Annotated in this window: 56 protein-coding genes; 30 read left to right on the top strand and 26 right to left on the bottom strand. The window is 65.1% G+C overall.

Annotation, left to right across the window (positions count from 1 at the left end):
* Positions 1 to 57: 57 nt before the first annotated feature.
* From VMS96_12525 to accD, 10 genes are all read left to right on the top strand, one after another.
* Complete coding sequence (locus tag VMS96_12525; protein HVP44251.1) at positions 58 to 1,605, top strand: hypothetical protein; 1,548 nt, start codon at positions 58 to 60, stop codon at positions 1,603 to 1,605.
* A gap of 99 nt (positions 1,606 to 1,704) precedes the next feature.
* Complete coding sequence (locus VMS96_12520; GenBank protein ID HVP44250.1) at positions 1,705 to 2,877, top strand: hypothetical protein; 1,173 nt, start codon at positions 1,705 to 1,707, stop codon at positions 2,875 to 2,877.
* Positions 2,874 to 3,617 carry a hypothetical protein gene (locus tag VMS96_12515; GenBank protein HVP44249.1) on the top strand — a complete coding sequence of 248 codons (744 nt, stop codon included), beginning with the start codon at positions 2,874 to 2,876 and terminating at the stop codon, positions 3,615 to 3,617. Before VMS96_12520 ends, VMS96_12515 begins: the two co-directional genes overlap by 4 nt.
* Before the next feature lie 69 nt (positions 3,618 to 3,686).
* A complete protein-coding gene (obgE, locus tag VMS96_12510) occupies positions 3,687 to 4,820 on the top strand; it encodes a GTPase ObgE (GenBank protein ID HVP44248.1) in 1,134 nt (377 codons plus the stop codon).
* 82 nt (positions 4,821 to 4,902) lie between these two features.
* Complete coding sequence (gene nadD, locus VMS96_12505; GenBank protein HVP44247.1) at positions 4,903 to 5,631, top strand: nicotinate (nicotinamide) nucleotide adenylyltransferase; 729 nt, start codon at positions 4,903 to 4,905, stop codon at positions 5,629 to 5,631.
* 52 nt (positions 5,632 to 5,683) lie between these two features.
* Positions 5,684 to 6,100: a ribosome silencing factor gene (gene rsfS / locus VMS96_12500; protein HVP44246.1), complete on the top strand. Its 417-nt coding sequence runs from the start codon at positions 5,684 to 5,686 to the stop codon at positions 6,098 to 6,100.
* A gap of 5 nt (positions 6,101 to 6,105) precedes the next feature.
* Positions 6,106 to 7,062 carry a sigma-54 dependent transcriptional regulator gene (locus VMS96_12495; GenBank protein ID HVP44245.1) on the top strand — a complete coding sequence of 319 codons (957 nt, stop codon included), beginning with the start codon at positions 6,106 to 6,108 and terminating at the stop codon, positions 7,060 to 7,062.
* A gap of 103 nt (positions 7,063 to 7,165) precedes the next feature.
* The gene (locus VMS96_12490) at positions 7,166 to 7,609 is read left to right on the top strand and encodes a 23S rRNA (pseudouridine(1915)-N(3))-methyltransferase RlmH (protein HVP44244.1); all 444 of its coding nucleotides are present in this window, start codon (positions 7,166 to 7,168) and stop codon (positions 7,607 to 7,609) included.
* 3 nt (positions 7,610 to 7,612) lie between these two features.
* Positions 7,613 to 8,149 carry a cob(I)yrinic acid a,c-diamide adenosyltransferase gene (gene cobO / locus VMS96_12485; GenBank protein ID HVP44243.1) on the top strand — a complete coding sequence of 179 codons (537 nt, stop codon included), beginning with the start codon at positions 7,613 to 7,615 and terminating at the stop codon, positions 8,147 to 8,149.
* Positions 8,150 to 8,232: 83 nt separating this feature from the next.
* Positions 8,233 to 9,075, top strand: a complete 843-nt coding sequence (gene accD / locus VMS96_12480) for an acetyl-CoA carboxylase, carboxyltransferase subunit beta (GenBank protein ID HVP44242.1) — start codon at positions 8,233 to 8,235, stop codon at positions 9,073 to 9,075.
* Positions 9,076 to 9,140: 65 nt separating this feature from the next.
* Here accD and VMS96_12475 read toward each other — a convergent pair whose 3' ends face one another.
* The 9 genes from VMS96_12475 to rpe all read right to left on the bottom strand — a co-directional run bounded on the left by VMS96_12475 (position 9,141) and on the right by rpe (position 20,966).
* Positions 9,141 to 10,481, bottom strand: coding sequence for a class I SAM-dependent RNA methyltransferase (locus tag VMS96_12475; GenBank protein ID HVP44241.1), 1,341 nt, complete (start codon positions 10,479 to 10,481; stop codon positions 9,141 to 9,143).
* A gap of 61 nt (positions 10,482 to 10,542) precedes the next feature.
* A complete protein-coding gene (locus VMS96_12470; protein HVP44240.1) occupies positions 10,543 to 11,220 on the bottom strand; it encodes a hypothetical protein in 678 nt (225 codons plus the stop codon).
* 75 nt (positions 11,221 to 11,295) lie between these two features.
* A complete protein-coding gene (locus VMS96_12465; GenBank protein HVP44239.1) occupies positions 11,296 to 12,138 on the bottom strand; it encodes a type III pantothenate kinase in 843 nt (280 codons plus the stop codon).
* Between the two features lie 40 nt (positions 12,139 to 12,178).
* Positions 12,179 to 13,147 carry a biotin--[acetyl-CoA-carboxylase] ligase gene (locus tag VMS96_12460; GenBank protein HVP44238.1) on the bottom strand — a complete coding sequence of 323 codons (969 nt, stop codon included), beginning with the start codon at positions 13,145 to 13,147 and terminating at the stop codon, positions 12,179 to 12,181.
* 217 nt (positions 13,148 to 13,364) lie between these two features.
* A complete protein-coding gene (nadC, locus tag VMS96_12455) occupies positions 13,365 to 14,243 on the bottom strand; it encodes a carboxylating nicotinate-nucleotide diphosphorylase (GenBank protein ID HVP44237.1) in 879 nt (292 codons plus the stop codon).
* A gap of 57 nt (positions 14,244 to 14,300) precedes the next feature.
* Positions 14,301 to 17,021, bottom strand: coding sequence for a valine--tRNA ligase (locus tag VMS96_12450; GenBank protein HVP44236.1), 2,721 nt, complete (start codon positions 17,019 to 17,021; stop codon positions 14,301 to 14,303).
* 134 nt (positions 17,022 to 17,155) lie between these two features.
* Complete coding sequence (locus VMS96_12445; GenBank protein HVP44235.1) at positions 17,156 to 18,745, bottom strand: response regulator; 1,590 nt, start codon at positions 18,743 to 18,745, stop codon at positions 17,156 to 17,158.
* A gap of 139 nt (positions 18,746 to 18,884) precedes the next feature.
* Positions 18,885 to 20,270, bottom strand: coding sequence for an outer membrane protein assembly factor BamD (gene bamD / locus VMS96_12440; protein ID HVP44234.1), 1,386 nt, complete (start codon positions 20,268 to 20,270; stop codon positions 18,885 to 18,887).
* Between the two features lie 21 nt (positions 20,271 to 20,291).
* On the bottom strand, positions 20,292 to 20,966 hold the full coding sequence (rpe, locus tag VMS96_12435; protein HVP44233.1) for a ribulose-phosphate 3-epimerase: 675 nt from the start codon (positions 20,964 to 20,966) through the stop codon (positions 20,292 to 20,294).
* 227 nt (positions 20,967 to 21,193) lie between these two features.
* Between rpe and VMS96_12430 the strand changes: the two genes are divergently transcribed.
* The 4 genes from VMS96_12430 (at position 21,194) to VMS96_12415 (ending at position 25,773) form a co-directional block, all read left to right on the top strand.
* A complete protein-coding gene (locus tag VMS96_12430; GenBank protein ID HVP44232.1) occupies positions 21,194 to 23,002 on the top strand; it encodes a protein kinase in 1,809 nt (602 codons plus the stop codon).
* 9 nt (positions 23,003 to 23,011) lie between these two features.
* Positions 23,012 to 23,809, top strand: coding sequence for an ATP-binding cassette domain-containing protein (locus VMS96_12425; GenBank protein ID HVP44231.1), 798 nt, complete (start codon positions 23,012 to 23,014; stop codon positions 23,807 to 23,809).
* Between the two features lie 106 nt (positions 23,810 to 23,915).
* Entirely contained in the window at positions 23,916 to 24,659 is a 744-nt protein-coding gene (locus VMS96_12420) for a YIP1 family protein (protein HVP44230.1), read from the top strand.
* Between the two features lie 94 nt (positions 24,660 to 24,753).
* Entirely contained in the window at positions 24,754 to 25,773 is a 1,020-nt protein-coding gene (locus tag VMS96_12415; GenBank protein HVP44229.1) for a radical SAM protein, read from the top strand.
* 6 nt (positions 25,774 to 25,779) lie between these two features.
* Here VMS96_12415 and VMS96_12410 read toward each other — a convergent pair whose 3' ends face one another.
* The 13 genes from VMS96_12410 to VMS96_12350 form a co-directional block, all read right to left on the bottom strand.
* Positions 25,780 to 26,187, bottom strand: a complete 408-nt coding sequence (locus VMS96_12410) for an OsmC family protein (protein HVP44228.1) — start codon at positions 26,185 to 26,187, stop codon at positions 25,780 to 25,782.
* A gap of 37 nt (positions 26,188 to 26,224) precedes the next feature.
* Positions 26,225 to 26,824 carry a sigma-70 family RNA polymerase sigma factor gene (locus tag VMS96_12405; GenBank protein HVP44227.1) on the bottom strand — a complete coding sequence of 200 codons (600 nt, stop codon included), beginning with the start codon at positions 26,822 to 26,824 and terminating at the stop codon, positions 26,225 to 26,227.
* Positions 26,812 to 27,357 carry a rhodanese-like domain-containing protein gene (locus tag VMS96_12400; protein HVP44226.1) on the bottom strand — a complete coding sequence of 182 codons (546 nt, stop codon included), beginning with the start codon at positions 27,355 to 27,357 and terminating at the stop codon, positions 26,812 to 26,814. Before VMS96_12400 ends, VMS96_12405 begins: the two co-directional genes overlap by 13 nt.
* 79 nt (positions 27,358 to 27,436) lie before the next feature.
* Positions 27,437 to 28,165 carry an amino acid racemase gene (locus VMS96_12395; GenBank protein ID HVP44225.1) on the bottom strand — a complete coding sequence of 243 codons (729 nt, stop codon included), beginning with the start codon at positions 28,163 to 28,165 and terminating at the stop codon, positions 27,437 to 27,439.
* Entirely contained in the window at positions 28,165 to 29,619 is a 1,455-nt protein-coding gene (locus VMS96_12390) for an amidohydrolase family protein (protein HVP44224.1), read from the bottom strand. Before VMS96_12390 ends, VMS96_12395 begins: the two co-directional genes overlap by 1 nt.
* The gene (gene add / locus VMS96_12385) at positions 29,616 to 30,650 is read right to left on the bottom strand and encodes an adenosine deaminase (GenBank protein ID HVP44223.1); all 1,035 of its coding nucleotides are present in this window, start codon (positions 30,648 to 30,650) and stop codon (positions 29,616 to 29,618) included. The genes VMS96_12390 and add overlap by 4 nt, the downstream gene beginning before the upstream one ends.
* 2 nt (positions 30,651 to 30,652) lie before the next feature.
* A complete protein-coding gene (locus VMS96_12380; GenBank protein HVP44222.1) occupies positions 30,653 to 32,101 on the bottom strand; it encodes an amino acid permease in 1,449 nt (482 codons plus the stop codon).
* 143 nt (positions 32,102 to 32,244) lie between these two features.
* Positions 32,245 to 32,400 (bottom strand): hypothetical protein, encoded by a 156-nt coding sequence (locus VMS96_12375; protein ID HVP44221.1) that lies wholly within the window; start codon positions 32,398 to 32,400, stop codon positions 32,245 to 32,247.
* Between the two features lie 46 nt (positions 32,401 to 32,446).
* Positions 32,447 to 32,887 carry a hypothetical protein gene (locus VMS96_12370; GenBank protein HVP44220.1) on the bottom strand — a complete coding sequence of 147 codons (441 nt, stop codon included), beginning with the start codon at positions 32,885 to 32,887 and terminating at the stop codon, positions 32,447 to 32,449.
* A 15-nt stretch (positions 32,888 to 32,902) separates the two neighbouring features.
* The gene (locus VMS96_12365) at positions 32,903 to 35,452 is read right to left on the bottom strand and encodes a UvrD-helicase domain-containing protein (GenBank protein HVP44219.1); all 2,550 of its coding nucleotides are present in this window, start codon (positions 35,450 to 35,452) and stop codon (positions 32,903 to 32,905) included.
* Positions 35,453 to 35,457: 5 nt separating this feature from the next.
* Positions 35,458 to 35,862 (bottom strand): DUF971 domain-containing protein, encoded by a 405-nt coding sequence (locus tag VMS96_12360; GenBank protein ID HVP44218.1) that lies wholly within the window; start codon positions 35,860 to 35,862, stop codon positions 35,458 to 35,460.
* Between the two features lie 39 nt (positions 35,863 to 35,901).
* Positions 35,902 to 37,278, bottom strand: coding sequence for a DUF5666 domain-containing protein (locus VMS96_12355; protein ID HVP44217.1), 1,377 nt, complete (start codon positions 37,276 to 37,278; stop codon positions 35,902 to 35,904).
* A 172-nt stretch (positions 37,279 to 37,450) separates the two neighbouring features.
* Complete coding sequence (locus tag VMS96_12350) at positions 37,451 to 38,107, bottom strand: hypothetical protein (protein ID HVP44216.1); 657 nt, start codon at positions 38,105 to 38,107, stop codon at positions 37,451 to 37,453.
* Positions 38,108 to 38,186: 79 nt separating this feature from the next.
* Here VMS96_12350 and VMS96_12345 point away from each other — a divergent pair, with 79 nt between their 5' ends.
* From VMS96_12345 to VMS96_12325, 5 genes are all read left to right on the top strand, one after another.
* Positions 38,187 to 39,482: a 3-deoxy-D-manno-octulosonic acid transferase gene (locus VMS96_12345; protein HVP44215.1), complete on the top strand. Its 1,296-nt coding sequence runs from the start codon at positions 38,187 to 38,189 to the stop codon at positions 39,480 to 39,482.
* Positions 39,479 to 40,420, top strand: a complete 942-nt coding sequence (lpxK, locus tag VMS96_12340; protein ID HVP44214.1) for a tetraacyldisaccharide 4'-kinase — start codon at positions 39,479 to 39,481, stop codon at positions 40,418 to 40,420. Before VMS96_12345 ends, lpxK begins: the two co-directional genes overlap by 4 nt.
* A 96-nt stretch (positions 40,421 to 40,516) precedes the next feature.
* Complete coding sequence (locus VMS96_12335; GenBank protein HVP44213.1) at positions 40,517 to 41,227, top strand: hypothetical protein; 711 nt, start codon at positions 40,517 to 40,519, stop codon at positions 41,225 to 41,227.
* Positions 41,220 to 41,756, top strand: coding sequence for an isoprenylcysteine carboxylmethyltransferase family protein (locus VMS96_12330; protein HVP44212.1), 537 nt, complete (start codon positions 41,220 to 41,222; stop codon positions 41,754 to 41,756). The genes VMS96_12335 and VMS96_12330 overlap by 8 nt, the downstream gene beginning before the upstream one ends.
* Before the next feature lie 46 nt (positions 41,757 to 41,802).
* Positions 41,803 to 42,597 (top strand): DUF3108 domain-containing protein, encoded by a 795-nt coding sequence (locus VMS96_12325; protein ID HVP44211.1) that lies wholly within the window; start codon positions 41,803 to 41,805, stop codon positions 42,595 to 42,597.
* A 3-nt stretch (positions 42,598 to 42,600) separates the two neighbouring features.
* Here VMS96_12325 and VMS96_12320 read toward each other — a convergent pair whose 3' ends face one another.
* Positions 42,601 to 42,930, bottom strand: coding sequence for a hypothetical protein (locus tag VMS96_12320; GenBank protein ID HVP44210.1), 330 nt, complete (start codon positions 42,928 to 42,930; stop codon positions 42,601 to 42,603).
* A gap of 162 nt (positions 42,931 to 43,092) precedes the next feature.
* Between VMS96_12320 and VMS96_12315 the strand changes: the two genes are divergently transcribed.
* From VMS96_12315 to clpB, 4 genes are all read left to right on the top strand, one after another.
* Positions 43,093 to 44,163, top strand: a complete 1,071-nt coding sequence (locus VMS96_12315) for a C4-type zinc ribbon domain-containing protein (GenBank protein ID HVP44209.1) — start codon at positions 43,093 to 43,095, stop codon at positions 44,161 to 44,163.
* A gap of 21 nt (positions 44,164 to 44,184) precedes the next feature.
* Positions 44,185 to 45,378 (top strand): class I SAM-dependent rRNA methyltransferase, encoded by a 1,194-nt coding sequence (locus tag VMS96_12310; protein ID HVP44208.1) that lies wholly within the window; start codon positions 44,185 to 44,187, stop codon positions 45,376 to 45,378.
* Between the two features lie 144 nt (positions 45,379 to 45,522).
* On the top strand, positions 45,523 to 46,023 hold the full coding sequence (locus VMS96_12305; protein HVP44207.1) for an Hsp20/alpha crystallin family protein: 501 nt from the start codon (positions 45,523 to 45,525) through the stop codon (positions 46,021 to 46,023).
* A 137-nt stretch (positions 46,024 to 46,160) separates the two neighbouring features.
* Positions 46,161 to 48,866 (top strand): ATP-dependent chaperone ClpB, encoded by a 2,706-nt coding sequence (gene clpB, locus VMS96_12300; protein HVP44206.1) that lies wholly within the window; start codon positions 46,161 to 46,163, stop codon positions 48,864 to 48,866.
* Between the two features lie 52 nt (positions 48,867 to 48,918).
* Here the strand turns inward: clpB and VMS96_12295 are convergent, their stop codons facing one another.
* Positions 48,919 to 49,212 carry a zinc ribbon domain-containing protein gene (locus VMS96_12295; protein HVP44205.1) on the bottom strand — a complete coding sequence of 98 codons (294 nt, stop codon included), beginning with the start codon at positions 49,210 to 49,212 and terminating at the stop codon, positions 48,919 to 48,921.
* A 75-nt stretch (positions 49,213 to 49,287) separates the two neighbouring features.
* Here VMS96_12295 and folP point away from each other — a divergent pair, with 75 nt between their 5' ends.
* Positions 49,288 to 50,196 (top strand): dihydropteroate synthase, encoded by a 909-nt coding sequence (gene folP / locus VMS96_12290; protein ID HVP44204.1) that lies wholly within the window; start codon positions 49,288 to 49,290, stop codon positions 50,194 to 50,196.
* Between the two features lie 67 nt (positions 50,197 to 50,263).
* Here folP and VMS96_12285 read toward each other — a convergent pair whose 3' ends face one another.
* Positions 50,264 to 50,539 (bottom strand): hypothetical protein, encoded by a 276-nt coding sequence (locus VMS96_12285; protein HVP44203.1) that lies wholly within the window; start codon positions 50,537 to 50,539, stop codon positions 50,264 to 50,266.
* The gene (gene dtd / locus VMS96_12280) at positions 50,539 to 50,988 is read right to left on the bottom strand and encodes a D-aminoacyl-tRNA deacylase (protein ID HVP44202.1); all 450 of its coding nucleotides are present in this window, start codon (positions 50,986 to 50,988) and stop codon (positions 50,539 to 50,541) included. The genes VMS96_12285 and dtd overlap by 1 nt, the downstream gene beginning before the upstream one ends.
* 142 nt (positions 50,989 to 51,130) lie before the next feature.
* Between dtd and VMS96_12275 the strand changes: the two genes are divergently transcribed.
* The 6 genes from VMS96_12275 to panB all read left to right on the top strand — a co-directional run.
* On the top strand, positions 51,131 to 52,432 hold the full coding sequence (locus VMS96_12275) for an amidohydrolase family protein (protein HVP44201.1): 1,302 nt from the start codon (positions 51,131 to 51,133) through the stop codon (positions 52,430 to 52,432).
* Positions 52,429 to 53,781 (top strand): amidohydrolase family protein, encoded by a 1,353-nt coding sequence (locus tag VMS96_12270; GenBank protein ID HVP44200.1) that lies wholly within the window; start codon positions 52,429 to 52,431, stop codon positions 53,779 to 53,781. Before VMS96_12275 ends, VMS96_12270 begins: the two co-directional genes overlap by 4 nt.
* Before the next feature lie 76 nt (positions 53,782 to 53,857).
* Complete coding sequence (locus VMS96_12265) at positions 53,858 to 54,556, top strand: polysaccharide deacetylase family protein (protein HVP44199.1); 699 nt, start codon at positions 53,858 to 53,860, stop codon at positions 54,554 to 54,556.
* 73 nt (positions 54,557 to 54,629) lie between these two features.
* Positions 54,630 to 55,292 carry a deoxynucleoside kinase gene (locus VMS96_12260; GenBank protein HVP44198.1) on the top strand — a complete coding sequence of 221 codons (663 nt, stop codon included), beginning with the start codon at positions 54,630 to 54,632 and terminating at the stop codon, positions 55,290 to 55,292.
* 77 nt (positions 55,293 to 55,369) lie between these two features.
* Positions 55,370 to 55,834 carry a nuclear transport factor 2 family protein gene (locus VMS96_12255; protein ID HVP44197.1) on the top strand — a complete coding sequence of 155 codons (465 nt, stop codon included), beginning with the start codon at positions 55,370 to 55,372 and terminating at the stop codon, positions 55,832 to 55,834.
* Between the two features lie 116 nt (positions 55,835 to 55,950).
* Positions 55,951 to 56,522: 3-methyl-2-oxobutanoate hydroxymethyltransferase (gene panB, locus VMS96_12250; protein HVP44196.1), on the top strand; the 572-nt coding region annotated here is incomplete at its 3' end.

The following is a 56,522-nucleotide window of genomic DNA, read 5'->3' as shown; positions in this document are numbered from 1 at the left end:
GTTCCCGCTCCGCCGTTCTCCCTCCGAGAGCGAAACCAAGCTCCGGAGAGGGAGAACATGAAACGCAAACTGACCGTGACCGCCGCCGCCCTGGTGACCCTGGCCCTGCTGACCGCCGGAATGATGATCTGCGCTGCCACGCCGCGCCCCGCCGAGGACGATGCCTGGAGCGATCCGGCCATCACCATCTACAACCAGAATTTTGCCGTGGTGCGCCAGGCGCTGTCGCTGGACCTGACCGCGGGCGTGAACACCGTGCGCTTCACCGAGACGACCGGGTTTCTTGAGCCCGACTCGGTGATGCTGCGCGACCCGCTCGGCCGCCGCAATCTCCAGGTCCTGGAGCAGAATTTCCGCAACGATCCGGTCTCGCAGGAGCTGCTGCTCTCCATGTATGAGGGCAAGACCATCGACTTCCTGATCAAGCGCGATGGCGAGAAGACCCAGGTTATTAAAGGCAAGATCATCCGCAGCGGGTACACGCCGCGCTACATCCAGCCGCAGTATGGTTACGGATACCAGCAACCGTACGCGCAGGGCAGCACGCCGATCATCGAGATCGACGGCCACCTGCAATTCGGCCTGCCCGGCCAGCCGCTGTTCCCCGCTCTGGGCAACGACACCGTGCTGAAGCCCACGCTGCACTGGCTGCTGGCCACCGATAAGCCCGGCCACCTCGACGCCGAGCTGTCCTACGTCTCCGGCGGCATGCGCTGGGAGGCCGATTACAACGTGGTCGCGCCCGAGACCGGTGAAGTGCTCGACGTCATCGGCTGGATCACCATCGACAACCAGAGCGGCAAGCAGTTCGACCACGCACGCGTCCGGCTGATGGCTGGCGACGTCAACAAGATCATGCCGGGCGGCGTGCTGGCCGGCCGCATGGCCCAGGAGGTCGCGGCCAAGGCCGCCGACGCCATGGCCCCGCCGGTCACCGAGCGCGCCTTCGACGAGTATCACCTCTACAGCCTGGTGCGTCCGGTCACGCTGCGCGACCACGAGACCAAGCAGGTGGAGTTCGTGCGCGCCGGCGGCGTCCAGTCGAAGAAGTTGTTCGTCTATGACGGCGCCGCCATCGACTGGAACCGCTACAGCGGCTGGTCCTTCGAGAACATCCGCAACGACCCCAGCTACGGCACGCAGTCCAATCCCAAGATCTGGGTGATGCAGGAGTTCAAGAACACCGCTGAGAACCACATGGGCATCGCCCTGCCCCGCGGCCGCATGCGCTTCTACCGCCGTGATGAGCAGGGGCGGCTGCAGTTCACCGGCGAGAACTACATCGACCACACCCCCAAAGACGAGACCATCCGCCTCTACACCGGTAACTCTTTCGACCTGGTGGGCGAGCGCAAGCGGACGGACTACAAGGTGGACGTGAACCGTCAGTTCTGCGACGAGTCATTCGAGATCAAGGTGCGCAACCACAAGAAAGAGTCGGTGGAAGTGCGGGTGGTCGAGCACCTCTACCGCTGGTCCAACTGGGAGATCACCAGCAAGACCCACGGCTATCGCAAGATCGACTCCAACCGCATCGAGTTCCCGGTCACCGTCAAGCCCGACGGCGAAGTCACGGTGCGCTATACGGTCCACTACAGCTGGTAATCGCGATCGGGTAATTGGGTAATCGAAACAGCCAAGGCCCAATTACCCGATTACCAAATTACCCAATTACCAAATTCGCTGTGTTACAAACGACCCTTCATGCGCAGCGAGCCTTACTTTCATCTGCTCGGGCTTCCTATGGGGCCGCCGCAATTCGTGGCGGCCTTCCTGCTCTTGTGCTTCCTGGCGCAGTGTGCCGTGCTGTCGGCAACCACCGAGAGCGTGGGCCTGCTGCAGCCGGGATTCTTCGTTCATCCGAAGACCCCCGGCGCCCCGATCGTGGGGATCCTTGCCGGTGTCGCCATCACCTTCGGCCGGATGGTGGGCTTGGGCGACATTGCGAGCCAGCTGGCGAAGCTGCCCTTCATCGCCATCGGGCTGCTGCTCGGCGCCTCGATCTGGTACGTGGCGCGGCGTCTCTACGGCAACCCCGGAGGCATCGCGGCGCTGCTGCTGTACTGCTTCTCGCCGATGCCGTTCGTCTCCGTCAGCATGAACCCCATTCCGGTGGCGGCCCTGGGCATGTTCGGGGTGATCTTCGTCTCCATCGCCGTATCGCATACGCTCTACGCGCCGGCGCGCAGCAGCATGTGGGGCGAGATCCGGCAGCGCTGGCGGCGCGTCGCCATGCTAGGGACCGCGATCGCCCTGATGGCGGGGGCGGCGCCGGAACTCAGCTTCATGGTCCTGGTGGCGCTGGCGATGATGTTCTACCTGGTGCCGCACCGGCGGGGAGCGGCGCTGGGCTTGATGGCGTCCGGCTTGGCGGTGGCGATCGCCATCCTGGTGGTCATCGCCGGCCCGCGCTGGTTCGCGGAAACCGACTTCTCGCCCTTCGCCGGCTGGTCCGCGCCTCACTTCGTGGTACATACCAGTGTGGCCGCGGCGTCGTGGACCCTGATGACAATTGCCGCTGCGTCGGCCGGTGTGTACCTCGCGTCGCGCCGCTCCCGCTACTTCGGCAACACCGCTCCCTTGCTGGCCACTGCGCTCACCCTGGTGCTCGGGCTTCCATCGTCCGGAGATGCCTACTTGGGGCCCTTCCCCGCTTGGTCGCTGCCCCTGCTGTTCGTCTTCGTGGGTGGGATCTTTGCCGACCTGGCGGAAACGTCTTGGCGGCGTCCTGCCGTCCTCGTCTTCGTGGTGCTGGCCGCCAGCCTGGCCACCCTGGAACTTTTGGCGGTAGCGCAGCATCCATGGGGGAGGCGACAAGAACTTCCCCCTCCGCCGGGGGTTAGAAGGATTAGGATAGGAACAGGAGTGCTCTTATGAAACGGGCTGGGATTGCTGCTCTGGTCCTGTTCGCGGCCGCTGCCATGGCCCAGGTCCATGGTGTGCCCGCTTCCGTCACTTCCCAGACATCGAAGGGGTTCACGCCCGGGGTGCCTGCCAGCGTGACCTCGCTCGGACCGAACGGCTGGCAGGACGGACGTGGATATCCATTCGGCGTGCCTCCCTCGACGCCACCCACGACCTTCTCCTGCATTGCCGGCGGCCTGGCCTGCTATCCGACCACCTATCCGCCCGTTCATAGCGGGGTCAAGGGGGGCCACCATCGCCGGAGTCTCTACGGATACGGCGGCTACGCCTACGCGCCGTACTACTATCCCGCTTACCCGGCTTATTCCACCGACTACATGTCGGGCTATGACTATCTGCAGCCAGCGCCGACGGCCGAGGAGCCGGCTCCGCCTGCGCCCACTATCTTCGAGCGCCGTCCGGCGAGCCGTCCTTATGCTCGCGATGAAGCGCGTTACGAGGAGGAATACCGTGGGCCCGCTGCCGAGGCGACGCCGAAGTCAACGGTCATCGGAGTCGGGGAACAAGAGACGACCACTCTGGTCTTCGCCGACGGCCACCAGCTGGACATCCATAACTACGCCATCGTCGGCCAGATCCTGTTCAACCTCGACGGCACCGGCCCCTTCAAGGTCAAGCTTGCGGAACTCGACCTGGTGGCGACCGCCAAGATCAACGAGGACCGCGGCGTCGATTTCAAGCTGCCCCGCTAACCGCTGCTGTGGACCGGAACGGCGCGGCACAAGCCGCGCCGTTCGGCTTTTTGTGCTCAAATAGAAACAATGTTCATTGATGAGGCCAAGATCCGCGTCAAGGCCGGCGATGGCGGCAACGGCTGCGTGGCCTTCCGGCGGGAGAAGTTCGTGCCCCGTGGCGGGCCCTCGGGCGGCGACGGCGGGCGCGGCGGCGACGTGGTCATGGAATCCAGCGAGCAGCACAACACGCTGGTCCACTTCCGCTTCAACCCCGAGTACCGGGCGGAGCGCGGCCGCCACGGCGAGGGCTCGAACCGCACCGGACGTGAAGGCGAATCGATCGTGCTCAAGGTCCCGGTCGGCACCATCCTGTACGACGATGTCACAGGAGAGCGGGTGCACGATTTCCGCGGCCCTGATGAGCGGGTGGTGATCGCCCGCGGCGGACGAGGCGGACGCGGCAATCAGAACTTCGCTACCCCCACGCACCAGGCGCCGCGTGAATGCGAGCCTGGCCGTCCCGGCGAGGAGCGCGCCTATCGCCTCGAATTGAAGCTGCTGGCCGACGTGGGGCTGGTGGGGTATCCCAACGTAGGCAAGAGCACGCTGATCTCCCGCATCTCGGCGGCGCGGCCCAAGATCGCCGACTATCCCTTCACTACCCTGGAGCCGAACCTGGGCGTCGTCGTAATCGGCAAGGCCGACGACCCCAAAGGCTTCAGCTTCGTGCTCGCGGACATTCCCGGCCTCATCGAGGGCGCGCACCACGGCGCCGGCCTGGGCACCCAGTTCCTGCGCCACATCGAGCGCACGCGCCTCCTGGTGCACCTGGTGGACGTCTCCGACGCCAGTGGCCGGCCCGACCCCATCCAGGATTTCGAAGTCATCCTGAATGAGCTCAAGAGCTTTGGCGCCGGCCTGGAGAACAAGCCGATGCTCGTGGCGGCCTCCAAGCTCGACATCGCCAACAAGCAGAAGCTCGCTAAGCTGGAGCGTTTCTGCACCCGCAAGAGGCTGAAGCTCTATGAGATCTCTGCCGTGACCGGCAAGGGCATCGAGGACCTCCGGCACGCCATGGGCGAGCGGGTGAAAAGGCTGCGCGAGCGCGCGACGGAGATGGACGAGCAGAAGTCAGCCGGGCGGGTCGAAGAATACGAGCTTGTACCCGACAGCTCCAGTTCGACGCGCAAGCGCCGCTCGCGCAATGCGCCGTCGGGATGATTCTTCACCACAGAGACACAGAGAAGGAGGAGAGATTGATTCCTCTGTGTCTCTGTGCCTCAGTGGTTAGAATGAATTTGCTATGAACATCGGGCTTTTGGGCGGCACCTTCGATCCGGTACATCGCGGACACCTGGCGGTGGCGCGGGCCGCGGCGCGCAAGTTCCGGCTCGAGCAGGTGCTCTTCGTTCCTTCCAGCGTGCCGCCGCATCGTCAAGGACGCCCGCTCGCGCCCTACCATCACCGCTTCGCGATGCTCACGCTGGCGTTGCAGCGGAAGAGGTCTTTCGTCCCGTCCTCGCTCGAAGCGCCGCCGGAACCGGGCGCGCCAGCCTTCAGCTGCGGCCCCGGTTTCAGCTATTCCATCGACACCGTCCGCGCCCTGAAGCGGCATCTGGGCAAGAACGACAAGCTTTTCTTCCTCATCGGCATCGATGCCTTCATGGATATTGCCAAATGGCACGAGTCGGAGGCACTGCTGCGCGAGGTGGACTTCATCGTCGCCAGCCGTCCGGAGTTTTCGCTGGGCGACATCGGCAAGGCCCTGCCCCAGAGCCTTCGCCCCGACCTGAAGACCATCCGGACATTCAGGAACGCCGCCACCACTCTGCCGTTGGGCGCGACGGCGGTCCACCTGCTGGACGACGTGAACGTGCGCATCTCCGCCAGCCAGGTCCGCGCCGCCGCCCGCCGCGGGGCTTCCCTCGGCAGGTTGGTCGATCCCGCCGTCGCCGAATACATCCGCAAAACGCATCTTTACCGCCCCTCATCTGAAGGCCAGCAAGCACGGCGAAAATTTCGGGCCCTGTAGAGCGGCTTCCATCGGGTTTTCGTATACTGAGTACCGAGTACTGAATACTTCCTTGAAGAAATCCGACCTGAAGCAGCAAGTCTCCGCCGCCATCGCCGCCGCCGAGTCCAAGAAGGCCAGCGACGTCTCCGTCCTCGAACTGGACGAAGCCTCCTCCGGCTTCACCGACTACTTTGTCATTTGCAGCGGCAGCAACCCGCGCCAGATCCAAGCCATCTCGGATGAGGTGGAACAGAGGCTCTCGAAGGCCGGCCTGCACCCGACGCACATCGAGGGATACCGCCAGGCCGATTGGGTCCTGCTCGACTACGTGGACTTTGTGGTCCACATCTTTTCCGAGAAGGCACGGAACTACTATGACCTGGAGCGGCTGTGGAAGTCTGCGACCCCATTGCACCCCTCGCAATTGACGGAGAAAGAGAGAGCCCCTCGAAGAGCGTCCCCGCGGCGCCGTACGCGGGCCCGGTAGAAGACATGGCGTGGGCCGAGCAGAGCGCCTCTCGCAACGGCATCCTGTCGGCCTGGGTGGCCGCCGACCCCGGATCGCTCGAACTGCTGGAAAAAGCCCGCAAGGTCGCGGCTTCGGCTTCGACCGTCCTCATCCGCGGCGAAAGCGGGACCGGCAAGGACCTGCTCGCTTCCCCGATCCACTATCTCGGGCCGAACGCCGACGAGCCCCTGGTCCACATCGATTGCGCCAGCCTGCCCCACGAGCTGGTGGAGAGCGAGCTCTTCGGCTACGAGCGCGGGGCGTTCACCGGCGCGACCCAGATGAAGCGTGGCCGGCTGGAACTGGCGGGACGCGGCACCATCGTGCTGGATGAGGTCGGCGCGCTCTCCATGCCGGTGCAGGCCAAGCTGCTGCGGGTCATCGAGGAGAAGCAATTCCAGCGCCTGGGCGGCACGCGCAACCTGAGCGTGGACGCCCGTCTGATCGCCCTCACCAACGTGGACCTGGAGCGCGCCGTCGCTCGCCGCACCTTCCGCGAAGACCTGTATTACCGCTTGAACGTGATTCCCTTGGTCATCCCGCCGCTGCGCGAACGGCCCGCCGACATCCGTCCGCTGGCCCGGCACCTGCTGGCACAGTTGTGCGAGGTCCATCGCCGCCCGGAGATGAGCTTTGCGCCCGCGGCACTGTCGGCGCTCGAGAGCTACCAGTTCCCCGGCAACGTGCGCGAACTGCGCAACCTGCTGGAACGGGCGGTCATCTACTCGGCGGTCGCCGAGGTCGGGGTCGAGGACTTGCCGGGGCACGTAGTCAAGGCCGGCGCTGCCCCCGCCAGCAAGATGAGCCTGGAAGACCTGGAACGCGCGTACATCGCCGAGATCCTCGACTACACCCGCGGCAAGAAGACCAAGGCCGCCCAGATCCTGGGCATCAGCCGCAAGACGCTGTTGGAAAAGCGCAAGCGCTACGGGCTGGATTAATCTCCCCTCCGCCGATGCACGCGGATCCTCGGGGATCTTCAGTGATCCGGCCTGATCCGCGTTTGTCAGTGGCGGGGAAGTCCCTTGTGGTTTAATCGTCATCGTGAGATTACGCGTGGTGTGGGTGGGCAAGACCAAAGAGCCTGCCATCCAATCGCTCACAACCGAATACCTGAACCGGCTGTCGCGCTATGGCGGGGTCGAGTCGCAGGAGTACGCCGACGAGACGGCGCTGCTGAAGGCGGTGGAGAAGGCCGGCGGCCGGACTCGCCCGACCTTCGTCATGCTCGACCAGCAGGGACGGCAGTTCACCTCGGAGGAATTCGCCGAGCTGCTGCGCGACCAGCAGGACCGCGGCACCCAGACCCTGATCTTCGCCGTCGGGCCGGCTGATGGATTCAGCGACGCCTCGCGGGGTTCCGCCGACCTGGTGCTGTCCTTCGGCAAGATGACCCTGGCCCACGAACTGGCCCGGATCGTTTTGCTGGAGCAGCTCTACCGTGGATTTACAATCCTGAAGGGCCATCCCTATCACACGGGGCACTAGAGCGTGGCTGATATCCGTCGCGGTCTCATCATCGTGAACACCGGACCTGGCAAGGGCAAGACGACCGCCGCCATGGGCACAGCGCTGCGCGCGGTGGGCAGCGGCATGAAGGTGCTGATGCTGCAGTTCCTCAAGGGCTCGTGGCACTACGGCGAGCTCGACGCGGTGAAGGCCTTCGGCGACAACTTCGTGATGAAGCAGATGGGCCGTGGCTTCGTGAAAGTCGGCGGCGCCGAGACCGATCCCGAGGACATCAAGATGGTGGAGGAGGCGTGGAACGAAGCGCGCGCCGCCATCCTCTCCGGGCAGTGGGACCTGGTCATCCTCGACGAGATCAATTACGCAATCGGCTACAAGATGCTCGACCCGGCCAAGGTCGCGGAGACCTTGAAGCAGAAGCCGGAGGCGGTGCACGTCATCCTGACCGGACGCAACGCGCATCCCAGCATCGTCGAGATCGCCGACACAGTCACCGAGATGAAGCAGGTGAAGCATGCCTACGAAAAAGGGGTGATGGCGCAGCGCGGCATCGAGTACTGAGCGTCAGCGCCAAAGTCTCAGCCGGCGCGGTACAATACGAGTTTCGTTTCCGGCCGCATTCAACCGAGTACTGAGTACTTTCTATGGCCTGGTTCAAGCGCGAATCTTCCGACATTCAACCCGGGGAGGAGAAGCGTGTCCGCACCGAGGGCCTGTGGGTCAAGTGCGATAAGTGCCGCAAGATCATCTGGAAGAAAGACCTGGACGCGCACTTCAACGTCTGCCCCAATTGCGGCCGGCATTTCCGCATCGATGCCCGCACACGCCTGGCCATGCTGCTGGATGACGGCCAGTACCAGGTGGACGACACCGACATCAGTTCCACCGATCCGCTGAAATTCGTGGACGTGCGTCCCTACTCGGAGCGCCTGCGCCGCGCCCAGGCCGACACCGGCCTGAAGGATGCGATCATCAACGCCCGCGGCAAGCTCGACGGCCGGCCGGTGATCGTCAGCGCCATGGAGTACGGATTCATCGGCGGCAGCATGGGAAGCGTGGTCGGCGAAGCCATCACCCGGGCCATTGAGCGCGCCACCGAGCAGCGGCAGCCGCTTATCATCGTCTCCGCCTCGGGCGGGGCGCGCATGATGGAAGGAGTCGTCAGCCTGATGCAGATGGCGAAGATCTCGGCGGCCCTGGCGCGGCTGGACGACGCCCGCGTCCCGTACATCTCAGTCCTCACCGATCCCACCACCGGCGGCGTGACCGCCAGCTACGCCATGCTGGGCGACCTGAATATCGCCGAGCCCGGAGCGCTCATCGGCTTCGCCGGCCCGCGCGTCATCGAGCAGACCATCCGCCAGAAGCTCCCGCCGGAGTTCCAGCGCAGCGAGTTCCTGCTGGAACACGGCATGCTCGACGCCGTGGTTTCGCGCAAGGACTTGAAGCCCTTCATCGCCCGCTCCCTCAGCTTCATGTGCAACTAAGTGCCGCTAAAGACGCCGGTCAGGGCGTCTCCGGAGACGCGCTGACACGGGTCTCTACTGCAGACTCAGCGCACCAGCTGCACCACACTTTCGATGTGGTAGGTCTGAGGGAAGAGATCGATCAGGTTGACCTCGTCCACTCGCCAGCCGGCCCCGACCAGTACCGTGAGGTCGCGCGCCAAGGTCGCGGGATTGCACGAGACGTAGGTGATCCGCGGAGCGCGCAGGGCAGCCAGAGTTCGCGCGGTCGTCTCTCCCAGCCCGGCCCGTGGCGGATCGACCACCACCAGGTCAGCCTTCATCCCCGGAGAGCTCTTCAGGAAGAGCTCAGTGCGGTCCTGGACGGCGGAGACGTTGCCGGGCACATTGCGCTGCAAGTCGGAAGACGAAGCGGGAGCCGACTCGACGGCGGTAACCTTGTCAAAGGTCCTGGCCAGGGCAGCGGCGAACAGGCCTACTCCCGCATAGAGGTCGAGCGCCTTGCCGCCGGAGCGTCCGGAGGCGACCAGCTCGACCAGCTTGTCGGCCAGAAAGCGGTTGGTCTGGAAGAACGAACCGCCACCGACGCGGTACTTCGTGCCCGCCGCCTCGTAGGTGAGCGCCTTCTCGCCGGCACTCGCGTAGGGCCGGCCCTCGACGGCGCCGTCGAGGTCATCCAGCGGCGAGCGTCCCTGGGCCTGGGAGCGGTCGGCACGGCGCTGCTCGAACAGCAGCACGCCGGCGGCCTCGGGAAGCTTCGCTTGGATCGCGGCAGTGAGCGCCTCTGCCGTGCCTTCCGGGGGCCGCTGGGCAGCAAGGGAAAAGAACGCGATCAGCAGGCGGTCGTCGGCTGCGTTGGCGAAGAACTCGACCTCGGTCAGCTCGGGCGCGAGCTGGTCTCCGCGTCCGATTTCCCATACCGCCTGCAGCGCCCGGTTGATGAGCGGAGAGCTGATGGGGCACTGCTCCGCGGCCAGCAGCTCGTGAGTCCCCAGGCGGTAGTAGCCGAGGGTAAACTCGGGCGCCGCGCGCAGCCGCATCCGCGTCCGATTGCGGTACCCCCAGGGCTCAGCGGAATGGACGCGGATCTCTCCGGTCCAATCGAGCTTCGCGGTGCGACGCAGGGTTTCGCGCAGGATGTTGGACTTCAGGCGAAGCTGTTCTTCATACGCGGCGTGCTGGTAGTGGCATCCGCCGCAGCGGAAGAAGTAGGGGCAGCGCGGCTCGACGCGGTGAGGTGAGGCTTCGATCACGGAGTCGAGCCCAGCACGCGCAAATCCAGGACGTTGCTCGACGAGGTGCGCGTTCACCCTCTCGCCCGGCAGGGCGAAAGGCAGGAAGACGGCCTTGCCTTTACCGAGCTCGTCGGCGGGAAGGCGGGCCAGAGCGTCGCCGCCGTACACGAGTTTGTCGATGGTGAGTTCCATTCGATCGGATCGCTACGCGCGCCCCGGACGGGCGAGACGCCCGTCCCCACGTGGGCCCGTTTCACATGTAAAACAAACTCAGCCGCGGCGCCTGATGCTTCTCCAGCAGGCGCTTATGCACGAACTGCTTGTGCAGCTGCTCGAGCTGGGCGGCGATCATGTTGCGGCGATAGGGCGCGATCTCGCGATCGGCCTCGGCGCGCACTGCCACCAGCTCCCGGTCGGGTGTGTTGGCCAGGAGGACGGCAAAGAGCTTTTCTTCCATGACCGTGAGGTGGCGCTCCAAGTCTTCGAGACGAGGTGAAGATTGTGATGCAGCGAGCCCTCCGGCCAGGTCGCGCAAAGTGCGCGCGGCTTCGGCCGCGGCCGGACCGAGGCCCTTCACTCCTTCCAGGCGAGTCGCGTTGTCCATGAGGTAGGCGGCAATGGTGGCGGCGTCAAAGCCGGAGGGGTTCTCGGAGCGCGCGCTGCCGACCGCGGCCTCCTTCATGTCTTCCGCCGCGGCCAGCACCTCCTGGGAGCAGTAGGCCAGAGAATTGATCTTGCGGGACTTGGAGGGCTTGGCGTCGTAGCGGTCGAAGGTGGCGTCGATACCGCGCAGCACCGCTTCCAGCGGCAGGCCCGCGTCCTTCCAGGTCTCGATCAGGGCCCAGTCGAGGGTCGAGAGCAGCAGCGCGCCGCCACGACGGCACTGGAAGTGCTCCTCGATCTCGGTGAAGTAGTTGAAATAATTCTCCACGCAGAAAGAGTCTACGCAAAGTAGAAGGAAAGCTCACTACAAAGGACACAAAGGCTGCACGAAGGGCACCAAGGGTCAGCTGCGGGCTTTTTTCTTCTTAGCCTCGGTGGGCTCCGCAGGCTCTGCGGTCTTCTTCCTCGCGTTGCGCTCCCAGATGATGCGCAGGCCGTCGAGGGTGAGCAGGTCGTCCACGGCGGAGATGTATTTCGATTCGTTGCCGATGAGGGCGGCGAGGCCGCCGGTGGCCACGACCTTGGTGTTCGCGCCCATCTCCCCGAGCAGGCGCTCGAGCAGGCCATCCACCAGCGCCAGGTATCCGTAGAACAGGCCGGACTGCAGGCTGCCGACGGTGTTGCTGCCGATGATGCGCTGCGGCCGCCGGATGTCCACCCGCGGCAGGCGCGCGGTGCGCGAGAACAGGGCTTCGGCCGAGATGCCGATGCCGGGGCAGATCACTCCGCCCATGTATTCACCCTTGGCGGAGACGCAATCGAAGGTGGTCGCGGTCCCGAAATCGACGACGATGCAGGGGCCGCCGTATTTCTCGAAGGCGGCAACCCCGTTCACGATGCGGTCGGCTCCGACCTCCTGCGGGTTGTCGTACTGGATGGGCATGCCGGTCTTCACCCCGGGCTCGACGAACAGCGGCTTGCAGCCGAAGTAGCTCTGGCAGACCTCGCGCAAAGTGCTGTCGAGCGGCGGCACCACCGAGGAAACGATGATGCCGTCGATGGCCGAGGGCTCGAGCTCGGCCATGGCGAACAGGTTGCGCAGCAGGACACCGTACTCGTCCACGGTCTGGGTGCGGTTGGTGCCCAGGCGCCAGTGCGCGACTAGCTGGCGGTATCCGCCGTTGCCGTCGGAGCGGAAGACGCCCGCCACCGTATTCGTGTTGCCGACATCGAGGACAAAAAGCATAAGATTTGCAGCCCGCAGACTAACGCAGAAGGCCGCAGAATCAAAGCTCGCGCACGCCGCCGGAGAGCACGGTGCGCAGGCCGTCGCGCGCCTTCACCAGGAGGAAGCCGCGGTCGTCGAGACCGGTGGTGACGCCGTCGAAGCCGCCGGCCTCTTCCACGTGGACGCGCTTGCCACGGGCATAGGAGGAGCGCTCCTCGAAGCGGCGGATGATGGTCATCGCGGCCTCGGCGGGTGCCGTGCCCATGCCCGGGCGCTGCGGCAGCAGCATGCGGAACTCGTGGTCCAGCGCGCGCAGCAGGGCCACGGTGAGTTCGACGCGCGACCAGTCGCGGCCAGTTTGCATCCGCAAAGAAGTTGCGGCTTCCGTCAGCGCGGCGGGAAAGCTCTCTTGGTTGGCGTTGAGCCCGATGCCCAGGACCACATAGCGGACGCGGGTGGGCTCGGCGGTCATCTCGGTGAGCATGCCGCAGAATTTCTTGCTCCCCAGCAGCAGGTCGTTGGGCCAGCGCAAGTCGGGGCAGACGCCGGTGACCTGCTCGACCGCGTTCTGCACCGCCAGCCCGGCGGCCAGGGAGAGCACCAGGACGTCGCTCGGAGGGACGTCGGGGCGCAGCAGGATGGACACGTAGATCCCGGAGGATTTCTCGGAGTACCAGTCGTGTCCGCTACGGCCGCGTCCGGCGGTCTGCTCCTCGGCGAGAAAGACGCTGCCCTGGGGTTCGCCGGCGGCGGCGGCGTCCATGGCCGCCTTGTTGGTGGAGCCCAGCCGGAAATAGTGGTGGATGGATCCGGTGAATATCGTGCCCCTCAAGGCAGGCGCGATGAACTCGGGGAGCAGCAGGTCCGGGACCGCTTCCAGGCGGTAGCCGGTGGCGGGATGGCCGGCGATCTGCACGCCCAGCCCGCGCAGTTGCTGTACGAACCGCCACACCGCGGAGCGGCTGATGCCCAGCTCGGCGGCCAGCTTGGTGCCGCTGACCACCACCATCGCGTGGTCGGCGAGCAGGCGGACGATGCGGCCGACGTGGCCGTCGGTGCGCGTGTCCGGCGCCGGAGATGGTGGGCGGGATGGGTTGTGCTTGGCGATGGAGGAATTATCCGCGAGGGCGGGTAGAAAACAAAACTCATTCGCCGCAAATCAAGGAATCGCAGAAGTCAGATCGAAGATCGCAGAAGTAAGACCTTCTGCAATCTGACTTCTTCGTTCTGCCTGGTGTTCGGCCTTAGGCGGGCAGCACACGGAGGCTCATATCCACGGCGGGGGAGGAATGGGTGAGCGCGCCCACCGAGATGTAATCGACGCCGGTCTCGGCGAAGGCGCGGACATTCTCCAGGGTGATGCCGCCGGAAGCTTCCAGGGGGACGCGGCGGGAATGACGCTGCACCCGCTCGACGGCGGCGCGGACCGTCTCGGGGGTCATGTTGTCGAGCAGGATGGCCTCGGCGCCGTGCTGCAGGGCCATCTCCAGTTCATCCAGATTGCGGACCTCGATCTCGATGGGCTGCTCGCCGCGGCGGTTGCGGGTGGCACGCTCCAGCGCGGGGACGATCCCGCCGGCCAGGGCGATGTGATTGTTCTTGATGAGCACGCCGTCGGAGAGGTCGAGCCGGTGATTGAAGCCGCCGCCGCAGGTCACGGCGTATTTGTCGAGAAGACGCAATCCGGGAACCGTCTTGCGGGTGTCGAGGATGCGGGCGCGGGTGCCGGCGATCGTGTCCACGAAGCGGCGGGTGAGGGTGGCGATGCCGCTCAGCCGCTGCAGCACGTTGAGCAGGACCCGCTCGCAGGAGAGGATGACGCGCGCGCTGTGGCGGACGACGGCGATGCTCTGTCCCTTGTGCAGGCGCACGCCGTCGAAGATCTCGGGATGGCTGGTGACGTCGGCATAGGAATTCACGGTGCCGTCAAGGGCGGCGAACACATCGAAGATGCGCGCCACCACGCCCAGGCCCGCCAGCACACACTCCTGCTTGGCGATCACGGTGGCGGTCGCCGCCTGGTAGGGATCGATGCAGGCATAAGTGGTGGCATCGCGCGTGGCGCTGTCCTCGCGCAAGGCATTCTCGAGAATGGCCGTGATGCGGCGTGAATTCCAGTCCATGAAGCAGTACCCACTACCCGGGACTCAGTACCCAGCGGAAACACTCTATCAAACAAGCTACTTCGAGTAGCTCAGCACCTTTAAGGCGTCGCGAAGCTTGGTCGCCAGGACTTCCAGCTCCTCCTGGCGTTTGCGCATCCCGTCCACCACGTGGCTGGGGGCCTTGGCCAGGAACTGCTCGTTGGCCAACTGCTTCTGCAGGCGTCCCATCTCGGCTTCGATCCTGGCCGATTCTTTCTGCAGGCGCTCGCGCTCGGCGGCAATGTCGATCTTCTGCTCATACACCACCGAGACATCGAACCGGGCGGTGGAGCGAGCGCCGGCTTCCTTGGCCAGGTGGGTGGAGATGAAATCGATGCCCTCCACGTTGGCCAGTTTCTCGATGGCCTCCCGGTTGGCCTGGATGAGCGCGCGCACCTGAACGTCGCCGAAGACCTTGATGGGCACGCGCAGCCTGTTCTCGATCTTGAGCTCGGCGCGGATGTTGCGCACGCTGACGATCAGGTCCTGCAGGATGGCCATCTCGGTCTCGGCGGCGTCGTCCAGGCGGGCAGTGTCGGACTCGGGGTAGGCGGCGAGAGCGATGGAGCGCAGCGGTGGCTTGCCGTCGTACACCGCGTGCCATAGCTCCTCGGTGATGAAGGGCATGAAGGGCGCGAGCAGCCGCAGGGCGCCTTCGAAGATGGTCATCAGGCTGGCGAAGGCGGCGCCGGCGACCTCGCGGTCGGCGCTCGACAGCCGCAGCTTGACCATCTCGATGTACCAGTCGCAGAACTCTGCCCAGAAGAAGTCGTACACCTCGTGCGCCGCCTCGTGGAAGCGGTAGGTGAGCAGCGCGTCGTTGACCTCCTGCACGGTGCGGTGGAAGCGGGAGAAGATCCAGCGGTCTTCCAGCGCGGGGGCAGGCGGCGGCGTCTTGCCGGCGGCCTGGAACTGGCGCAGGGACCACACTCCGGCCTGCTCGGCGCGGTCCACGTTCAAGAAGATGAAGCGGGCGGCGTTCCAGATCTTGTTGGCGAAGGCGCGGTAACCTTCGGTGCGCTCCGGGGCGAAGGCGATGTCGGTTCCGGGGGATGCCATGGACGCCAGGGTGAAGCGCACGGCGTCGGTGCCGTACTTCTCGATGACCTCGATCGGGTCCATGACGTTGCCCTTGGTCTTCGACATCTTCTGGCGGTCGGCGTCGCGCACCAGGGCATGGATGTACACGTCGCGGAAGGGCACGCTGCCCTGGAGGTGGCCTTGCATGAACTGGCAGTTGAGCATGATCATACGCGCCACCCAGAAGAACAGGATGTCGAAGCCGGTGATGAGCAGCGAATTGGGATAGAAGGCGTCGAGGTCCGGCGTCTTGTCCGGCCAGCCGAGCGCCGACATAGGCAGAAGGCCGGAGGAGAACCAGGTGTCGAGGACGTCCGGGTCCTGCTCCAGGCGCGAGCCGCCGCACTTGCCGCATTTGCCGGGCGTGTCGCGCGCAACTACTACCTCGCGGCAGTCCTGGCAATGCCACGCCGGGATGCGGTGTCCCCACCACAGCTGTCGCGAGATGCACCAGTCGTGGATGTTGTGCATCCAGTTCAGGTACACGGTCTTGTAGTTCTCGGGGACGAAGCGGATCTGGGGCGGGTCGCCCTCGACCACTTCGATGGCTTTGTCCGCCAGCGGCTGGATCTTCACGAACCACTGCTCCGACAGCCGCGGCTCGACCACCGTCTTGCAGCGGTCGCACTTGCCCAGCGGCACGACGTAATCCTTGGTGCCGGCCAGCAGGCCCTGTTCCTGAAGGTCGTGGACGATGCGTTTGCGCGCTTCCATGCGGTCCAGCCCGGCATAGCGGCCGGCGTTCTCGTTCATGTGCGCGGTCTCGTCCATGACCGTGATCTGCGGCAGGTTGTGGCGCAGGCCGGCTTCGAAGTCGTTGGGGTCGTGCGCCGGCGTGACCTTCACCGCGCCGGTGCCGAACTCGGGCTTGGCCAACTCGTCGGTGATGATGGGGATCTGCCGGTCCATCAGCGGCAGGCGCACGGTCTTGCCGTGCAGGTGGGTGTAGCGCGTATCCTTGGCGTTCACCGCGACCGCGGTGTCGCCGAGCATGGTCTCCGGCCGCGTGGTGGCAACCACGATGAACTCGTTCGTGCCCTCGACCGGATAGCGGATCTCGTAGAGCTTGCCCTGCGTCTCCTCGTGCACCACCTCGAGGTCGCTGATCGCGGTCATGCAGCGCGGGCACCAGTTGACGATGTACTTGCCGCGATAGATCAGCCCCTGCTCATAGAGGCGGACAAAGGCCTCGCGGACGGCGCGGGTCAGACGCTCGTCCATGGTGAAGTACTCGCGGCCCCAGTCCACCGAGGTGCCGAGGCGCTTCATCTGGCCGAGAATGGCGCCGCCGTAGTGTTCCCGCCACTGCCAGACGCGCTCGATGAACTGGTCGCGCCCCAGGTCGCGGCGCTTCACTCCCTCGCTGGCGAGCTGCCGTTCGACCAGCATCTGGGTGGCGATGCCGGCGTGGTCGGTCCCCGGCAGCCACATCGCCTTGCAGCCGCGCATGCGGTGCCAGCGCACGGTGATGTCGCTCTCCGTGTGCTCCAGCATGTGACCCATGTGCAGGAAGCCGGTCACGTTGGGGGGCGGGAGCAGCAGGGTGAAGACCCGCTCGTCACGGCCGGAGATCACATCCTCGGTCGAGGCGTGGAAGAGCTTCTCCCGGACCCAGAACTCCGCCCAGCGGGCCTCGATGGCTCCGGGATCGTACGCTTTGGGCAAGTCGTGGGGCATTCAGAGGATTCCTGCTGGTTTAGGACAATCTTCGATATTACCAAACCAGCCTCGAAGCATGAGAGGTGAGCTACGAGCCAAAATCACAAGGGGCGCGCATGCGCGCCCCTGATGGCCGAAATTGATGGGAATCGCTATCTCCGCAGCCTGTCCTCGAGCTCCCTGGCGATCTCGGCGGCCAGATCCGGCTTCATACGCTCGACCACCCGGTGCACGATGTCGGCGATCAGTGTGGGGTCGATCTTCTGGGTAGCTTCCGGTGCGGGTGTGACCGCCGCCACCACCTGCGGCTCCACCGAGGCCCCGACGGCGGCCGCCATGGCGGCGGCCAGAGCGTGGTCGGGCACGTTCTCGGCGACCGGCTCGGGCGCCGGCGCCGGTGGCGATACCGGCACCGCCTCGGCCGCAGCTTCCGCATGGGGAGTGGTGTCGACCGGAAGACTCTCGACCGCCCTCTGCATCTGGGCGAGGAAGGAGGCAGTTTCCATGCCCACTCCGGGACGCTCCTCAGCGGGCAGTTCCGGCGCGACGGCCGGCGGCGGCTCAGGGGCTGGCGCCGGAGCCTCGATGGTGGTGGTTGGCGCCTCCTCGTAACCGGCCATGGCGGCAGCCACCCGGGCCTCGAAGTCAGCGTCGGCGGAAGGCTCGGCGGCCGCCGGAGCCTCGGCGACAGGCGCCTGGCTATCGGCATAGAGGCCGGGCATGTCGGCGGCGACGCCGACCGGGATGGGCTCGGCCCCTTCGACCCCGAACTTGGTCGCGAACTTGGAGAGCTCTTCGGCGTCGGTCACCAGTCCGGGATCACGCCCCAATGGAGCGCTAATCTGTTCCTGGCGGACCGTGGGCTCGAAGCCGGGTGCGGGCGCGTGGTCGACCTCGTGCTCCACGCGATGCGAGGTGAACTCGACCGCGTGCTCGGCAGCCGGCGCAGCCGGAGGCGGCTCCTCCGCCAACGCAGGAGCGGCGGCAGCGCCAGCGGCGGCTTGCAGCGGGGCTGGCATCTCGGCCGTAGTGCGGGCCGCAGGTTCGGCAAAGACTTCGGGGGGTGGAGTGATGGGCGCGGTGGGGCGCAGATCCGGAGGAACGACCGGTTCGGTGGTGCGCGCGGTCGAAGGAGCCGAGATGGGCTGGGTCTCGGCCATCGAGGCCGGGACGGGCGCCGCTTCCTCGAAGGACTCCATGCCGAAAGCGGGCGCGGCTGCCATTTCGTGCGGGACCGCGATGGCTGCGGCCTCGGGAGCTTCCGCCTCAGTCTCTGGTGAAGACACCTTCCACTCCTCGTACGAGGCGTCCTGGAACTCTTCCACCGGGAGTTTGACCGTAGTGTCTTGGGCAGCAGGTACGGCCGCGGCGGCCAGCTTTTCCTCGAGCTTCTTGAGGGCGGCGAGCAGGTCGGAAGCTTCGAAGGGCTTGACCACCAGGCCATCGGCGCCGGCGCGGGTGCCCTCTTCGGGTTTGAATGGCTCCATCTTGCCGACCGTCAGCAGCACCGGCATGTGGGCGGTCTCTTGCGCCTTCTTGACACGCTCACAGACCTCGACGCCGGTATAGCCGGGCATGAACACATCGAGCACGGCGAGGTCGGGTTTGTGCTCGGCGATCTTCTTCACCGCCTGGGCGCCATTGCTGACCGCAACAACCTCGTATCCAGCTTCGGTGAGGATCTTCTTGCCCATGTTCTGGGCAGTCATGCTGTCATCGGCGAGTAGGACCTTTAGAGCCACGGGGATTCCTTGACCGGGGGGCGGTGCGGAGAAAACTTACTGTTAATGGATGGGCAAAGTCAATCAAAACTCCGGCCTGGAGAGCGCCTAAACCCGCCATGGAACTGCGCGGGCGGAGCCGGTTTCCGCCCGCCGGCATTCAGAACGGGATGAGCTTGCGCAGGCCTTTCTTGCCCTTCTTCTTGCTTGAGGACTCGGTCTTGCCGCTTTCTTTCGAATCCTTGGAGCTGTCGGACTTGGAGCTGTCGGCGGCGGCCGAATCGCTCGCGCCCGTAGTCGCGGAGTCCTTGCCGCTGGCTGCATCATTGACCTGGCTTGGCGCAGGCGCAGCCTGGTTCAATTGCGGCGGGGCTGGAAGCGGAGGCTCCGCGACATTGCCGGCATCGGAGCGAGGCGCAGGCTGATTGGGGCCGGGGGTGGCCGTCGAATCGGTGCTCACCGAAAGGTCGTGCGACGAGGCGTTCCCGTGACTGCCCGAGAAGAGAGCGGTGATGTCGCGATTGACTTCGGGAGCGCCGGTCTGCTTGGGCTCCACCAGAGTGGGCTCGCCCACCTTGGCGGCCTGCGAGACATCGGGCTGGCGATGGAGGTTCATCATCAGCCGTCCGAAGCGCCCCAGTTGCTGCCGGCTTTCTTCCTCCGCCTTGTTCTGCGCGATGGCGGCCTCCGTGGGCGTGGGCACCGTCAGGTGGAGGGCTTCCAGGCGTTTCCTGGCGTCCTGCGCGCGGGGCGTCACCGGATAACGGGTGATGATGCGGGAGTACGCATCCTGGGCTTTCTTCTCGAAATCCTGGATCACGGCGCCTTTCGCCGCCTCGGGCGCCTTCAGATTGCTGCGCGCGGCGTTGGCCTCCTGTTCGTAGATCTGCCCCAGGATGTACAACGCTTCTTCGGCCCCGCTATAGAGCGGGTAGGCATCACTCAGGGATTTCAAGCGGGCGATGGCTGCGGAGTAGTTGGGCCGCAGGTAGTAAAAGCGGCCGATGCGAAACTCACGCTCGGCCAGCACTTCCTGCACTTCCATAAGACGCTGCTTGGCTTCGGGCACGAGCTTGCTGTCGGGAAACTGCAGCAGGAGCTGCTTGTACTCCTCTTCCGCGCGCTTGGCGTGGGTGAAGTCGCGGTCCGCCTTCTCCATCTGCCGGTAATGGATGTTGGCGACCTTGAGTTGGGCCTCGGCCGCCTCTGGCATGTTGGGGAAGAAGGTGATGAAGTCCTTGTATTCGATCTCGGCCTGGGCAAAGCCGGCGGCGCCGCCTTCGTCGTACCAGCTATCGCCGATGGCCAGCTTGGCCCGGGCGACGTATTCCGAATCGGGGTAGGTGTTGATCATCGTTTGCAGGGTCATGCGGGCCACGTCGTGCTTGTGCTGGGCCAGGGCCTGCATGGCGCGGTCGAACAGCACCTTGTCGGGCTGCTTGGAATCGACGTTGGCGATCGGGTTCTGGACTTTGCCCTTGTGACACCCAACCAAAACGATGGCCAACAGGAGCACGGGGACGGTGAGAAGAAGACGTTTCTGCATGACCTACCTACCTCAATGTCTCTAGACCCGCTGGAGAGTGGCCTCGGCAGCCGCTTTCAGCAGCCGCCGGACATTCTCGGCGGCATCCCCCTTGCCGAAAACGGCGTTGCCGGCCACCAGGATCTCGGCTCCGGCGCGTACCGCGTCGCCGATCGTATCCAGCCCGATGCCGCCATCCACCTCGATGCGGAAACCGGCCCCGCGGGCGTTGCGCATGCTGACCAGCTTGCGAATCTTCTCCAGCGAGCCGGGAATGAACTTCTGTCCTCCAAAACCGGGGTTCACCGACATCACCAGGACAAAGTCCACCATCTCCAGGACTTCCTCCAGGGTCTCGACCGGGGTAGCCGGGTTCACTACCACTCCAGCGCGGGCCCCGCGCCCGCGGATCGATTCCAGGGTGCGGTGCAGGTGGCGACAGGTTTCCTGGTGCACCGAGATCCAATCCGCACCCGCTTCCAGGAACGCCGGGATGTACTGGTCGGGGTTCTCAATCATCAGGTGGACGTCCAGCGGCGCCTCCACCACCTTGCGCAGGGCAGCCACCACCGGGGGCCCGATGGTGATGTTGGGCACGAAATGACCGTCCATTACATCGACGTGCAACAAGGTAGCGCCCCCCTGCAGGGCGGCGCGGGCTTCCTCCGCCAGGCGGGCAAAATCGGCCGAAAGGATCGAAGGCGCTAGCTCAATCAATAGGAGCGTCTCGCAAAGGGAATGCGCATATTGTAACAGCAGCACGAACAAGAAGTACTCACTCCCACGCGGGCAACAGAAAAGGCTTCTCGTCTATTCCACCCTGGATCCGTGCAGGCGGTGTTTCTTCTTCTGTGGCCCATCCTAGGTAACCCGGCGACGACTTTTTGCCCCCTGCCGGGTTGTTTTCCGCGATAAGATTCGGCCACTCCGGAACAGCTTCCGCCATGAAATATTGCGAGACCTGCAACGCGACCTATCCCACCGGCTTTAACACCTGCCCCAAGGACCAGACCGTGCTGCGGGTCGTCTCGGAACTCATGCCGGGGCTGATCATCCGCGACAAGTACCAGATCGTGGACAAGATCGGTTCTGGCGGGATGGCGACGGTTTATCGGGTGAAGCATCTCGCCTTCAACGAGGAACGCGCCATCAAGGTCGTCAGCAGCAAGCTGATGGACGATTCCAACTTCATCAAGCGCTTCCGCACCGAAGCCATCGTCACCCGCAAGCTGCAGCACCCGAATGCCGTGCGGGTGGACGACCTCGATACTACCGAAGACGGCCGGCTGTTCATGGTCATGGAGTACGTGAAGGGGCGGGACCTGCGGAACATGATCCAGCACAGCGGGCCGCTGCCGGTGGAGCGCGCGCTGCACATCACCCGCCAGGTCTCGTCGGCGCTGGCCTGCGCCCACCAGTTGGGCATCACCCACCGCGACATCAAGCCCGACAACATCCTGCTGGTGGCGCAGCCCTCCGGCGAGGACCTGGTGAAGGTGCTGGATTTCGGCATCGCCAAAGTGCGTGAAGGCGCCATGGATGTGGGCGGCGGTTACACCGCTACCCAGACCGGCATGGTCGTGGGCACCCCGCAGTACATCTCGCCGGAGCAGGCCATGGGCCGCAGCGGCGACCAGATCGATGGCCGCGCCGATCTCTACTCGCTGGGCGTAGTGGTCTACGAGATGCTGACCGCCAGGCAGCCGTTCGAGTCCGACACCGCGATGGGGCTGCTGCTGCACCACCTGCAGACCACGCCCACACCACCGCACCTGATGTGCCCCCACTTGAATATCCCCCCGGCGTTCTCCATGGTGCTGATGAAGGCGCTGGAAAAAGATCCCGCCAAGCGCTTCCAGACCGCCGACGAAATGCTGGAGGCACTGGCCGCAGCCGGGAAGCAGGCCACATCCGAAACCGGCATCGCCACCAGAATCATCACGCCCACCGTGATGGCCAAAGCGGCGACGCCGGTCCCGGGTACGATGGTGGGCACTCCGGTCAGTGCCAGCGAAGCCCCCACGTACCCGCCAACGGCCATGTCGCCCGGACCTGCGGCGACGCCGGTTGCCGCTGCCGCCAAGGCGGCTCCGGCTGCCATGGACAAGACGGTGGCCATCTCGCCTCCGCGGAAGGCCCCTGCTCCCATCGCCAAGCCCCCGGCCAAACCTGCGCCGACACCCGCCAGCGGACGGCGCTGGCTGATCCCGGCGCTGGTTGCTGTCCTGGTGTTGGGCGTCCTTGGGATGGTGGTGCGGCAGCAGAGAAAGGCAGCCGCTCAGACTCCCGCACCCCCGGTCGTTCAGCCCGCGAGTGTGCCCGTTGAAACCGTGAAACAACCGGCCTCCGAACCAGTGGTGCAGCCTGCGTCCATTCCGGTGAAAGAAAAGACAGTCTCGAAGCCGGAGACGGCTACACCCTCGCCGAAGAGAAAGAAAGTCGCAGAGCAGCCCAAGGAGCAAGCCGCCCAGCCTCAACCCGAGACGACTAACCTGGAGATGCATCCTGCGGCGATGAGTCCTGACGTCAAGCGGCTACTGCAAATAGGCAAGCAGCAGTACGACAACGGCAAGTACGGCGCGGCCATGGCCAGCTTCCGCGCGGCGCTGGAGTTGGACCCTAACAATCAGTGGGCGCAGAAGGGCATCGAGGCCTGCAAGGCCGCCCGGCAACGTCAATCCGAACAGGTGCTGCAGCAGGGCCAGCCCCAGGGAAACCTGCCCCGTTGGCGGCGCAAACAGCCGAACCCATAACGACCCGACATGCACCTGGTCGAAGTGCGCAACCTCGTGAAGGTCTACCCCGCGGGCGAGACCATGTTCGGCGGCCACGGCAGGCCCGGGGTGCGCGCGGTGGACGACGTCTCGCTCGACATCAAAGCCGGAGAGACGCTCGGCCTCGTGGGGGAGTCCGGTTGCGGCAAGAGCACGCTGGGGCGGCTGATCTTGCGCCTGATCAAGGCGACCTCGGGCTCGGTCGTCTTCGACGGCCGGAACGTCACCGCAGCGTCGGCCGACGAGTTGCGGGCGCTCCGCCGTCAGATGCAGATCATCTTCCAGGACCCGTTCGGCTCGCTCGACCCCCGGATGAACGTCGAGAGCATCGTCACCGAACCGATCCTGATCCACCAAGGTCTGTCGCATTCGCTGCGGCGCAGCCGCGCCGGCGAACTGCTGCGGGCGGTCGGGCTGGACGGATCGGCGCTGGGCCGCTACCCGCATGAATTCTCCGGGGGGCAGCGGCAGCGCATCGGCATCGCCCGGGCGCTGGCGGTGCGGCCCCGGTTCATCGTGGCCGATGAGCCGGTCTCGGCACTCGACGTCAGCGTGGGAGCCCAGATCGTCAATCTGATGAAGCGTCTGCAGAAGGAGTTCGGGCTCACCTACCTCTTCATCTCCCACTCCATGCCGCTGGTGCGCTACATCTCAGACCGCATCGCGGTGATGAGCCAGGGAAAGATCGTGGAGGTCGGTGCGGCTGAGCAGATCACCGCTCTGCCCCAGCACTCCTATACGAGAACCTTGCTGGACTCCGTGCCCGAGGTCGAAGTCGCGACTTGACTGCGGGCTCGACTGGCGGCCGCCGACTGGCCGACTCATCGCCGGTGTGCTATACGTATGCGGCGCGAAATCCATAGCAAAGGCACACATGAGCACTCCCGGAAGCATGCCTGTCGTCCCGTCCGAGCAGAATCCTCCACTGCCGGAGATCAAGCGCCTGGTGAACGTGATCAGCGACCCTTCCGCGACCTTCGGGGACCTGCCGCGCGCCTCGCGCTGGTGGTCGCCGTGGCTGGTGGTGTCGGCGGCCAGCCTGATCTTCGTAGTCCTGCTCGGGCAGCGCGTGGGCTTCGAGCAGATCAGCGCCAACCAGATCGCCATATCGAGCCGGGCGGAGCAGTTCGACAAACTGCCGGCCGACCAGCGGCAGCAGGCACTGGCGCGCTCGGCCGTGATCGTGCGGGTAGTGTCCTATGCCTCCCCCATCACGCTGCTGATCGTATACGCCATCACCGCCGGGATCCTGCTGGGAGTGTTCAATGCGGGGATGGGAGCGCAACTCAAGTTCCCGACCATGCTGGCGATCGTGAGCTACTCCAGCCTGGTGCACCTGATCGGGACGGTGCTGGCCATCGTCCTGCTGGTGGCGCCCGGGCTGGAACCCGACAAGTACAACGTCGCCAATCCCTCGGGCACCAACATCGCCTATTACCTGGATCCAGCGACCACCAACAAGTTTCTTTACGCGCTGCTTTCCGGCGTGGACGCCATTGTGATCTGGAGCATCGTACTGATGGGGATCGGGGTGGCGACGGTCAGCAAGGTCAAGCGGCCCACTGCCATCGTGACCATCGCCGCGCTCTACCTGGGCTGGAAGCTGCTTACGGGGGCGATGGCCGCAGCCTTTTAGGGCCGCAGGGAGCAGTTCGGACCCGGAATATCGCCGTTCCCTACGGCCAGGTTCCTGAATCGGCCAGAGGGGGAGTGTAATCAATCACTTAGACATGCCGACGGCAGGGGTGCTTCTGCGCCGCAAAGCCCGGGCTATCCGCACCCGGGGGCGCGAACTGAAAATGATCGCTAAGGCGCTGTGGTCCACCGACCACCCAGTGCTGGCCCACGTCATCCCCGTGCGCCGGTGCAATCTCGCCTGCGCCTACTGCAACGAGTACGACGACTTCTCCAAGCCCGTCCCGCTGGAGACTGTCCACGAGCGGCTGGATCGGCTGGCGGCGCTGGGGACGACCATCATCACCATCTCCGGCGGTGAGCCCCTGCTGCATCCCGACCTCGACGCCATCATCGGCCATGTCCGCCGGCGCGGCATGATTGCCGGGCTCATCACCAACGGCTACCTGCTCACCCGCGAGCGCATCGAGCGGCTGAATCGCGCCGGGCTGGAGCACCTGCAGATCTCCATCGACAATGTGCAGCCCGACGACATCTCCAAGAAGAGCCTGAAGGTACTCGACAAGAAGCTGCAACTGCTGGCGGAACATGCCGAGTTCCACGTGAACATCAATTCGGTGGTGGGTGGCGGCATCCGTAATCCGCAGGACGCCCTGACCATCGGACGCCGGGCGCTGGAGCTGGGCTTTACCTCCACCGTCGGCATCATCCACAACGGCGACGGCCAGTTGCTGCCCCTGGGCGAGGAAGAGCGCACGGTCTACAGCCAGATGCGCGCCATGGAGAAGGCCAGCTACGCCCGCATCAACTACTTCCAGGACAACATCGCGCACGGGCGGCCGAACAACTGGCGCTGCCGCTCCGGCGCCCGCTACCTCTACATCTGCGAGAACGGCCTGGTGCATTACTGCTCGCAGCAGCGCGGCTACCCGGCCAAGCCGCTCGCACAGTACACGGTCGAAGACATCCGGCGCGAATACCTGACCGAAAAGTCGTGCGCGCCGCACTGCACGGTATCGTGCGTGCACCAGGTGTCGTATCTGGATTCTTGGCGCGGCCCGCAGAGCCGCCCCGCCTCCCAGCCTCAGGGCGGCCTGGTGCAGATCGGCGACTAGCGCCCGCTAGCGCGCCAGGGCAGGCGCATGCACATCGATCGTGATGGAAGGCGGCTGGAGCAGCGTGTTGTGAATCAGGCAGTGGTGGACCGCGTCCTCCACGCCCTTGCGGTTGACTTCATCGATCTCCAGCGGCACTTCGACCTCTATACGAAAGTTGTCGAGTCGAGCCGGGCCAGGCAGCTTGTCCGCGGTGACCCGCACGCGGGTACCTTCGGCGGCCAGATTGCGCTTCTTCAGATACTGTGCCGCGTAGAAACCGGCGCACGAGCCCAGGGCTGCGAGGAACAACTCGGGCGGGGTCATGCCCTCGTCGAAGCCGCCGTTCTCCCGCGGCTGGTCACTCGCGATCTTGTGCTGCCGGGCGCGGATCTCAAACTGCACCGCACCAAGATGTTCGATCAAGACTTCCATGATGGCCTCCAACTTCAGAATGAATGATCACGACTAGTCACTGCTTTACCGATTCCAACTTCTTGGGACTCGCGCCACTGAGAGCCGAATCCAAATGCTCGCGCAGGAGCTTTCGGGCGCGATGCAGGCGCGACTTCATGGCCGCGGTGGAGATCTGCAGGCGCCGCGCCACCTGGTCGCCCGGCATTTCTTCGATCTCGCGCAGCCGGTACACCTCGGATTCTTTGGCCGGCAGATTTGCGATCGCCTGGTCGAGCAGACGCTTCATCTCGCGCATGGCTACCTGAGCTTCCGGCGGCGGCGCGGTGGAAGCGATCTGACGGCCTTCGTCTTCCATGCCGGAGAGCTGGAGCAGTGGTTGCAGAGATTCGCTTTGTTTCAGTTGCCAGCAGACACGGCGAGCGATCTGCGTCAGCCACGAACGGAACGCCGCCGACGCCCGCAATTGGTCCAGGTGACGGTAGGCCTTGAGCAGGGCCTCGATGAGCACATCCTCCGCATCCTCGCGGTTCCCGCAGACGCGGATCATATGCCGGTACACGGCGTCCTTGTGCTGGTTGGTAAGCGCCTCGAAATTCACCAGGACATTGTGACACCCGCCGCAAGCGGATGCTGTGACTTCCGCTACATCGAGCATGAGGCCACCACCTTCGGTCGCCCGCTCACGGATGCGCGATTCCAGGGCATACGAGTGAGCACAGATGCCATCAGGCAGATATCGGTGAGGCCGGCGAACGTGAGTCCCAACCCGACGATGCCGGAGAGCAGCAGGCAGCGCGGGTCCACCAGCAGCGCCAAGACAGCGCCCGTAAGCACCAGCAGGCCGGCAATGAGGCGGACCTGGCGCTCCAGCGCCCAGCGCATCTTGACGCTGCGCACCAGGGGCAGCCCGGCGTCAGACCAGGCGCTGGTGCCGCCCTCGAGCACGGTCGAGCGGCGACAGCCGTTCAGCAAGGTGGCGGCCATTGCCGCGCGGGTCCCGCGCTGGCAGACAAGGACGAGCAGCGCGTCGGCAGCAAGGTCGCCGAGCCGCGACTCGAGCTGGTCGAGCGGGATGTTGACCGCGCCGGGGATGTGTCCGGCGCAAAATTCCGGCGCGGAGCGCACATCCACGATCTGGGGGCGTGACCCGCCGGCACATAGCTTTTGTAAGTCAGAGACAGTGGCCATTCTTCAGAGCTCCTACAAGGGAGGAGCTGCAGGTTTGGGAAAAGGATTCGCCGAAAACGAACGTTTTTCGTGTCCGAGACTACCTGGGGCTGGCGGCCATCCTGGGGACGATAGCTCGTCGGAGGGCGGCGCGGGCCAGCAGGCGGGTGGAGTCGAGGGTGGGCAGGGGCGAGTTAGCGTCGTTGACCAGCAGGGGGATCTCGGTGCAGCCCAGCACCACCGCATCGCAATCCTCGTGCTTCATGCGCTCGATCACCTGCTGAAAGTACTCGAGCGACTTGGTGGTGAAGATGGCGTGCACCAGCTCATCGAAGATGATGTCGTTGATCTTCTCGCGCTCCGCGGCGTTGGGACGGACATAGCCGATGCCGGCGGCTTCCAGCCTCTCGGGATAGACGCCGCTCCGCACCAGGTACTTGGTCCCGGTCAAGCCGACGCGCTTGTATCCCCGCCGCCGGGCCTCGTTGGCCACCTCTTCGGCGATGTGCAGCCAGGGCAGCGGCGACTTGGGAGTGACCAGGCGCATCGCCTGGTGGATGGTGTTATCGGGACAGATCAGGAAGTCGGCGCCCGCCTTGTGTAACTTGTGCGCCGACGAGAGCATCAAGCCGGCGACGCCGTCCCAGTCGTCAACCTCGGCGAAGCGCATGTACTCCCCGAGGCAATGGGTATGCACGGAAACTTCTGGGTGATAGTGGCGGCCGAGTTCCTGCTGGGCTTCCTCGCAGATGGTGCGGTAGCAGAGCGCGGCCCCCTCGGCGCTGCATGCGACGATGCCGATGTGTTGCGTCATGGCCGGTCGGACCATCACTTCATCGCCCCGGCAGCCTGGGCCGCCGCCTCCGTTATCTTCGCAAGGTCCCGGCGGTCGTAAAAATGGCCGTTGTACACCACGGCGGAGACCTTGCGCACGTTGCGGATGTCTTCCAGCGGATTGCCGTCCAGGAAGACGATGTCGGCGAATCTACCCTGCGCGATGGCGCCGGTGTCGCGCTGGCGGCCCATCACGATGGCGGCTTCGATGGTGGCGCCGCGCAGGGCTGAAAGCGGGGACAGGCCGTTCTCCACCAGCAGCTCCAGCTCGTCGTGCAGCGCGGAGCCGGGAAAGGCGTAGGGGCCGCTGTCAGTGCCGGTCAGGAAGTGGACATAATCCCGGCGCATGGGCGCGAGCTGCTGGCGGGTCTTGCGGAAGAACGCCTTCCAGCCGGCGAGATTGGCCGGCGAGCGTTCTTTCAGGAAGTCCTCCCGCTGCTGCTTCCATCTGTCGCGCAGGAAAGCGGGGACGAACCTCATGCGGGCATCGCGGTCCCACTCACCGACGTCGGCGTACTCGAAGAAACGGAGCTGCACCAGGGTGGGCGTCTGCCAGTTGCGATTGGAGAGAAGGCGCTGGAAGAGGTCGTCGGCGCGCGCCGGACTGTAGGTCCTGAGGATGCGTTCCCGCTGGGCCTGGCCGAAGGCGCTGGCCTGGGCCGGCGTGACCGTCCCCGCGCGGGCCGCGAATTCTGCGGCCGCCGCCATGATCGGCCGCTCCTCGGTGGAGCAGCCGCGCAGGATGTTCAGCATGTGCTCCATGCTCCGCTGCCCGGCCTGCGAAGCTTCGGCCGCGGTGACCGCGTCCGGCACATGACCGACGAAATTGAGCGCCTGCTTCTTGGCCTCGTCGGCCACCGCGAAATAGGCAGCGCGCGGCAGAAGGCTTTGGACCTTGATGAAGTCCACCCCTTGTTCTTTGAGCAGGCGCACCGCGGTGCGCGCATCCTCGGTAGTGGAAATGGCGAGGGAATCGGAATAGGCAGGCTGCGGACCATCGAGCATAGGACCGGCCAACACGATGCGCGGACCCAGCAGCTCGCCGGAAGCGATGCGCTCCCGCAGCGCCTTCAGCCGGGTGAGATTCCCGCCCATATCGCGAGCGCCGGTCACGCCGTTGGCGATCATCAACGGCATCAGCACCTTCTCGGTGTAGTCCGCGGGCACGTCCTGGACGAGGTGCATGTGCATGTTCCACAGGCCGGGGATCACGTAGCGATCGACACCGTTGACCACCTGCAGGTGCTCGCCGTGCTCCAGCATAGCGACCTTGGCCACCCACTGGATGTGGCTCCCGCGGATGTAGATGGTGACGTTGCGCTCCACGCTGCCGTCGGTGACGTCCACGATGTTGACGTTGGTGATGGCCAGGGCGCGGCTGTTCGGCTCGGCTGCCAGCGCGCAGGTACACAGCAGCAGGCAGGCCAGCAACTGGCGGAGGATCCTCATGAGTGCCGCACCGGCCGCTCGGCGAACGGCGGCAGGGCGTCGAGGCGGTCCAGATAGCTCAGCTTCTTCTCCGGCGCGAGGAAACTCGCCTCGAAGGAGTTGCGGGCGACTTCGCGCAGCTGCTCATCGGTGAAGCCGAAGGCCTCCTGCGCGATCTGGTATTCACGGCCGAGCGAAGTGCCGAACATCGCCGGGTCGTCGCTGTTGAGAGTGACCATGGCGCCGAGATCGAAATAGCGCTTAACCGGGTGGTCCTCGATGCGCGAGCAGGATGCGGTGCGGAGATTGCTGCTGATGCAAATCTCCAGCGGGACCTGGCGCTCGACGAGGGCGGCCATGAGTTCGCGGTCGCGTTCGGCGGTAAGGGCGTGGCCCAGGCGCTCGGCCTTGAGGTTGAGCGCTCCCCAGATGGATTCCGGCCCCGCGGTCTCGCCGGCGTGGCAGGTGAGATGGAGGCCGTGGTCGGCGGCATAGGCATACACGTCGCGGAACAATTCCGGCCCCGCGCGGCGCTCGTCGCCACCCAGGCCGATGCCCACCACGTTGCGCTCGCGGTAGCGGGCCGCCTGGTCCACCACCCGGCGGGCGCGGTCGGGCCCGAACTGCCGGACCGCATCGAAGAGCCAGAGTACGGAGACGCCGAAATCGCGCTCGCCGCGGCGGCGCCCGCGCTCCAGCGCCTCGAAGATGGGCGCGAAGTCCCGCTTGTACCAGAGCGCGACCCCGACCGATACATACACCTCGGCGTGCACCACGTTCTCGGCGTGCAGCCGCTCCATCAGGCGGTAGGTGATGAGCTCGTAGTCTTCCGGGTCCACCACCAGTTCACTCACCGTCTTGAAGGCCGCCAGGAAAGCGCCGAAATCCTGGTAGCGGTAGAGACGTTCGGCATCGTGCAGGGTGAATTCCGGATGGTCGTGGCGGCGGCTCAGTTCGACCAGCGTCTCGGGCTCGACCGAACCTTCGAGGTGAACGTGCAATTCCGCCTTGGGCAGCGCCAGGATGAAAGGACTTGGCTGCGCCGGGGCCATCGCTACCCCTGCCTGCCGGCGAACTCGCTGTGCCGGCGGCCATAGAGCGAATACACGACCAACCCGATGATCAGCCAGGTAAGGAACCGGATCCAATTCATGATTGGAAGCCCGGCCATCAGAAGCAGACAGGTGAGGATCGTCATCACCGGTGCCACCGGCCCACCGGGCGCGCGGAAGGAGCGCGGACGGTGGGGATCGCGGTAACGCAGGATCAGCACCCCGCCCGCCACCAGCGCGAACGCGAACAGGGTGCCGATGTTGGAAAGATCGGCGAACGTGCCGATATCGAACATGCCGGCAGGAATGCCGACCAGAAATCCCGCCACCCAGGTGGCGATGCTGGGAGTGCGAAACCGGGGATGGACATAGCCGAACATCTTCGGCAGCAGGCCGTCGCGCGACATGGCAAACCAAACCCGCGCCTGGCCCAGCTGGAAGACCAGCAGCGAGGAGATCATGCCCATCATCGCGCCCAGCAAGACCGCCAGCCGCACGCCATGCATCTTCAGCTTGCGCATGGTGTTCACGACCGGGGCAGCATCGTCGATCAATGTCTCCCATCGCACCATGCCGGTCAGGATCACCACGACCGCGATATAGAGCAGCGTACAGATGATGAGAGTCGCGATGATGCCGATGGGCAAGTCGCGTTGCGGGTTCTTGGCCTCCTCCGCTGCCGTCGAGACCGAATCGAAGCCGATATAGGTGAAGAATATGATCGAGCCGCCGGTGAGCACGCCGGCCCAGCCGTTGGGCAGGAATGGGTGCCAGTTCGCCGGCTTGACGTAATAGGAACCGGCGATGACAAAGGCCATGATGGCGGCGATCTTCAGCATCACCATGGCATTGTTCGCCTCCGCCGATTCACGGATACCGCGCACCAGCAGCACGGTCAGGATCATGACCACCAGGAACGCCGGAATGTTGAAACCGAAATGCCAGCCCGGTTTGTACAGCTCGTTCCCGGCGAAATCGGAGAGCCCGCTGGGCAAGTAAGCCGGGGAGATCCATCGCAGGGGCGGATGGATGCTGAACCAATCGAACAGATCGACCAGGTGGGCGGCGAAGCCGACGCTCACGGCCATGTTGCTGACGGCATATTCCAGGATCAGGTCCCAGCCGATGATCCAGGCGATCAGTTCGCCCATGGTGGCGTAGGTGTAGGTATAGGCGCTGCCGGCGATGGGGATCATCGACGCCAGCTCCGCGTAACACAGAGCTGTGAACGCACATGCCACCGCAACCAGCACGAAGGACAGCGCAATCCCCGGACCGGCTCCCGGCCTGCCGAAGGTCGCTGAATGGTGGACCAGGTAGTCCAGCAGGGGAGCGTTGAGGATCGAGGAGACTTCGAACTTCTGGCCGGCGATCGCGGTGCCGATCACGGTGAAGATGCCGGAGCCGATGACCGCGCCGATGCCGAGCGCGGTGAGGCTCCACGGGCCCAGCGTCTTTTTCAGCCGGTGCTCCGGCTCCTCCGACTCGGCGATCAGCTTGTCGATGGATTTGGTGGCGAGTAGTTGGCTAGCCAGACGGCGCTCCTGGTATTCGGGAGATGGGCGTCCCGCGCCCAGCTCCCGTGTCTCGTGCTCTAGGTCCGCTTCGACTGGCCGCGAGCCATCTTCTTGACCTTTCTCTTCTTCGATCCGCGGGCGTATTCACGCGGCTTTTTCGGCGCCTGCTTCTTGCGCGCCGCGCGCTTCGCCTTCTTACGTTCTTCCCTGCTCAGGTTCTTGGTATTTGCCATTCTTATCCTCAGCCTTTTCTGGAAACTAGAAACGAGAAACTCGAAACTATTTCTTTCCTTTGAACCACTTGATCTCGTTGGCCTTCTGCTCTCTCATCTTTTTCGCGACCTCCTGCGCCACCCACAGGGAAGAATCGCCCTTGCGGTCGGTCTTCGGGTCGTTGACGCTCAGGCCCCAGATCTCCTTGTTCTCGGGGCTCATGATGCGGAGGTTGGCGGCGGCTCCCGACTTGTCGCTGAAGTTCTTGTAGGAGAAGGTGCCCTTGATGATGGCGTCGGCGCCGTCGGCCTGGTCCCAGGCAGTGAAGCCGTTATGCCCCAGCTCAATGGCGAGCTGGAAGCGGAAGCGTTCGGCGTCATCGTTGTTGCCCAGCTTGTCCACCCACACTCTCTGCACCGTGGTCATGTTCGGCCAGCGGTACTGCGCCAGGCCGGTGGCGATAGCGACCAGCGCGATGAATGTCGCGACTGCCCAGAGCTTTTTCATCGGAACCCTCCCCGGTCACGCGCGTTCCAGCTGCGCAAACCGTTCCACCAGCTTTTTCAGGCCAAAACGTGGGAATTGTACAGTAATCTTCGCGTCGTCACCCTCGCCTTCGCGCTTGTACACCGTCCCCTCGCCGTACTTCGGGTGACGCACCTTCATGCCCGGGCGGAATCCGGTTTTGCCGGTCGAAGTGGGCACCTCGATCTTGGAACGCGTGAACTTCTTGCCCCGCGAGGCGAAGAACTCGGCGATGTTGTCGATGGAATTGTAGGTGGCGCCGCCGTACGAGGTCTTCGGCTTGCGCCCGTTGCCGTAGCGGGGCCGCTGGTCGAAGTCCTCGTCGTAACGATCGTGCGCGTGGTCGTAGTCGCGGGCGACAACATCCCGCGCGGTTCCTCGCCCGCGGGGCTCGGTGAGGTCCTCGAGCAACTGCGGCGGGACCTCCTCCAGGAAGCGCGAGGGCACGGTCGCATCCGGCAAGTCGGTGCCGTAGCGCCGGCGGAAGCGGGCGCGGGTGATCAGCAGCGTGTCCATGGCGCGGGTCATCCCGACGTAGCACAAGCGGCGCTCTTCCTCGAGCTGCGGCGGGTCCATCAGCGTCCGCGAATGCGGAAACAGGCCCTCCTCCAGGCCGATCAGGCACACCAGCGGGAACTCCAGTCCCTTGGCAGCGTGCAGGGTCATGAGCGTGATCTGCGCTTTCTCGTCGTAGTCGTCGGCTTCGCTGACCAAGGCGGCGTGGTCGAGGAAATCGGAAAGGGTTTCGCCGCGGTCGCGCGCATCCATGGCGGCGTTCACCAGTTCGCGCAGGTTGTCGATGCGGGCGAAGGAATCCGGCGTCGCCTCTTCTTCAAGCTGCTTGATGTAACCGGTGCGGTCGATCAGGAACTTCAGGACCTCGGGCAAGGTGGCGGGGCCGCCGGGGGAGCGGAAACCGACCACTGGGTCGCTAGTCGCTAGTCGCTGGTCGCTCGCTTGGTCGTCGGTCGACGGTCGTCGGTCGTCGGCCGCAAGCTTACTGAAGAAGTCCGCCGCGCTCTCGTCTTCCGAGATAGACTCTTCGGCTGACGACTGGCGACTGACGACTGACGACTCCTGCAGCTCACCCGCCAGTTTCTCCACGAATGTCCCCGCCAGCATCGCCCGCCCGTCCTCGATGACCTGCCGGAAGCCCTTCAACGCTGCCAGGGCACGCGCCGGCAGCAGGTGCCGCTGGATTGCCTCCCCGATCGCTCCCCATAGCGACATCCCGGTCTCGAGCGCGATCCGCTCCAGCGTCTCGACCGTGGTCTTGCCGATGCCGCGCACCGGCGTGTTGACCACCCGCAGCAGCGCGATGGAGTCGTCCAGGTTCTGGATCAACTTGAGGTACGAGATCAGGTCCTTGATCTCGGTGCGTTCGTAGAAGGAGAAGCCGCCCACCACGTGGTACTTCACCCCGTAGCGGCGCATGGCCTCTTCCACCAGCCGTGACTGGAAGTTAGTGCGGTACAGTACGGCAGCGCGCGGCTGCTCCACGCCTTCCTGATGGGCACGGGCCACGTACTTGGAGATGTGGTCGGCGACGAACAAGGCCTCGTTCTCGCCGTCGGGGGCTTCGTAGAAACCGACTTTGCCGCCGCCTTCGCGCGACGTCCACAGGGTCTTCCCCTTGCGTTGGACGTTGTGGGCCACCACCGCCGAGGCCGCGCTCAGGATGGTCTGGGTGGAGCGGTAGTTCTGCTCCAGGCGGATGATCTTCGCGTCCGGAAAGTCCTTCTCGAACTCCAGGATATTGCGGATGTCGGCTCCGCGCCAGGAGTAGATCGACTGGTCCTCGTCGCCCACCACGCAGACGTTGTGGTGCGCGCCGGCCAGCAGGCGCATGAGCTCGTACTGCGGGCGGTTGGTGTCCTGGTATTCGTCGATCAGGATGTACTCGAAGCGGCGGTTGTAGCGCTCGCGGACCTCGGCCGCCTCTTTCAGCAGGCGGACAGCCTCTAACAGCAGGTCGTCGAAGTCGAGCGCGTTGGCCTTGCGCAATTCCTGCCGATAGATCTCGAAGACGTGCGCCACCCGCTCGCTGATCGGATCGTTGGCGCTGTGGAAGACCTGCTGCGGGTCGAGCATGTGGTTCTTGGCCCAGGAGATGCGCCCCAGCACCGCCTGCGGCTTGGTCTGCTTGTCGTCGAGGCCCAGCCGCCGCATGGCCGCCTTCACCACCTGCTGCTGGTCGGTCTCGTCGTAGATGGCGAAATCTTTGCGGAACTCGTTCAGCGCCTCGATGTCGCGCCGCAGCACCCGCACGCAGAAGGAATGGAAGGTCGAGATCCAGGGCTGGCGGAGCAGCGATCCGCTGGTCAGCTTCTCCACCCGTTCCGCCATCTCCGCCGCCGCCTTGTTGGTGAAGGTGACCGCCAGGATGGAATCCGGCGAGACGCCGAGGTTCTCGATCAGGTGTGCGATGCGGTAGGTGATGACCCGGGTCTTGCCACTGCCGGCGCCGGCCAGGATCAGCAGCGGGCCCGCGACGGTTTCCACCGCCTTGCGCTGCTGCGGATTGAGTTGGTCCAGGAGATGCTGCACTGCGCCTACTGCACCTTCGTGGTCGGTTCCTGGCTGGCGGCGCGCAGGGCGCGGCATTCCGCGCAGGGACAGATGTGGCGGAAGTAGTCCCAGGAATAGATCCCGTGCTCGTGTTTGTCGTTCCAGGTGAAACGGATCGCGTACTTGCCCATGCGCTCCACGTGGACCGGCTTCGCCGCCGCCTTGAACATGGGAAGCGCGCCGGCAGCGGGTTTTGCCGCCTCCCCGGGCTCGCGCCCCGTCTTGTCGCGCTCCTCGTTGCACATGGCGCAGGGGCAGGCGTCGCGCAGGTACTGGAAGGTGTAGCTGCTGCGGTGGCCGTCCTTCCACTCGATCTCTATGCCCGTGCCGGCCGTCAGGTTCACAACCACGGACTTGGGCTCGGCCGGAGGCAGCGCGGGCATGGGCATGGATTCAGTATCGCATATCGCACCCTGCGGCTCAGGAGGTCACGGTGTGGTCATGCGTACCGCGACCAGGGTGTAGTTGGCGCCGTCGAAGAAGAGCGGGCCCCGCACCCGCACCGCCAGGTTGGGCGTGATCGTGACCCCGTTCAGCATCGTGGTGGAGGGCTGCTTGAAGACGGTGATGGTCGTCACCGGGTTCAGGGTTGGCGCCGTCAGCTTGACCAGGGCGGAATCGGAGGGGAGCGTGAGCGTGAACTTCGTCGCGTTTCCCACGGGAATGATGGCGCCAGTGATGGTGCCGGTCCACGTTCCGTCCCTCAACTGCACCTGGTCGGCGACGATGTTGTTGGCCGCAGCGGTGGCGGCATCGAGTTCCAGGCTTTGTCCCACGGCCACGTGGCTGGCGTCGAAGGCGACGGCCACTCCGGTCAGGTCGGCCGCGCTGTTCACCAGGAACTTGTTGGCGGGTACGGTGCTGATGTCGGTGGTCACGATGTCAGCGATAGCGGGCTGCGATGCGCTGCTGGTCGCCACATCGTGCACGACTGCATCGACGCTCGTCGCCGGACTGCCGGTCACGCTGGCGACCAGCCCTTCCACCTCCAGCCCGGCGGGGCCTCCGACCTGAAGGCTCACGCGGGTCGCCAGCAAGGTGCCATCGTTCATGGTGGCGCCGTTCACCTGTACGACGTTACCGGTCTGCAAGGCGGGAACGCCGCTCACCCCGCTGAAGGTCGTGTTGCTGTCGGTGGCGAAGGTCAGTGTCTCCCCGGCCTGTTTCACGCTGATGGTGAACGAACTGCCGGCAATACCGCTGATGGCGCCGGTCACCTCCTGGAACCCGCCCGTCTCCGGCGTCTGGCTGGAGGCGGCGTTCGTCACCACGGCAGCGGTGAGGATCGGGGCGATGCTGGCGGTGGGCGGATTGACTCCCAGATTCAAGGTGGTCGACTGCGCGAGATTCAGGTCGATGTTCAGCGTCGAAGCCGTGTTGTTGAAGGTGGCGCTGATGGGCACCGACACGCTGGCTTGGGTCAGGCTGGCATTGGCCGCCACCGGAACGCCGAGGTCGTTGATGATGGTCACGTGCGGGTCGGCCAGGGTGATGGTCAGGTTGTTAAAGGTCGCGTTCGAGGCCGATGCCAGCGAGAGCGGCGCGACCGTGCCCGAAAGGTGACTGAATTCCACCTTGGTCGGCGTCGACAGCAGGGTGGCGCTGACGCCGCTGCCGGTCAAGGTCACGGAATTGATGGTCAGGTCGAACGAGACGATGCGGTCCGCGGAAGCATCGCCGATATTCACGTTCAGAGGCGCGGACCCCGTCCCCTTGTCGATGGGTGAGCCGCCGCCAACGCCACACGCGCTGAGCGAAAGAAAAAGGCCGGTCCAGGCCAGGGCGAGAAACCATCTTCTGATCATCAACTGATCGCACTCCTTCCGCGGATCAGGGGGCCGTGGTGGCCAGAAACGGCCTCCTGCTGGTGCCTGAAATCAAGCTTATGCGGTGGCACTTGGGCGCGCAATCTTCCAACAGTGCACATCTAGATGCGCGGAAGTACAGCGCCGGACGAAAGAAGTGCCGGGCAAACGCTTAATGCCCGGGGCGATAGCTCAGGTACTTTTCCAGCGGGATCTCGAAGTACATCAGTTCCTGCCCCCCGGCGTCGCGCAACCCGGTGACATAGAGGTACGCGCCCGCCAACGGATTGGAGATTCCCTCCACGTCGAAGTACAGGAAGCCCGCCTGGGTGCTGTGCGGCTCCACGGCCCGGGCCAGGAACCCGGAAGCCTCGACTTCGTCCTGCGCTTCTTTGCTCACGCTGGGCTTCGCCTTGCGGGGGATGGGCAGCGGGACGGTACGCGGCTCGTCGGGACGCTTCCCCTGCTTCGCGATCCTGCGATAGATGTCGTCGGGCACCGCCGGCCGGATCTTGACCTTCCGCACAGTGATCAACTCGGCCTTCATGTCGCTCAGCACCAGCGTCGAGTCGCCGTCGTTGGAGACGATCAGCCGGATGGGCACGAAGCCCGCCTGCTTGTACGGCACGCGGAAGACGCCCGCCGTCTTGTCCGGCAGGTCGTACGGATCCGCCGCGATGCTGACGTGCTCCAGGGGATGCTCGTCGCGGGCGGGATAGGTGTTGGCGTGGTAGGCCTTGGGGGCGACGAAGACCTTATCGTCGGCGATCAGCAGCGCGGCGGAAAGCGACAACCCCGCCAGGACGGAGAGGATCAGCGCGCGGCGCATGTACCGATTATGGACGCGGGAGGGCGGTTTTCGCCACCCAGCGGCTGCCCCCGTGCTGTCATGCCGTAGAATCCAGCGGATGCACTTCCTCTACAGCGCGGCGCTGTTGCTGGCGCTGCTGGTGACCCTTCCCTACTGGCTGTGGAAGATGCTCGCCGCCGGCAAGTACCGCTCCGGACTGGCCGAGCGCCTGGGCAGCGTGCCGCCGCGCATCCTGCGCCGGTCGCCGGAGGGATGCATCTGGGTGCATGCGGTCTCGGTCGGCGAGGTGCTGGCGATCGGCAAGCTGGTCGAGGGGTTGGCCGCGCGCCATCCCGGGCGGCGGCTCTTCGTCTCCACCACCACCGCCACCGGCCAGAAGCTGGCTCGCGAACGATTCGGCGAGGAGAACGTCTTCTTTTTCCCGCTTGACCTCGGGTTCAGTGTCCGCAGTTACATGCGGGCGTTGCGTCCGGCGATGGTGGTGCTGGCGGAGACCGAGTTCTGGCCGAATTTCCTGCACGCCGCCCATTCCCAAGGCGCGCGCGTCGCGGTGGTGAATGCGCGCATCTCGGATCGCTCTTTTCCGCGGTATCGGTGGTTGCGATTCGTTTGGAGGCATGTGCTGCGCCGCGTCGCAGTCTTCCTGGCGCAGAGCGGGCTGGACGCCCAACGGCTGGTCGAGATCGGCGCGCCGGCGGAGCGCGTGCGCGTCGCCGGCAACCTGAAGTTCGATATCGCCGCCCCGGCGGCCAAGCCCGTGGTCGAGATGCTGGGCGCTGCTTTTGCCCGTTCCGGCGTGGACCAGGTCATCGTCGCCGGCAGCACCGTGGAAGGGGAGGAGCCGTTACTGCTCGATGCCTTCCGCCCTTTGCTCAAGTCGCACCCGCGGACGGCGCTGGTCCTGGCGCCGCGGCACCCGGAGCGCTTCGAATCGGTCGCCGGCCTGCTGTTGGGCAGCAGCTCGAGTTTCATCAGGCGCTCCCGCATGACCGGCCAGGAATCCTGCGCCGGGGCGGTCATCCTGCTGGATACCATCGGCGAACTGGCCGCCGTCTATACGCTGGCGTCCGTGGCTTTCGTCGGAGGAAGCCTGGTCCCCCGCGGCGGGCACAACATTCTCGAGCCGGCGCAGCACGGCGTGCCCATCGTGACCGGACCGCACACCGAGAATTTCCGCGACATCGTGAACATCTTCAGCCGCGCCGGCGCGGTCAGCGTGGCCGCGCCGGAGTGGTTGAGCGCCGAACTCCTGCGCTTGCTCGATGATTCCGTCGTCCGCCGCGAGCTGGGACAGCGCGCGGCCGATGTCTTTCGCTCGCAGTCCGGCGCCACCGCCCGCACCCTGGAAGCGCTGGAGACGCTTCTACCGGCCGTGGAGAGCCGCGCCGGATGATGCTTTCCTCCGTTTACAGCTTCGTGACCGCGTTCCGCAATCAGCTCTACGACCGCGACTTGCTGGCCGCGCGCCGCCTCGCCAGGCCCGTGGTCAGCGTGGGCAACATCTCGACCGGTGGTTCGGGCAAGACACCGTTCGTGATCGCACTGGGCGAACTCCTGCAGGCGCGCGGCATCTCCTTCGACGTGCTCTCCCGCGGTTACGGTCGCAAGAGCACAGGCGTGCGCGTCGTGGACCCCGCGGGATTGCCGGAAGAGTTCGGCGACGAGCCTTTACTCATCGCGCGCAAGCTCAAGGTTCCGGTGGTGGTCGGCGAAGACCGTTACCAGGCCGGCGCCGCTGCGGAAAAGCTGTTTGAGACCCGGCTTCACCTCCTCGACGACGGCTTTCAACACCGGCAACTCGCCCGCGACTTCGATGTCGTGCTGGTGACTCCCGAGGAGGCACGCGACCGCCTGCTGCCCCGCGGACGCCTGCGCGAGGCACTGACCGCGCTGCGCCGCGCCGACGCCGTCGTGCTCATGAGCGGCGCCGAACCGCACGCATTCCCCGCGGCCAGAGCTTTCTGGCGCGCGAGGCGCGGCATCCTGGCCACGAATGTCCCGCCCCGCCCGGTGGCGTTCTGCGCCATCGCCCGCCCCAAGAACTTCTTCCTGCAGCTGACCAAGGCGGGCATCGAGCCCGCGGGGGAGGCCGTCTTCCGCGATCATCACCGCTACACCAAGGACGACGTCCACGAACTGCTGCACCTGGCCCAGAAGTGCGACGCCGGCGGCTTCGTCACCACGGAAAAAGATGCCGTGAACCTGGGCGGCTATTTCTCTTCGCTGAAGCCTCTGGCCGTTGTCCCGGTGAAGATGGAACTGGTGGACGCGCAGGCGGCGATCGACGCCATGCTCGACGCCATCGCCCGGCGCCGCGGACGGCCGGTGTGAGCTGCAGGTTCGCCCCGGCCGCTCCTGCATGAGACAATCGTTCATCTTTCCGTGCACAAGCCTTCGCAACCTGCGCAGACGGTGAACATCGTTTGCATGAAGTGGGGCACGAAGTACGGTGCCGCCTCCGTGAATCGGCTGTACCAGATGGTGCAGCGCCATCTTTTCCGCCCTTATCGCTTCCTCTGCTTCACCGACGACCCCGCCGGTGTCGCGCCGCCGGTGGAAGCTCGCCCGCTGCCTCGGGTCAGCTTCCCGCCGGGTCCGGAGCGCGGGTGGAACAAGCTCGGCATCCTCGATCAGAAGCAGACCGGCCTTCAGGGCACGACCCTGTTCCTCGATCTCGACATTGTCATCATGGATGCGATCGACTGCTTCTTCGATCATCCGGGTGAGTTCTGCATTATCCGCGACTGGCTGCGCGGCGGGCGCAAGGTCGGCAATTCTTCGGTGTTCCGCTTCGAGGCAGGCCGCCACCAGGAAGTGCTGCCCCGCTTCCACGCCCAGACCGCCGACGTGCTGGCCCGCTTTCGCAACGAGCAGGAGTATCTCTCGTCCGCGGTGCAGAACCTGACATGGTGGCCGGAGGAGTGGTGCCGCAGCTTCAAGCGGCACTGCATGTACGTCTTTCCCGTCTCGCTCGTGCGCACGCCGCGCAAGCCGGCCAACGTGCGTATCCTCGTCCACCACGGGTTTCCGAAGCCTGAGGAGGCGCTGCGCGGAGCCTGCCGCTCGCTCGGCCTGCGATACACGCGCCCGACCCCGTGGCTGGCGCCGTATCTCGGCCTGGAGTCGCCGCATGAGTGACTGGGGGACATGGGCGCGGCGCATCCGCGTCCCGGTGGGCTTCGTTTTCGCCGTGCTGTACCTGTGGCTGGCTCGTCCCACGGCGGCCTCGATCATCGCCGGCGCCGCGGTGGCGGCCGTGGGGCTGGCCTTGCGCGCCTGGGCCTCGGGACACGTCAGCAAGGCGGAGGAGATCACCCAATCCGGCCCCTACGCTTACACCCGCAATCCGCTCTACCTGGGATCGATCCTCGTCGGCGCCGGATTTGCGCTCGCAGCTCGCAGTCCCTGGATCGCGGCCGGCATGCTGGCACTGTTCTTAGCGGTCTACATCCCGGTCATCCGCTGGGAAGAAGCCTGGTTGCGGGCCCACCTGGGCGGCTTTGACGAATACGCTGCGCGCGTCCCGCGCCTGCTGCCCAGGGTGACTCCGGCCGGCGTTCCCGGCGCCTTCTCCCGGGAACGATACCTGAAGCACCGCGAGTACAATGCCTTGCTCGGGGCCGTTGCCATGCTGGCGGCGCTCGTCATCAAACTGAGGTTCTTGTAGAGGGACTCTGGCCATCATCGCAAAAGCTGCGCGCTGGATCTGCGCATTGGCACTGCTGGCCATGCTGGGATCACGGGTGTATCCGGTCGCGCAGACCGCGCCCGCCACCATCAGTGCGGCCAGTGTCCGCGCCCCGGAGCCCGGCCACCACTGGCCGGACTCCGAGACCTACCACTACGAAGCCGAATGGAGGCTCTGGACTGCCGGGCTCGCGACCCTGCGCCTGCAGACTGGTCCCAAGGGTGAAAAACAGGTGTCGGGCACCGCCGTCTCCACCGGATTCGTTTCCCTGCTCTACACCGTCCGCGACCGCTTCGAATCCGCCTTCGACGCCAAGAGCTTCTGCTCCTCGCACATCCTCAAGTACACGGAAGAAGGCTTCCGCAAGCGCGAAACCGACATCCGATTCGACTACGCCCGCAGCAAAGCTGTCCTTGACGAGAAGAACCTGAAGTCGAACGAGAGCAAGCACGTCGAGAATGACATCCCTCCCTGCGTCACCGATGTGCTCAGCGGGATCTATTACCTGGGCTCCCTGCCTCTCCAGACCGGCAGCGTCTACACCTTTCCGCTGAACGACGGTGGCAAGACGCAGACGGTGGAGGCGGCGGCCGAAGCCCGCGAGCCGGTGAAGGTTCCCGCCGGCACCTTCCGCGCGGTGCGGGTCCAGCTGCTGGCATCGCCGGCCAGCGCGCAGAGGAAGCCCGGCAAGGTGTGGCTCTGGTACTCCGACGACGCTGCCCGCATCCCGGTGCAGATGCGCGCCCGCATGTTCTGGGGGACGCTCACCCTCCGCCTGAACCGCATCGAGCGCGCCCCGGAGAATCCGCCGGCCAGGTAGGTCTCACTGGATGCGGAAGCGCTCTCGCATCACCCGCTCCAGCCGCGGCTTGTAGAGGATGTCGAAGGCGAACTCCTTGTCCGGGAACATAGCCAGCGCCGCCCGCTTGGTGCTGGCCACCAGCTCCGACGCCTCCTCGATGGTCAGGTCCTCGTCCTGGCTGAGCACCGACAGCACCATGTTCATCATCATCTGCAGCCGGCGGATCTTGCGGAGTTCCTCGACCTGATCTGCGGAGAGTTGTGGTTGCGGTTCCTGCGAGCGTTCCGGGATCTCCATGTTCGTCCGTTGCGGCCCTGGGCCGCTCTCCTCTTCCCAAAACCCGCTCGCCACACGGGTTTCCCATGATGGTTGGATGAGCGGAGCCCGGGCTTTGTTTCCCAAGATTCCCGCGGCCCCCCTCGTTGGCCGCATCATACACCGGATTCTCCCCGGCGCAGCCGCAGCAAAGTGCTCGTGCGGGCACGCGTGATAGAATTTCCACAGGCTCCCCTGATGAATCCTGACCTCGAAAAACTCATCGAATTGCAGCGCGTGGAGCGCGAGATCGCGCGTCTGACCGCCGAAGTCGCCGCCCTGCCCAAGCGCATGGCCGCCATCGAGGCCCAGCTCGCCGATACCAAGTCGCAGGTGGAGAGAACCAAGAGCGCCATCAGCGCAAACCTGACCGACCGCAGGAAGCAGGAACAGAAGATCCAGGACGAGCAGCAGAAGATCTCCAGGTACCGCGACCAGTCCCTGGGCGTGAAGACCAACGAGCAGTACAAGGCCCTGCTGCAGGAGATCCAGTTCGCCGAGAGCGAGATCCGCGCCTGCGAGGACCGCATCCTGGAGGGCATGGTCGGCAACGAGGAGCTGGAAAAGAAGCTCAAGGCGGCGGAGGCGGAGCTGAAGGCCGAGGCCGCGGAGATCGAGAAAGAAAAGGTGGAAGCGCGCGCCGTCACCGCCAAGGACGAAGCCGAACTGGCCGCTTGGACCGGGCAGCAGGACCGCCTGCGCGCCGCCATCGCCCCCGCCCATCTCGCCTACTACGACCGGGTCGCCGGCGTGCGCAAGAACGCGCTCGCCGAGGCCCGCGATCACAAGTGCAGCGCCTGCCAGGTCATGCTGCGGCCCCAGACCTACAACGAGGTCCGCACCAACAGCGAGATCATGGCCTGCGACAGCTGCCAGCGCATCCTGTACTACGACACCTCGAAGCCCGAGGAGGAGACCACGTCAACGCGGCGGATCGGCAAACGAGGGCATCGAGTAGAGAAGGCTTGGTACTACCTCGCCGACAGCGGTTATGGAAGCGTCTTCGTCGCCTACGTTAATCATTTGGGCAGCTGTAGCCGCCGTTACTTCGATGCTGATGATGGTCGCTTCTTGCACATTGATCGCCGCCAAGAGGCGGATTTTGGGGACGTGTTTCAAGACGAGATACACCACGGTCTGCAGGTCTACGTGGAGCAGCAGCCTAATTTGGAAGAAACCTGCCACGATCAACTGCCGGCGGATGTTCTTGCTGAACTCAGGCGCCAAGTCCAAGCCACTGAAGAGCCCATCCAGACTCCCGGTCAGTAGGGCCGTCCCGCAAACTTGCGGATGACGAAGCACGCGCCAATCTCGACTGAAAGTCACACGATTAAGATCACTGCCAAAGGCGTGGCCCGCCTGCGCGCCGGACACGTGTGGGTCTACCGCTCCGATGTGACCGCGACCGACGCCATCCCGCCGGGCACGCTGGTCAGTGTTGCGGACGCGCGCGGCAAGGTCCTGGGCTCCGCCCTCTACAGTTCCGCGTCGCAGATCGCCTTGCGCATGGTGTCGCCCAAACCGCTGCCGCCGGCCGAGCTCCCCCTGTTGCTACGCGACCGGCTCCGCACTGCCCTGGAATATCGCAAGCAGGTCGTACACGACAGCGATGCCTGCCGCCTGGTCTTCAGCGAAGCCGACGGACTGCCCGGGCTGATCGTGGACCGCTGCAACGACATTGTCTCCTTCCAGGCGCTCACCCAGGCTATGGACCAGCGCAAAGAGGAGCTGATGGCGCAGCTCGCGGATGAGCTGCAGCCGGCCGCCATCGTCGAGCGGGTGGAGCCGCGCATTCGCGAGCTGGAGCAGTTGCCCGCGGCCGAAACCCGCATCCTGCGCGGGGACCGGTCGCGCACCGTCGTCACCATGAACGGGGTGCGCTTCCATTTCGACGCCCTGGCCGGACAGAAGACCGGCTCGTTCCTCGATCAGCGCGAGAACTATGCCGCCGCCGCCCGTTACGCCCACGGCGAGGCGCTCGATGTCTTCTGTTACCAGGGTGGCTTCGCCTTGCACCTGGCCTCTCGCTGCGACAGCGTTACCGGCGTGGACAGTTCCCGCCCTGCGCTGGAGCAAGCGGAGCAGAACGCCGCGCTGAACGGCCGCGAGATCGAGTGGATGGAGGCCAACGCCTTCGACCTGCTGCGCGACTATTCCGACGCCGGCACACAGTACGACACCATCGTGCTCGACCCGCCCGCCTTCGCCAAGAGCAAGCGCGCTCTCGACACCGCCCTGCGTGGATACAAGGAGCTGAACCTGCGCGCTTTCAAGATGCTGCGCCCCGGCGGTACCCTGGTGACCTGCTCCTGCTCCTACCACGTCAGCGAGGCCGACTTTCTCGCCATGCTCACCGAGGCCGCTCTCGACGCCCGCCGTACGGTCCGAATCCTGGAGAAGAGAGGCCAGGCCCAGGATCATCCCGTGGTCTTGGGCATCCCCGAGACCTCCTACCTGAAGTGCGTTATCCTCTCAGCTCAGTAGTCCCTGGCTCCAGACTTAGAGTGGCTATAACTAATTGACAATAAAGCTACTTCTATGTCTTGACAATAATGCACTAAGATTTTATGATTCCATCATGCTTATGGCAGCATCAAATCAACCGAGATCAGTTGGAGGTAACGAACCATGACGCTTTTGACTCGTTGGGACCCCTTCCGCGAACTGAGCACTCTGCAGGACCGCATGAACCGGTTGTTCCAGGATTTCGCCCCTGGCCGCGAAGATGAGCTGATGACGACCGGCAGCTTCGTTCCTCCGGTGGACGTGTACGAGGACGAGCATGCCATCACCCTGAAGCTCGAGGTGCCGGGTGTGGAGCAGAAGGACATCGACATCCGCCTGGAGGACAACACCCTCACGGTCCGGGGCGAGCGCAAGTTCGAGAAGGAAGAGAAGGAAGAGAATTTCCACCGCATCGAGCGCCGCTACGGCTCCTTCTCCCGCAGCTTCACCCTTCCCAACACGGTGGATCCGGAGCAGTGCAACGCCGAATTCGAGAACGGCCTCCTCAAGATCCGCCTGGCCAAGCGCGCCGAAGCCAAGCCCAAGCAGATCAAGGTGAACATCGGCTCCGGCAAGCAGATCGAAGGGAAAAGCACGGAAAAGGGCGCCGGCAAGGCGGCCTGAGCTGGTCGCTAGTCGCTAGCGATGAGAAAAAGGGGGCGGCTAGGCCGCCCCATATTTCTTCGGCGTCGTCCTGAGGGCCTTCAGGCCCGAAGGATCACGCGTGCCGCGCATCAGAGTTAGAGAAGAGGGATAACAACATGGCCATCCGCTGGGACAAACTCACGTTGAAGGCGCAGGAAGCCGTACAGGCGGCCAACGACCTGGCTTCGCAGCACGGCAACAGCGAGCTGCTGCCTCTGCACCTGCTGGCCGCCCTGCTGGCCGATGAGGAGGGCATCGTATCCCCGGTGCTGGCCAAGATCGGCGTCAACGCCCAGGCCCTGCGGGCAGAGACCGCCCGCGAGATGGAGCGGTTGCCCAAGGTGTCCGGCGCAGGCGTGGCCCAGGCCGTGCTATCGCGCCCGCTGGGCAACGTCTTCGAGCAGGCTTTTAAGGAAGCCGACAACTTCAAGGACGAGTATGTCTCCACCGAGCACCTGCTGCTGGCCATCGCCCAGCAGCGTGGCGACGCTGCCCAGCGCCTGCTCGCCGCCCAGGGCGGGACCTACGAGGCGATCCTGAACGCCCTCACTTCAGTGCGCGGTTCGCAGCGGGTCACCGATCAGAATCCCGAAGCCAAGTACCAGGCCTTGCAGCGCTATGCCCGCGACCTGACCGAGCTGGCCCGCCGCGGCAAGCTCGACCCGGTCATCGGCCGCGACGAGGAGATCCGGCGCGTCGTCCACGTGCTCTCCCGCCGCACCAAGAACAACCCGGTGCTGATCGGCGAGCCGGGCGTGGGCAAGACCGCCATCGTCGAAGGCCTGGCCCAGCGCATCATCTCCGGCGACGTCCCCGAGGTTCTGAAAAACAAGCGCCTGGTCGCCCTCGACCTGGGCGGCATGCTGGCCGGCGCAAAGTTCCGGGGCGAGTTCGAGGACCGCTTGAAAGCCGTTCTCAAAGAGATCGAGGATTCCCAGGGCCAGATCATCCTGTTCATCGACGAGTTGCACACCCTGGTGGGCGCCGGCGCCGCCGAGGGCGCCATCGACGCCTCCAACATGCTGAAGCCCGCGCTCGCGCGCGGCGAGCTGCGTTGCATCGGCGCTACTACGCTCAACGAGTATCGCAAGCACATCGAGAAGGACGCCGCCCTGGAGCGCCGCTTCCAGCCGGTGTTCGTCGGCGAGCCCAACGTGGACGACACTATCGCCATCCTCCGCGGCCTGAAGGAGAAGTACGAGGTGCACCACGGAGTGCGCATCAAGGACTCCGCCATCATCGCCGCGGCCACGCTCTCGCACCGCTACATCAGCGACCGCTTCCTGCCCGACAAGGCCATCGACCTGGTGGACGAGGCCGCCGCCGCCCTCTCCATGCAGATCGGCTCGGTGCCCGCGGAGATCGACCAGCTCCAGCGCCGCGCCACCAACCTGGAGATCGAGCGCCAGGCCCTGGCCAAGGAAGATGACCCGAACTCGCGCGAGCGTCTGCAGTCGGTGGAGCGCGAGCTCGCCCAGCTGCGCGAGCAGATCACGTCGCTACGCGCCCGCTGGGAGCAGGAAAAGGGCGCCATCAGCCGTGTCCGCGAGCTCAAGGAAAAGGCCGAGCGGCTCAAACAGGAGGAGCAGGATGCGGTGCGCAAGGGAGACTACACGCGTGCCTCGCAGATCCAGTACTCCGAGCTGCCCGCGCTGCAGCGTGAGATCGAGAAGCTCGACGCGACCCTCGACGGCAAGGCGAAGAGCCACCGCATGCTGAAGGAGGAAGTGGACGAAGAGGACATCGCCCGCATCGTTAGCAAGTGGACCGGCATCCCCGTCTCCCGCATGCTGGAAGGCGAGGTCAGGAAGCTGGTGCAGATGGAGGAGCGCCTGCGCCAGCGCGTCATCGGCCAGGACGCCGCCCTGGAGCACGTGGCCAACGCCATCCGCCGCTCCCGCGCCGGCCTCAGCGACCCGCGCCGCCCCATCGGCTCGTTCATCTTCCTGGGGCCCACCGGCGTCGGCAAGACCGAGCTGGCGCGCTCGCTCGCCGAGTTCCTGTTCGACGATGAGCACGCCATGGTCCGTCTCGACATGTCGGAATACATGGAGAAGCACGCCGTCTCGCGCCTCATTGGCGCTCCGCCGGGCTACGTGGGCTACGAGGAAGGCGGCCAGCTCACCGAGGCCGTCCGCCGCCGCCCCTACTCGGTCATCCTCTTCGACGAGATCGAGAAGGCGCATCCGGACGTCTTCAACGTCCTGCTGCAGATCATGGACGACGGCCGCCTCACCGACGGCAAGGGCCGCACCGTGGACTTCAAGAACACCGTCATCCTCATGACCTCGAACCTCGGTTCGCAGTACCTGCAGGAGGCGGCGCAGAAGTACATCGGCTTCGTGGACACCCACCGCAACGGCAAGGGCAGGAAAGATGCCGACGAGGCGCTGCAGCAGGAGCTGAGCCGCGCCCACAAGCTGGTGATGGACGCCGTCCGCGCCCACTTCAAACCCGAGTTCCTCAACCGCGTGGACGACATCATCATCTTCAACCCGCTGGGCAAGGAGCAGCTCACCCGCATCGTGGAGATGCGCCTGGAAGACCTGCGCCGCCTGCTGGCCGACCGCAAGATCAGCCTGGAGCTGACCGACGCCGCCAAGGAGCGCCTCTTCACCGAGGGCTTCGACATCAACTACGGCGCCCGTCCGCTGAAGCGGGCCATCCAGCGCCTGGTGCAGGACCCGCTGGCCCTGAAGATCCTCGACGGCGAGGTGCTGCACGGCGATCACGTGGTCGTGGATCTCGACCCTGCCGCGCAGAAGCTCACCTTCAAGGTCAGCCCGCGCGTGGGCCAGTCGAAACCCGCGAAGACTCGCTGACTGTGGAGCCCCCGCCTTTGGGCGGGGGCGTGCCACGGCCGGCCCCTTGGGCCTATCTCTTCTTGTCCTTTTTGTGTTCCGGCTTGGATTCGGGCTTGGGCTTGGCCTCGGTCTTTTCCTCCGCTTTGGCCTCGCTCTTGCTCTCGCCGTGGGCAGCGGGACCCCGGCGCGCGTAGTCAGTCGCGTACCAGCCGGAACCCTTGAACTGCACCGCCGGGGCGTGCAGCAGGCGCTCGACCTTCCTTGCGCCGCACTCCGGACACCTCTTCGGATCGGGATCGGAGAACTTCTGGATCCGCTCGAATCGGTACCCGCACTTCGGACACTGGAATTCGTAGAGGGGCATCGCCTGGGTACCCACAGAAAGCCCGACTCTGGCTTGGGTGGGAAAGGACAGATTCTATCTGATACCTTGTCCGCGATGCGTCCCTCGTTCACCTGGAAGCTGCGCACCCGCTCGCTGCAGTTGGGCCACCGTACTCTGGTGATGGGCGTTCTGAACGTGACGCCCGATTCGTTCTCCGACGGAGCGCGCTTCTTCGAGTGCGGACCGGCGGTCGAGCACGCGCTTTCGATGCTCGACGACGGCGCCGACATCCTCGACCTCGGCGGCGAGTCCACCCGCCCGGGCTCGAGGGCCATCGAGACCGCCGCCGAGCAATACACCGGCGTCCCCGTCGAAGAAGAGCTGCGCCGCGTCATGCCGGTGCTCGAGGGCATCCACAGCCGGCGCCCCGACGCCCTGCTCTCGATCGATACTTACAAGGCCGAGGTGGCGCGCCGCGCGGTCGCCGCCGGCGCCGAGATCGTCAACGACATCAGCGCTCTCCGTTGGGACCCGCAGATGCCCGCCGCGGTCGCCGAACTCGCATGCGGCGTCATCCTCATGCACATGCGCGGGCGGCCGCAGGAATGGCGCGCGCTGCCGCCCCTCACCGATGCCGTCGGTTTAGTCGCTCGGGAATTGCGGCAATGGAGCCAGGCTGCGATGGACGCCGGTGTCGCCCGCGATCGCATCGTCCTCGACCCCGGTTTCGGCTTCGGCAAGAGTTTCGAGGAGAACTACCCGCTGCTCGCTCATTTCGAGCAGCTTCACCGCCTCGGCTTTCCGCTGCTCGCCGGGACTTCGCGCAAGTCCTTCATCGGCCGCACCCTGGCGCGCAACGGCCACGACGCCCCGCCGGATGCGCGTCTCCATGGTTCTCTGGCCTCGACCGTGGCCTGCATCTTGAAGGGCGCGCACATCGTCCGCGTGCACGACGTCAAGCCGGCGGTGGAAGCAGCAAAGATCGCAGACGCCGTCCTGGCTGCTGCCCGATTGTCATCCTGAGCGAAGCGCCGCGATGTTTCTTTTGCGCCCCAAGTTTGGGCGCATCGCGGCGCCAGTCGAAGAACCCCTATACCTTCCCTGTTTTCTCCCGCCCGCCTTCGTCGTCTTCTTCCTTCCGCTCCTGCTGCTTTGCCTCGATCACATGCTCGCGCGAGGGCCGGAAGAACGTCTCCGCCCGCATCAGCGCGTTCCCCGCGCCCGCCGTGTAGCCCTTGCGCATCTTCTCTGGCAGGAGCCGGTTGATCAGCCAGAGCGCCAGGACCACGGCGGCGATCGCTCCGCCCGCGACCAGCCATCCCCACCACGATTGCTGCGGATCGAGAACGTCCTGGGGCTCGAGCATCAGAACGTTTTCTCCGAATCCAGCAGGATGGTCACCGGCCCCGCGTTCACCAGTTCGACGTCCATCATCTCCTGGAATCTGCCGGCCTCGCAGCGCAACCCGGCTGCCCGGATCCTACCGACGAAGTATTCGTACAGCCGGCGCGCTTCTTCCGGCCGCGCCGCGCGGTCGAACGACGGACGCTTCCCCCGCCGCACGTCGCCGTGCAGCGTGAACTGCGAGACCACCAGCACTGCTCCGCCGGCTTGTGCGACGTCCAGGTTCATCTTCCCTTCCGCGTCCTCGAAGATGCGCAGCCCGGCGGTCTTGTCGGCGAGGTAGTCGGCGGCGGCCTCGCTGTCGCCCTGCCCGACTCCCAACAGCACCAGCAGGCCCCTGCCGATCTCGCCCACGGCTTCTCCGCCGACGCTCACCTTGCACCGGCTGACGCGCTGCACCACGGCTCGCATAGTGACTTTTTCTTGGGTCGGACGTCAGTTTACACGGACACGTGTGACAGCCGGCTTTCCTTGCTTCGCCGGCCTATATTTCCGGCTGTCCCGTCGTCCCGCGACCCTTTACAATCTCCCTTCTTTTTTCCAAGGAGGAACGATGCGTCAAGTCATACGCGCCTGGGCATGTCTCGCAGTGACGGCGCTGCTCGCCGGCGGCATGGCGTCCGCCCAGTCCCAGGCTCCGTCCGTCGGGCACAACGAGGTGCTGATCAGGAACGGCACCATCCTCACCGTCACTCACGGCACCATCAAGAACGGTTCCGTGTACATCAAGGACGGCAAGATCGCCGCGGTCGGCGCCAATGTCACCGCACCGCCGTCGGCGAAGGTCATCGATGCCACCGGCAAGTTTGTCATGCCCGGCATTATCGACGCCCACTCCCACATCGCTCTGCGCGACGACATCAACGAGGCCACCAGCCCCGTCACCCCGCACATGATGATGCTCGACGCCTTCGACTACACCGACCGCAACATCTATTACACCCTGGCCGGGGGCGTCACCACTTCGCTGCTGCTGCACGGCTCCGCCAACATGGTCGGCGGCCAGAGCATCGTCATCAAGCACAAGTACGGCCTCGGACGCGACCAGTTGCTCTTCCCCAGCGCCCCGCGATCCATCAAGTTCGCCAGCGGCGAGAACCCGAAGCGGGTCTACGGCAGCCGCCAGCAGCTCCCCTCCACCCGCATGGGCAACTTCGCTGTCCAGCGCCAGGCGCTGGCTGAGGCCCAGGACTACATGCGCGAGTGGGAGCAGTACGACGCCAAGGTCAAAGGCGGAGACAAGGACGCCAAGCCCCCCAAGCGCGACCTGAAGCTGGAAGCTCTCGCCGACCTGATGCGCGGCAAGATGTTCGTCCACAATCATTGTTACCGCGCCGACGAGTTCCTCACCGAGATCGCCATGGCCAAGGAGTTCGGCTACACCCTGCGCAGCTTCGAGCATGCGCTGGAGGCGTACAAGGTCGCCGACCAGATCGCCGCCGCCGGCATCGGCATCTCCACCTTCGCCGATTGGTGGGGCTACAAGGAAGAGGCCTGGGACGCCATCCCCTGGAACGCCGTCATCGCCATGCGCCACGGGGTCAACGTCGCCATCAAGAGCGACTCCGACGACTTCGCCCGCCGCCTCAACCAGGAAGCCGCCAAGACCATCCGCTACGGCGGCGCCACTGAAGACGAGGCCCTGAAGATGGTCACCCTCAACGCCGCCTGGAACGTGGGCGTGCAGGACCGTGTCGGCTCGCTCGACGTGGGCAAGGACGCCGACATCACCATCTGGAACGCCCACCCGCTTTCCATCTACGCCCTGGTGGACATGGTGCTGATCGACGGCGACGTCTTCTTCGACCGCAGCCTGCCCGGCCTGGGCACGCCGTACTACAAGGAGGGCCAATGAAGCGCGCACTCGGACTCGCTCTTGCGCTCATGGTGGCAACCGGCTCGGCGGCCGGCCAGAAGTCCGCTAAACCCGCCGCGGCGCCCGGCGCCATCGTCCTTCGTGGCGGCAGGATCCTCACCGTCTCCCACGGCGTGATCGAGAACGGCGCGGTCGTCATGGAGAACGGCAAGATCACCGCGGTCGGCGCTGCCGGCTCGGTGGCCGTGCCCAAAGGTGCGCAGATCGTGGATGTGCGCGGCATGACCGTCTATCCCGGCCTGATTGACTCCGAGAGCCGCCTCGGCCTGACCGAGATCTCCGCCGAGCAGATGACCAACGACTACATCGAGCCCAGCGACGAGATCTTTCCCCACCTCCATGTCTGGGAGGCCTTCCACGCGGAATCGCAGTTGATCCCCGTCACCCGGGTGAACGGCATCACCAACGCCATCGTCGCCGCCGGCGAGACCGACACCCTTCCCGGCCAGTCGTCATTTATCCAGCTCGAGGGCCAGTCGGCGAAGGACATGCTGCTGGTGCGCGACATCGCCCTGCCTCTGAACTTCACCGGCGAGCAGCGCCGCAACGACTCCTGGGAGAAGGCCAAGTTCCCCTTCACCCGCATGGGCGTGGCTGCCCAACTTCGCCAGGCCTTCATCGACGCCCGCGACTACCAGCAGAAGTGGGCCGATTACGAGAAGAAGAAGGCCGAGCCGCAGAAGGAGGAGAAGAATAAGGACGACAAGAAAGACGAGAAGAAGGGTCCCCCGACCCCGCCCAAGCGTGACCTCAAGCTGGAAGCGCTGGTTCCGTACCTCGACGGCAAGAAGCCCATCGTTCTTGCCGCCGAGGAGCCCGGCGACATCGAGACCGCGCTCGAGCTGGCCAAGGAATTCAACCTGCGCGTCATCCTCAACCATGTCGAGCACGCCAACAAGCTGCTCGACATGATCGCCGCCAGCAAGCTGCCGGTCATCATCGGCCCCATTTATGCCCGCCCTAAAGAAGGCGAGCGCTACGACTCGGTCTACCGCATGCCCGCCGAGCTGCAGAAACGCGGGGTAAAGCTGGCCTTCGCCTCCTATGACGCCCACCAGTCCCGTAACCTGCCCTATGCCGCCGGCTACGCCGTCGCCTTCGGATTGCCCTACGACGAAGCGTTAAAGGCCATCACGCTCAACGCGGCCGAGATCTGGGGCCTCGGCGACCAGCTCGGCTCCCTCGACGTGGGCAAGACCGCCAACGTCGTGGTGGCCACCGGCGACCCGCTCGATCCCAAGACCGACGTCAAGCAGGTCTACATCCAGGGCCGGGCCGTCTCCATGGAGACCCGCCAGACCCGCCTGCGCGACCAGTACATGAAGTGAGCGGCCTGCGCAACTTGCTCTCACGGGCGCGGCTTCAGCCGCGCCTTTTTTTCCCAGCGGCTACAATGATGGCCAAATGTTCGGACTCATCGCCGGAGCCGCCGCCGTCGCCTATGCGGGCTATGCCACCATGGGCCCAAGGTCGCAGCTCTACGGCCGCAGCTTCCTCGGCGTGTCCGGCTCCAAGCTCCTCGCCCTCACCTACGACGACGGCCCCAACGAGGCGCACACCCCCGCCCTGCTCGATATCCTCGCCCAGCACGGTGCCAAGGCGACCTTCTTCCTCATCGGACGCTACGTCGTCCAGCGCCCCGATATCGTCCGACGCATCCGCCAGGAGGGTCACGCCATCGGCAACCACACCTACAATCATCCCCTGCTGACCTTCGCCTCGGCCGCGCGCCTGGGCCGCGAGCTGGACGACACCGACAAGGCCATCGCCGACGCCGCCGGCCCCCACGATGGCCTCTTCCGCCCTCCCTTCGGCGGACGCCGCCCCGGCACCTTCGCCGCCGTCCGCGCTCGCGGCATGACCCCGGTGATGTGGACCGTCACCTGCTTCGACTGGAACGCCCGCTCCGCCGATCCCATCGAGCGCCATGCCGTCCGCGGCATCCGCGGCGGCGACATCATCCTGCTGCACGACGGCTCCCACCTGAAGATGGGCGCGGACCGCGCCCCCACCGTCGAAGCCACCACCCGCCTGCTCCGCCGCTACCAGGCCGACGGCTACCGCTTTGTCACCATTCCCGAGATGATGCGGGCTGCCGAGTAACTCCTAAGCACTGGAAATCCACAATTGCCCTCGCGCCTTTTGCGAGATATGCTCCGCTTAACCGTTCCGGACCATGGCCAATCTTTTCGAGCTGCCCCGGTACATCGCAGTCGAAGGCCCGATACGCGTCGGCAAGAGCACGCTGGCGCAGATCATCGCCGAACGCCTTCACGCCCAGCGCGTCGCCGAGCCGGTGCACAATCCCTTTCTCCGCGCCTTCTACGATGGCGACCCCGGCGCCGCCTTCCAGGCCCAATTCGCCTTCCTGGTCGAGCGCTTCGAGCAGCTGAAGATACTGGAGGTCGGCCCCCACAACCACAAGACGGTGGTCGCCGACTACATCTTCGAAAAGGACAAGATCTTCGCCAACATCAACCTCAGCGACGTCGAACTCGACCTTTACGACCGCTACTACAAGTACTTCCGCTCCCTGCTGCCCACGCCCGACCTGGTCATCTACCTCCAGGCCACGCCCGAGGTGCTGAAGAAGCGCCTCAAGAAGAAGAGCGTCCCCAGCGAGATGAACATCAGCGACGACTACCTGGAAGAGGTGGTCAAGGCCTACGAACACTTCTTCTTCCACTACACCGGCTCCGACCTGCTGGTGGTGAATACCTCCGACATCGACTTCGTGGAACGCCACGAGGACCTGCAGGAGCTCCTCCGCCGCCTGACCGAGCCCATCAAGGGCACCCAGTACTTCCTGCCCCTGGGCGCCGACGCCGCCAGCGCCTAGATCGGGAGCCAGTAATCAGGAGCCAGGAATGAAAGGTCAGTAGCATGCTTTGCGTTACTTGGTAATGGAGGGTTCTTATGAGACGAACGCTCGTTATAGCCGCCCTGGCCCTCACTGCCACCTCGATCGCCCTAGGACAAAAGCAGGGCGCAAGCAGAGATCAAAGAAGCAGCGTCGAGCAGGCGATAAGACGAGTGGATCACGAACGCATTCAAGCGCAGATCGGCGCTGATGCGGTGGCCCTTGATCGCATCTACGCGGATGATTTTATCGGCGTAGGACCAAGCGGCACAGTGAGAACCAAGCCACAGGTGATTTCGGATTTTACGTCGGGTGACTTGAAGTTTCAGTCGATCACTACCGACGAGGTCCGGGTACGCGTCTACGAAAACACGGCGGTGGAGACTGGCCTCTCCACAATGGTTGGGCAAGACAAAGGTAAGACTGTTCCCCGAGACACTCGGTTTACCAGGGTATGGGTAAAGCAGCAAGGGCGCTGGCGGTTGGTTGCTAACCACTACTCGTTACGGATTAGGCAGTAATCACAGGGCCGAGTTTTTCCTTTTCCCCAGCAAATGCTGCGACTAAAATGTCTCCAGTCGCATCCTAGCGACTGACAGGCTCTATCCGGCCGAGCCGGAGGGGCACTGGAGGAACCGTGAGCGTCCATTCCGGCGATTTCCGCCACAAAGTCACCACCGCCACTCTTCTCGAAAAGAAAGCCCAGCATCAGCTCATCACCTGCCTGACCGCCTACGACTACCCGACGGCGCGTCTGGTGGACGAGGCCGGCATCGACATCATCCTGGTCGGCGACTCCGCCGCCATGGTGGTGCTCGGCTACGACAACACCCTGCCCATCACCATGGACGAGATGCTGCACCACACACGCGCTGTCCGCCGCGGCACCAAGCGCGCCTTCCTCGTGGCCGACATGCCCTACGCCTCCTACCAGGTCACCCAGAAAGAGGCACTGACCAACGCCGCCCGCTTCGTCAAAGAATCGGGGGCGGAGGCGGTGAAGATCGAGGGCGGGCAGAGGCGCGTGCGCCTGATCGAGCGCCTGATTGACGCCGAGATCCCGGTCATGGGACACATCGGCCTCACCCCGCAGTCACTGCACCTGATGGGCGGCTACAAGGTGCAGGGCAAGTCGCTGAAGGCGGTCGAACAGCTCATGCAGGACGCGGTCGCGCTCGACCGCGCCGGCGTCTGCTCCATGGTGCTGGA

Source organism: Terriglobales bacterium (assembly GCA_035543055.1).
Taxonomy (GTDB): Bacteria; Acidobacteriota; Terriglobia; order Terriglobales; family Acidobacteriaceae; genus JAIQFD01.
This window is presented reverse-complemented; position numbering and strand designations above follow the sequence as displayed.

Bases quoted from the DNA above. Each gene is read 5' to 3' on its own strand.
- VMS96_12525 (HVP44251.1), top strand. From the start codon at position 58: ATGAAACGCAAACTGACCGTGACCGCCGCCGCCCTGGTGACCCTGGCC.
- VMS96_12520 (HVP44250.1), top strand. From the start codon at position 1,705: ATGCGCAGCGAGCCTTACTTTCATCTGCTCGGGCTTCCTATGGGGCCG.
- VMS96_12515 (HVP44249.1), top strand. From the start codon at position 2,874: ATGAAACGGGCTGGGATTGCTGCTCTGGTCCTGTTCGCGGCCGCTGCC.
- obgE (HVP44248.1), top strand. From the start codon at position 3,687: ATGTTCATTGATGAGGCCAAGATCCGCGTCAAGGCCGGCGATGGCGGC.
- nadD (HVP44247.1), top strand. From the start codon at position 4,903: ATGAACATCGGGCTTTTGGGCGGCACCTTCGATCCGGTACATCGCGGA.
- VMS96_12495 (HVP44245.1), top strand. From the start codon at position 6,106: ATGGCGTGGGCCGAGCAGAGCGCCTCTCGCAACGGCATCCTGTCGGCC.
- accD (HVP44242.1), top strand. From the start codon at position 8,233: ATGGCCTGGTTCAAGCGCGAATCTTCCGACATTCAACCCGGGGAGGAG.
- VMS96_12475 (HVP44241.1), bottom strand. From the start codon at position 10,481: ATGGAACTCACCATCGACAAACTCGTGTACGGCGGCGACGCTCTGGCC.
- VMS96_12465 (HVP44239.1), bottom strand. From the start codon at position 12,138: ATGCTTTTTGTCCTCGATGTCGGCAACACGAATACGGTGGCGGGCGTC.
- nadC (HVP44237.1), bottom strand. From the start codon at position 14,243: ATGGACTGGAATTCACGCCGCATCACGGCCATTCTCGAGAATGCCTTG.
- VMS96_12450 (HVP44236.1), bottom strand. From the start codon at position 17,021: ATGCCCCACGACTTGCCCAAAGCGTACGATCCCGGAGCCATCGAGGCC.
- bamD (HVP44234.1), bottom strand. From the start codon at position 20,270: ATGCAGAAACGTCTTCTTCTCACCGTCCCCGTGCTCCTGTTGGCCATC.
- VMS96_12430 (HVP44232.1), top strand. From the start codon at position 21,194: ATGAAATATTGCGAGACCTGCAACGCGACCTATCCCACCGGCTTTAAC.
- VMS96_12425 (HVP44231.1), top strand. From the start codon at position 23,012: ATGCACCTGGTCGAAGTGCGCAACCTCGTGAAGGTCTACCCCGCGGGC.
- VMS96_12420 (HVP44230.1), top strand. From the start codon at position 23,916: ATGCCTGTCGTCCCGTCCGAGCAGAATCCTCCACTGCCGGAGATCAAG.
- VMS96_12415 (HVP44229.1), top strand. From the start codon at position 24,754: ATGCCGACGGCAGGGGTGCTTCTGCGCCGCAAAGCCCGGGCTATCCGC.
- VMS96_12410 (HVP44228.1), bottom strand. From the start codon at position 26,187: ATGGAAGTCTTGATCGAACATCTTGGTGCGGTGCAGTTTGAGATCCGC.
- VMS96_12405 (HVP44227.1), bottom strand. From the start codon at position 26,824: ATGCTCGATGTAGCGGAAGTCACAGCATCCGCTTGCGGCGGGTGTCAC.
- VMS96_12400 (HVP44226.1), bottom strand. From the start codon at position 27,357: ATGGCCACTGTCTCTGACTTACAAAAGCTATGTGCCGGCGGGTCACGC.
- VMS96_12395 (HVP44225.1), bottom strand. From the start codon at position 28,165: ATGGTCCGACCGGCCATGACGCAACACATCGGCATCGTCGCATGCAGC.
- VMS96_12390 (HVP44224.1), bottom strand. From the start codon at position 29,619: ATGAGGATCCTCCGCCAGTTGCTGGCCTGCCTGCTGCTGTGTACCTGC.
- add (HVP44223.1), bottom strand. From the start codon at position 30,650: ATGGCCCCGGCGCAGCCAAGTCCTTTCATCCTGGCGCTGCCCAAGGCG.
- VMS96_12375 (HVP44221.1), bottom strand. From the start codon at position 32,400: ATGGCAAATACCAAGAACCTGAGCAGGGAAGAACGTAAGAAGGCGAAG.
- VMS96_12370 (HVP44220.1), bottom strand. From the start codon at position 32,887: ATGAAAAAGCTCTGGGCAGTCGCGACATTCATCGCGCTGGTCGCTATC.
- VMS96_12360 (HVP44218.1), bottom strand. From the start codon at position 35,862: ATGCCCATGCCCGCGCTGCCTCCGGCCGAGCCCAAGTCCGTGGTTGTG.
- VMS96_12355 (HVP44217.1), bottom strand. From the start codon at position 37,278: ATGATCAGAAGATGGTTTCTCGCCCTGGCCTGGACCGGCCTTTTTCTT.
- VMS96_12350 (HVP44216.1), bottom strand. From the start codon at position 38,107: ATGCGCCGCGCGCTGATCCTCTCCGTCCTGGCGGGGTTGTCGCTTTCC.
- VMS96_12345 (HVP44215.1), top strand. From the start codon at position 38,187: ATGCACTTCCTCTACAGCGCGGCGCTGTTGCTGGCGCTGCTGGTGACC.
- lpxK (HVP44214.1), top strand. From the start codon at position 39,479: ATGATGCTTTCCTCCGTTTACAGCTTCGTGACCGCGTTCCGCAATCAG.
- VMS96_12335 (HVP44213.1), top strand. From the start codon at position 40,517: ATGAAGTGGGGCACGAAGTACGGTGCCGCCTCCGTGAATCGGCTGTAC.
- VMS96_12330 (HVP44212.1), top strand. From the start codon at position 41,220: ATGAGTGACTGGGGGACATGGGCGCGGCGCATCCGCGTCCCGGTGGGC.
- VMS96_12315 (HVP44209.1), top strand. From the start codon at position 43,093: ATGAATCCTGACCTCGAAAAACTCATCGAATTGCAGCGCGTGGAGCGC.
- VMS96_12310 (HVP44208.1), top strand. From the start codon at position 44,185: ATGACGAAGCACGCGCCAATCTCGACTGAAAGTCACACGATTAAGATC.
- VMS96_12305 (HVP44207.1), top strand. From the start codon at position 45,523: ATGACGCTTTTGACTCGTTGGGACCCCTTCCGCGAACTGAGCACTCTG.
- clpB (HVP44206.1), top strand. From the start codon at position 46,161: ATGGCCATCCGCTGGGACAAACTCACGTTGAAGGCGCAGGAAGCCGTA.
- VMS96_12295 (HVP44205.1), bottom strand. From the start codon at position 49,212: ATGCCCCTCTACGAATTCCAGTGTCCGAAGTGCGGGTACCGATTCGAG.
- folP (HVP44204.1), top strand. From the start codon at position 49,288: ATGCGTCCCTCGTTCACCTGGAAGCTGCGCACCCGCTCGCTGCAGTTG.
- VMS96_12285 (HVP44203.1), bottom strand. From the start codon at position 50,539: ATGCTCGAGCCCCAGGACGTTCTCGATCCGCAGCAATCGTGGTGGGGA.
- dtd (HVP44202.1), bottom strand. From the start codon at position 50,988: ATGCGAGCCGTGGTGCAGCGCGTCAGCCGGTGCAAGGTGAGCGTCGGC.
- VMS96_12275 (HVP44201.1), top strand. From the start codon at position 51,131: ATGCGTCAAGTCATACGCGCCTGGGCATGTCTCGCAGTGACGGCGCTG.
- VMS96_12270 (HVP44200.1), top strand. From the start codon at position 52,429: ATGAAGCGCGCACTCGGACTCGCTCTTGCGCTCATGGTGGCAACCGGC.
- VMS96_12265 (HVP44199.1), top strand. From the start codon at position 53,858: ATGTTCGGACTCATCGCCGGAGCCGCCGCCGTCGCCTATGCGGGCTAT.
- VMS96_12260 (HVP44198.1), top strand. From the start codon at position 54,630: ATGGCCAATCTTTTCGAGCTGCCCCGGTACATCGCAGTCGAAGGCCCG.
- VMS96_12255 (HVP44197.1), top strand. From the start codon at position 55,370: ATGAGACGAACGCTCGTTATAGCCGCCCTGGCCCTCACTGCCACCTCG.